A 57,671-nucleotide genomic window follows, 5' to 3' on the forward strand; every position below is an offset into this window, starting at 1 on the left:
TTCAAGGATCTCCGCGCGCGCCTCTGGTGCGGCCGCGCGCAGAGCGTCGGCCGAGGCATCGTCGGGTTGGGTCTGCGACAGCACCTCGGCCTCGACCCGCGCCGTGTACGTCACCACCTCGCGCTCGACGTCCTCGGCACTCCAGCCCAGCACCGGCGCAACGATTTCCGCCACCTCACGGGCACAGTCGACCCCGCGGTGCGGATATTCGATGGAGATCCGCATCCGGCGAGCCAGGATGTCCTCCAGGTGTAGTGCCCCCTCTGCTGCCGCCGCGTAGAGTGCCTCCACCTTCAGGTACACCGGGGCATCGGTGATCGGTGCCAGGAGTTCGGGGGCGTCGGCCGCCATCGCCAGCACCTCGTCGATCGCCGAGCCGTAGCGGTCCAGCAGATGGCGGACGCGATACGGGTGCAGGCCGTAGGTCGCACCCACCCGCTCGGTCTGGTTGACCAAGGCGAAGTAGCCGTCGGCACCCACCAGCGGCACCTTCTCGGTGATCGACGGCGCGACCCTGGTCGGGATGAACTCCGCCGCCGCATCGATCGCATCGGCCGCCATCACGCGATAGGTGGTGTACTTGCCGCCCGCGATCGCCACCAGGCCGGGCGATGGTGAGGCCACCGCATGCTCACGGGACAGTTTGGACGTCTCCTCGCTCTCACCGGCCAACAGCGGACGCAGACCGGCATACACGCCGTCGATATCGTCGTGCGTCAGCGGATTGGCCAGGACGGTGTTGACATGCTCGAGGATGTAGTCGATATCGGCCTTGGTCGCCGCTGGGTGCGCCAGGTCGAGATTCCAGTCGGTATCGGTGGTCCCGATGATCCAGTGTGTACCCCACGGGATGAGGAAGAGCACCGACTTCTCGGTGCGCAGGATGATGGCGACCTCGCTGACGATCCGGTCGCGGGGCACCACCACGTGCACACCCTTGGATGCCCGGACCCGGAACCGGCCGCGCTGATGCGACAGCGCCTGGATCTCATCGGTCCACACGCCGGTGGCATTGACCACCACGTGGCCGCGCACCTCGGTGATCGCGCCGTCCTCTGAGTCCCGAATCCGGACCCCGACCACCCGATCACCCTCGCGCAGGAGGGCGACGACCTGCGTCGAGGACCGCACCACCGCGCCGTAGTGGGCCGCGGTGCGCGCGACGGTCATGGTGTGCCTGGCGTCGTCGACGACGGTGTCGTAGTAGCGGATGCCGCCGATCAGAGCGTTCCGCTTCAGGCTCGGCGCCAATCGCAGCGCGCCGTGCTTGGTCAGATGTTTCTGCGCCGGAACGGATTTCGCGCCACCGAGCTGGTCGTAGAGGAAGATGCCCGCCGCGATGTACGGCCGTTCCCACACCCGGTTGGTCAGCGGGAACAGAAACGGCAGCGGCTTGACCAGATGGGGCGCCAGTGTGGTCAGCGACAACTCGCGCTCGTGCAGGGCTTCACGCACCAGACCGAACTCCAGCTGCTCGAGATAGCGCAGTCCGCCGTGGAACATCTTCGACGATCGACTCGAGGTGCCCGAGGCGAAATCGCGCGCCTCGACCAGGGCCACCTTCAACCCGCGGGTGGCCGCATCGAGGGCGCTGCCAGCACCGACCACACCACCGCCGATGACGACGACGTCGAATTGCTCGTTGCCGAGGCGTTCCCAGGCCTGGGCACGCTGTTGGGGGCTCAGGAAGGAAGCCGACTCGCTCACGCGTACTCCTCGTTACTTGTCAGTTGCAGTCCACGCTACGTGTGTGCATCGTCCGGCGCGGGCCCCAGCGCGTTCCCTAGCCGTCAGTCGAGGTCGTCATGTGCCACCAACCGGCGAGCGGCCTCGATCACCGAACCGGACAGCGACGGGTACACCGACAGCGTCTGCGCCAGGTCGCGCACCGTGAGGTGGTTCTGCACGGCCAGCGCGATCGGCAGGATCAGCTCCGAGGCGATCGGGGCGACCACCACTCCGCCGATCACCACACCCGTCGCGGGCCGGCAGAAGATCTTGATGAAGCCGCGCCGCAACAACGACATCTTCGCCCTGGCGTTGGTGGTCAGCGGCAGCATGAGGGTGCGCGCCGCCACCTCACCGCTGTCGATCGCGTTCTGCGAGATGCCGACCGCGGCGATCTCCGGCCTGGTGAAGACCGCCGCGGCGACAGTACGCAGCCGGATCGGCGCCACCTCGTCACCGAGCGCGTGATACATCGCAATCCGGCCCTGCATGGCCGCGACCGACGCCAGCGGCAGCAGCCCGGTGCAGTCCCCCGCCGCATAGATTCCCGGCGCCGAGGTGCGCGACACCCGGTCGACGGACAGGTAGTTGCCCCTGCTCAGTTCGATGCCCACCCGCTCAAGGCCGAGCCCGCCGGTGTTGGGTACCGAGCCGACCGTCATCAGTGCGTGGCTGCCCTCGACGGTCCGGCCGTCGGCCAGTTTCACCAGCACGCCGTTCTCGGTACGGGTCACCGAATCCGCCCTGGCGTTCTTCACCAGCTTCACGCCGCGCTCGGCCAATGCCTCTTCCAACACCGCGGCTGCGTCGCTGTCCTCATGGGGCAGGATCTGGTCGCGGCTGGCGACCACGGTCACGTCGACGCCGAGTTCGGTGTAGGCGTTGCAGAACTCGGCGCCGGTCACCCCGGAGCCGACGATCACCAGGTGCTCGGGCAGCTCGGTGAGGTCGTAGAGCTGACGCCAGGTCAGGATGCGCTCGCCGTCGGGCACCGCGCCAGGCAGCACCCGCGGGCTGGCGCCGGTGGCGATCAACACGACGTCGGCTTTGAGTACGCCGATCTTGCCGTCGGGGGTGGTGACTTTCACCCGGTGGTGCGCCATACCGGGAATGTCGTCGACCAGCTCGCCACGGCCGCGGACCACCGTGACGCCCTCGCGCACCAGCTGCGAGCCGATATCGGCGGACTGGGACACCGCGAGTGTCTTCACCCGGTTGTGGATCTGGGAGAGCGTGATCTTGGCGTCCTCGATCGCGATATCGAAGCCGAGCCCCGATGCGCGGCGCAGTTCGGTGCGGACACCGGTCGAGGCGATGAACGTCTTGGAGGGCACGCAGTCGTGCAGAACGCAGGCTCCTCCGACGCCCTCGGCCTCGATGAGGGTGATTTGGGCGGCCTCACGGCCGTGGGATGCGGCGACGAGCGCGGCCTCATAGCCGGCAGGTCCACCACCGATGATCACGATGCGGGCTGGCACGCTCATAACCTAGTCAACAACCGGCGATCGGGCTTACGTCTAAGCTTTTCCCCGTGCCGATCTACGCCGCCTACGGGTCGAATATGCATCCCGAGCAGATGCTCCAACGGGCGCCGCATTCACCGATGGCCGGGACCGGCTGGCTGCACGGCTGGCGGCTGACCTTCGGCGGCGAGGACATCGGCTGGGAAGGCGCGCTGGCGACCGTCGTCGAAGACCCGGATGCGAAGGTGTTCGTGGTGCTGTACGACATGACCCCCTCCGACGAGAGCAATTTGGACCGGTGGGAAGGCTCGGAGTTCGGCGTCCACAAGAAGATTCGGTGTCGAGTGCACCGCGAATCCTCGGACACCACAACCGATCCCGTGCTCGCCTGGTTGTATGTGCTCGACGCCTGGGAGGGGGGTATCCCCTCGGCCCGCTATCTCGGCGTGATGGCGGATGCTGCGGAGATCGCCGGCGCCCCGGGGGACTATGTGCACGACCTGCGAACCCGCCCAGCTCGCAATATCGGGCCCGGCACCTAGGGGTTTCGGCGTGGAGCCAACCGCTGAGCGGTCGCGAGCACGCCGAAATCCCTAAAACGCGGCGGACTGCTCCACGATGTTGACCATCACCTGGATACCGACGCCGAGTGCCCGCTCATCGAGATCGAAGGTCGGCTGGTGCAGGTCCAGCTGCGGGCCCTGCCCACTCCATACCCCAAGCCGCGCCATGGCCCCGGGGATCTCCTCCAGGTACCAGGAGAAGTCCTCGCCACCGCCGGACTGCCGGGTTTCGGCCAACGCATCGGGGCCGACTGCTTCGATTGCGTGGGTCATGATTCGGGTCGAGATCTCCTCGTTGACCACCGGGGGCACTCCCCTGCGGTAGTTCAGCGAGTGCTCGATGTGCAACGGCGCCAACAGGTCCGACACGATTTCGGTGACCAAGCCTTCGAGCTCCACCCAGGTGTCGCGGCTCGCCGTGCGGATGGTGCCGGCCAGCGTGCCGCTCTGCGGAATGGCATTGGCGGCAACGCCGGCATTGACCGCACCCCAGACCATCACCGTGCTGTGGCGGGGATCCACGCGGCGCGACAACACACCGGGTAGGCCGGTGATCAGTGTGCCCAGCCCGTACACCAGATCACCCGTGAGATGCGGGCGCGACGTGTGCCCGCCCGGTGAGTGCAGGGTGATTTCCATGGCGTCGGCGGCCGACGTGATCGGACCGGGGGTGATCGCGACGCGACCGACGGCCAGCCGAGGGTCACAGTGCAACGCGAAGATCCGTGACACCCCCGATAGCACGCCGGCGTCGATGGCGTCGATCGCACCTCCGGGCATCAGCTCCTCGGCGGCCTGGAAGATCAGCCGGACCGAGACCGGCAGATCCGGCATCGAGGCCAGGGCCAGGGCGGTGCCCAGCAGGATCGAGGTGTGTCCATCGTGGCCGCAGGCATGTGTGACGTTCGGGACCGTCGAGGCATAGGGCGCTCCCGTGCGTTCGGCCATCGGCAGCGCGTCCATATCGGCACGCAACGCCACCCTGGGCAGATGCTCGGGCCCGATGTCACAGGTCAGACCGGTGCCACCGGGAAGAACCTTGGGGTTGAGACCGGCATCGGCGAGACGTTCGGCGACGTATTGCGTGGTGGCGAACTCCTGCCGCCCGAGTTCGGGGTGGCGGTGAATATGCCTGCGCCACAGCACGACATCGTCGTAGTGCTCGGCGAGCCAGGCCTGCGTGCCTTCGCGCAGGCTCATGCGCGCACCCGCTGCTCGTGGGCCGCCAGCACCCGGTCCCGCTGCGCCGGCGTCTCGGCAAGCGCCACCACAGTGCGCGCCAGCATGATGGCGCCGTCGATGACGGCCTGATCGCCGCTGGGGCCTGCCGCGGCGGCCGCGAACGCGGGCTGGTGCACCGACGCCCCGCCTGCCTCAACGCCGACGAGAGGGTGGATCCCCGGCATCAGTTTGGTGACATTGCCCATATCCGTGCTGCCCAGTGGCAACGCCGCCTCCAATTCCTTGGGCACCGGGGTGCGGCCGAGCCGTTCCATTTCGGCGCGGAACGTGTTGGCCAGCCAACCGTCCGGGGTCAGTTCCTGATAGAGCGGCGACGCCTCGGTGACGTCGTACTCGCAGCCGGTCCCCAACGCACCCGCCAGGAAACACCCCGACATCCGCTCTTCGAGCGTATGCAGGGACGACGATTCGGTGGCCCGCATGGTGTAGCGCATCTCGGCATGGGCGGGAATGACGTTGGAGGCCTGCCCACCGTCGGTGACGATGCCGTGCATCATCTGACCGGGTTCCAGGTGCTGGCGCAGCAGCCCGATCGCGACCTGCGCGATCGTGACGGCGTCGGCAGCATTGATACCGAGAAAGGGCGCCACCGCGGCGTGCGATTCACGGCCGCGGTAGCTGACGTTGACCTCCGACAAGGCCAGAGACCGTGCGGCGGCGATATCCACCGGACCGGGATGAACCATCACCGCCGTCGCGATGTCGTCAAAGACGCCGGCGCGCAGCATCAACACCTTTCCGCCGCCGGCCTCTTCAGCCGGTGTGCCCAGCAACACGACCGTGAGCCCGAGGTCATCGGCGACCTCCGCCAGCGCGAGCGCCGCACCGACCGCCGACGCGGCGATGATGTTGTGCCCGCAGGCATGCCCGATCCCAGGCAACGCGTCGTACTCGGCGCAGACCCCGACCACTAGCGGGCCGCTGCCGAATGATGCGAGGAACGCCGTGTCCAAACCGCCCGGCGCCGTCGTGATCTCGAAGCCCCGCTCAGCGGCCAGGGCCTGGGTTTTGGCACAGCTGCGATGTTCGGCGAACGCCAACTCGGGCTCGGCATGAATCGAATGAGAGAGCTCCACCAGGTCGCCGCGGCGGCGAAGGACGACGTCCTCGACATTGTTCAACGCCGTGGCTGTGGGCATCACAGCAGTATCGCACCACCGTTAGGCTCCCTCTCTGTGAGCACTGACCCCGCTGCGGCGGCCCAGCAGGCCGCGGCCGCCATCGCCGAGCGCACCGGCGTCGCACGCCACGACGTGGCCGTCGTCCTCGGCTCGGGTTGGGCACCCGCTGCGGGCGCCCTGGGCACACCGTCCGCTGTGGTCCCGATGTCCGAGCTGCCCGGTTTCACCCCGCCGAGTGCGGCCGGCCACGGCGGTCAGGTGATCTCGCTGACGGTGGCCGACAACCGGGTGCTGGTGCTGTTGGGCCGGATTCACGCCTACGAGGGCCACGAGCTGCGCCAGGTGGTCCATCCGGTCCGCACGGCCTGCGCGACCGGTGTTCACACCGTGGTCCTGACCAACGCAGCGGGCGGCTTGCGCAGTGATTTCGGCGTGGGCCAGCCGGTGTTGATCAGCGATCACCTCAACCTAACCGCGCGGTCCCCGTTGGTGGGCGCGCAGTTCGTGGATCTCGTCGACGCCTATTCACCGCGGTTGCGGGCGCTGGCACGCGAGATCGACCCGTCGTTGACCGAAGGCGTGTACGCGGGCCTGCCGGGACCGCATTACGAGACACCCGCCGAGATCCGGATGCTGCGCACTCTCGGTGCGGACCTGGTGGGGATGTCGACGGTGCACGAGACGATCGCCGCCCGTGCGGCCGGCGCGCAGGTGTTGGCGCTGTCCCTGGTGACGAACCTGGCTGCGGGGATGACGGGTGAGCCACTCAGCCACGAGGAAGTGCTGGAAGCGGGCCGTCAGTCGGCGACGGCAATGGGCTCTCTGCTCGGCTCGGTGATCGCTCGGCTCTGACGGCTGAATCGCGAGGTCAGCGCGACCATCCCGCGGGCCAGCAGCGGTGCGCAGAACAGCATGACCAGCACGCGCAGCACCTGGGCAGCGATGATGAACGTGACATTCGAACCGGTTTCCACCGCGGTCGCGAGCACGGCGTAGATACCGCCCGGACTGGTCGCGAGATAGCCCTCCAGCGGCGTCAGACCGGCGACACGGGCCAGCAGCACACCGAGCCCGGCGGTTCCCACCGACAGCAGCACGATGAGCCCCAGCGCCAGAGGCAGCGCGCGACCGATGGCGCGCAGTGACTCCCTGGTGAAGGCGACACCGGCCTGCCAGCCGATCAGCACATAGCCGATCTGCACCAGCAGCACCGGCACGCTCAGACCGAAGGACAGCCCGGTCAGCTCGAGAAGGATCGTCACGGCCATCGGGCCGAGCAGACCCGCACCGGGCAGCCGGACCAGTTTGGCCAGCGCGGCACCGCCGATCGCGATCACGGCGACCAGCGCGAGGCTGAGATACCAAGGCGCCGAGAGATTTTCGGCGGCAGTCGGCGTTGGGTGCGAGCGATCCGGCCGAAAAGCCAGCGTCACCACGATCGGCATCGTCGCGGTGACCAGTCCCACCCGCAGGTACTGCACCACGGCGACCACCCGTTCGTCACCACCGAGTTCACGGGCGATGGCCACCAGACCGGAGGCACCGCCCGCGACCAGGGCGAGCGCTCCGGTGAGCGGACTGACGTCGCGGTGCAGACCCATCAACGCGCCGGCCGCCACGCTGATCAACAAGGTGGCGAGGACGACACCGAGCACGATCGGCCAGTGTGAGCCGAGCGCACCGATGGCATCACCGTGCACCATGGTGCCGATGTAGACGCCGAGCACGCCTTGCGCAAGCAGGCCGGCGCGCCTGGGCACTCCGGACGGCGCGAGCGATACCAGGGCCAAGACGATGCCCACGCCGAGTGCGGCGAACAGCGCAGCGGACGGCACACCGATGTGAGTCAGCGAGACGGCGACAGCCGCGGTGACCACTGCCAGCAGGAACCAGCGCCCCAGCTGCCACTGGACTTTCCTGGCCATATGGTCTGCACCTCTTTCCCTACTCATCCATTGATGACAAGTATGCCCTTGCTTTTATTTCGACTCAACTCGGCATTTCTGCGTGATTCCCACTGATATACCAAGGTATAACTTGGTTATGATGCGTGAGATGTCCGGACGTACACCCGCAGCGACGGAGTTGCGCGAGTCGCTGATGGCCCTGGCCCGCCAGATGCGCAGACACCGCCCGGACACCGGGTTGACCCTCAGCCAGCTGGAGATGCTGGGTGAGGTCAGCCGCCTCGGGGTGACTACCCCCGCCGAGCTGGCGGTACGCCTGCATGTACGCGTGCAGTCGCTGACCGACAGCATCAACGAGCTCCAGGCCGAGGAGCTGATTTCGCGGCGACCGGACCCCGTCGATCGCCGTCGACAACTTCTGGAGGTCACGCCGCGCGGCGCGGCCCTGCTCGACGACGACCGCGCCGAGCGCGACGCCTGGCTGCACGCCACGATGCGCGACAACCTGTCCGAACTGGAGTCCAATCTCCTGATGCTCGTTGCGCCGGTCCTGCGCAAGCTGGCCGACGCCGAAGCGGCACAATCAGCGTCATGATGTCCACTGCACCCCTGACCTTCGGCACCGCCGGTCTACGCGGCCCGATGAGGGAAGGCACCGGCGGGATGAACATCGAGGTGGTCACCCGGGCCAGCTGGGCCGTCGCGCGCGTGCTTCAGAACCGAGACTTGGGCGGGTCCACCGTCGTCGTCGGCCGCGACGCCCGCCACCACTCGGACGAATTCGCCATGGCGACCGCTGAAGTAATTGCTGCGCAGGGCTTTTCGGTGATGCTCCTGCCGGACCCGCTACCCACTCCGGTGGTCGCTTTCGTGGCGAGAAAGAGCGGCGCGGCGGCCGGAATCCAGATCACCGCGTCGCACAATCCGGCGACCGACAACGGCTACAAGGTGTACTTCGACGGCGGCGTGCAGATCATCTCCCCCACCGATCGCGAGATCGAGGCCGCCATGTCCGTCGCCCCGCCCGCCGAACAGATCGCCCGCGCCCCGGTGTCCCCGACGGACACCGCAGTGGTGCTGCAATACATCGAGCGCGCCGCCTCGGTCCGCTACGGCCACGCCCCGGCACGGATAGCCCTGACCGCGCTCCACGGTGTCGGCGGTAACACCGCGCTCGAGGTTTTGCAGCGCGCCGGTTTCACCGATGTCCACCCGGTCGCCGAACAGTTGGCCCCCAACCCCGACTTTCCCACCGTGGCTTTCCCCAACCCGGAAGAACCGGGAGCCACCGACCTGGTGCTCGCGTTGGCCGCCGACGTGGGTGCCGACGTCGCCATCGCCTTGGATCCCGATGCCGACCGGTGCGCGATGGGCATTCCGACCGAACATGGCTGGCGGATGCTATCCGGCAACGAAACCGGTTGGCTGCTGGGCGATTACATCCTCTCCCAGGTGGACCCCGGCACCGTCGTGGAGCACACCGTGGTGGCCAGTTCGGTGGTGTCCTCACAGATGCTGGCAGCCATCGCGGCCGATTTCGGCGCGCAGCACGTCGAAACCCTGACCGGTTTCAAATGGTTGGCGCGCGCCGACGAAGGCATGCCCGGCCACACCCTGATCTACGCCTACGAGGAAGCGATCGGGCACTGCGTCGACCCGTCGGCAGTGCGGGACAAGGACGGGATCAGCGCGGCGGTGCTGGTCTGCGATCTGGTGGCGACGCTGAAGGCCCAGGGCCGCAGCGTGACCGAGGCACTGGACACGCTCGCCCGACGACACGGCGTGCATCTGACCTCATCGGCGACCGCGCACATCGACGACGCAGCCACGGCAATGGAACTGCTGCGCAACGATTACCCCGCCCAGATCGGCGGCTTCCCGGTAGCGGTCACCGATCTTCTGCAGCGCCAGGGCCGGGAGCGCACCGATTGCCTCGTCTACACCGGCGGCGACGCACAGACGTCGCTGCGAGTGGCGGTCCGTCCGTCGGGAACCGAACCGAAGATCAAGTGCTACATCGAGATCCGCGCGGCAGTACAGGATGACCTGGACAGCGCGCGGACCCGCGCGACCGGGACGCTACGCGCCGTCGAAACCGACGCTGCCGCGCTCGTTCAGCGCGGGCCGAACTGACGATCGCCCGCGTCGCCGAGCCCGGGCACGATATAGGCGATGTCGTTGAGGCCGTCATCGATGGTGGCGGTGTAGAGCCGCGCGCCTGGCGCCGCCTTCTCGAGCACACCGATACCCTCGGGCACCACGACGACGCAGACCACGGTGATATCGACGGCCCCGCGCGAGTGCAGCAGCCCGATGGTGTGCGCCATCGAGCCGCCGGTGGCCAGCATCGGATCGAGCACCATCACCGGTTGCGTGCTCAGATCCTCAGGCAGCGATTCCAGGTACGGGGTGGGCTGATGGGTTTCCTCGTTGCGTGCGACGCCGACAAAGCCCACCTGGGCCTCCGGAATGAGCACCTGCGCCGCCTCGGCCATCCCCAGCCCGGCGCGCAGCACCGGTACCAGCAGCGGCGGCCTGGCCAGCCGGGAACCGGCCGTCTCAGCGATCGGCGTGCGGACGGTGAGGTCCTCGCTGGGCAGATCGCGGGTGGCCTCGTAGACGAGCATCAGCGTGAGGTCGCGCAGCGCGGCGCGGAATCCGGCGTTGTCGGTGCGCTCATCCCGCAGGGTGGTCAGCCGGGCGGCGGCCAGTGGGTGATCGACGACGCGGACATCCATAACCGATGACCATAAGCGGTCACCGCCGGGCACGCGCTGCCCGTGACGCTAAGCACCCGCGCACCCCAGCACCACGGCCTTGACCAGACCGCCGAACTGGTAGGCGTAGATGTACGTCCACTGCACCAGGTCGTAGGGGTAGACGTGCGGAGCCGGGCGCATCGTGACGGTCCCGTCGAAGCACTGGTGAAAGATGTAGCGCGCCCGAATCAGGTGGAAGTTCCACGACACCACGATCACGTGTTTCCACTGCTGCTGGGCCGCGGCGCGCTCGACGAACATCGCCTCACCGCGAGTGGTGAACGGCGACGGGCGAAAGCAGATCACCGTGATCGTCGCAGTGCCCGACGCACACGCCCGGGCGATCGTCGGATCACCGGCGTCATAGGAGTTCGAGATGACGACGGTGTCGGCGTAGCCCTGCCGGGCCAGATCCAGGCCGTAGTCGATGCGGCCGTCCTTGTCACCACCGAGCACCACGATGGCATCGGCTTTGCCCAGCAGATCGCCGTGCGGCCGGGTGAACAGGAAATACCCCGCTGTGTAGAACACCAACAGAGCCGGCAAGATGACCGCCGCCGCCGCCAAAGCAGCCCGGCGCAGCCTCCCTTCCACCGCGCCAGGATACAGGCGTGACAGTCCCCGCCCGAGGTGTCGCAGGTGTCGATAAGGCGGGGAACCGGCAGACCGTTCAACGGGCGTCGTTATCCTGTGCCGCATGGCTGCTGACCTTGTCCCAATCCGTCTCGGCATCACCGCGGGCGACCTCTACACACTGTGGGCTCCGCGCTGGCGCGACGCCGGCGACGAATGGGAGGCGTTCCTCGGTAAGGACGAAGACCTCTACGCATTCACCAGCGCCGCGGATCTGGTCGCCTTCGTGCGCACCGACACCGACAACGATCTGGTCGACCATCCCGCCTGGAAGAAGGTCACGGAAGGTTCCGCGCACAAGCTGGACCCCGACGAGGCCCGACAGTTCGACCTGATCGCCGTGACCGAACTGGTCGCAGAGAAACCGACCGAAGAATCGGTGCAGACCCTGGCCAGCGCGCTGGCAATCGCTTCGTCCATCGGTTCGGTGTGCGAGCTCCCCGCGGTGACCAAGTTCTTCAACGGCAACCCGACGCTGAGCAGCGTCAACGGGGGCATCGACGAGTTCACCGGCAAGGCGGGACTGAAGCGGTGGAACAACATCGCCGTCATCGTCGGGCGCAGCTGGGACAACGTCATCGCCGCGATCGACGAGATTGTCAGTACCCCCGAGGTCGACGAGGCGCAGTCGGCCAAGGCCGCCGAAGAGCTGGCCGAGCCCGCCCCTGAAGAGGAGGAGGTGCTGGCCGGTCCCGACCTGGACGACACTGACGACGACTCCGATACCGATGAGCCCGCTGTCCTGACCGTCGACACCGCTGAGGTGGCTGCCGAGAGCAGCGGCCTGGTGCTCGGCGACGACGAGGACTTCTGGGTCAAGGTCGGAATCGACCCCGTCCGGATGCTGACCAGCTCGGGCACCTTTTACACGCTGCGCTGCTACCTCGAAGATCGTCCGATCTTCCTCGGCCGCAATGGCCGCATCAGCGTGTTCACCTCGGAGCGCAGCCTCGCCCGGTACCTGGCCGACGAACACGATCACGACCTGTCCGGTCTGAGTACCTACGCCGACATCCACACCGCCGCCACCGATGGATCTCTCGACGTCGAGGTCGACGAGGACAACGTCTACGTACTGACCGGGCTGTCCGACGATCTCGCCGACGGACCCGACGCCGTCGACAACGATCAGCTCGAACTGGCCGTCGAATTGCTGCGCGATATCGGCGACTACTCCGAAGAGGACACCGTCGACAGGGCACTGGGTACGAACCGCCCCCTCGGAGCCTTCGTCGCCTATGTCCTTGACGGCACCGGCATCAAGCCGGCCGGCCCGTACGCCAAGGTCGTCGACGAGTTCGAGAAGCTCGAACGCTTCGTGGATTCGCGCCTGCGCAGGGAGTGACGGCCCCCTGAACTGGGATTTCGGCGTGCTCGTCTGCGCTCAGCGGTCGGCAGCACGCCGAAATCACAACTCAGCCGATCAGGACGGCGTACCGCGGTTTGATCACCTCGTCGATGATCGCCAGCCGTTCCGTGAACGGCAGGAACGCCGATTTCATCGCGTTGATGGTGAACCGCTCCAGATCGCTCCAGCCGTAGCCGAACGCCTCGACCAGCCGCAGCATCTCCTGGCTCATGGTGGTGTCGCTCATCAACCGGTTGTCGGTGTTGACGGTGACCCGGAACCGCAACCGGGCCAGCAGGTCGAAGGGGTGCTCGGCGATGCTGGCGACGGCGCCCGTCTGGACATTCGAGCTCGGGCAGAGCTCGAACGGAATCCGCTTGTCGCGCAGGATCGACGCGAGCCGGCCCAGTCGGGCCGCACCGTCCGCGTCGACTGTGATGTCATCGACGATGCGGACGCCGTGCCCGAGCCGGTCGGCACCACAGAACGCGATCGCCTCGTGGATGGACGGCAACCCGAACGCCTCGCCGGCGTGAATCGTGAAGCGGGCGTTGTTGTTCCGCATGTATTCGAACGCGTCGAGGTGACGGGTCGGGGGGTACCCGGCCTCTGCGCCCGCGATATCGAAGCCGACGACGCCCTTGTCCCGGAACCGGATGGCCAGCTCGGCGATCTCCCGTGAGCGGGCCGCATGCCGCATGGCAGTGACCAGGCAGCGCACGGTGATCGTCCGGCCCTCTGCGGCGGCGGCCTTTTCACCGTCGGCGAAGCCGGCCAGAACCGCATCGACGACCGCGTCCAGCGACAGGCCCTGGTCGATGTGCAGCTCGGGCGCGAACCGCACCTCTCCGTAGACGACGGAGTCGGCGGCCAGGTCCTCGACACATTCGAAGGCCACCCGGTGCAACGCCTCCGGTGTCTGCATGACCGCGACGGTATGCGCGAACGGCTCCAAATAGCGGACCAGCGATCCGCTGTGCGCGGCCGTGCGGAACCATGTCGCCAGCTCGTCGACGTCGGTGGCGGGCAGATCGTCGTAGCCGATCTGCGCGGCGATGTCGAGGACGGTCGACGGCCGCAGACCGCCGTCGAGATGGTCGTGCAGCAGGGCCTTCGGAGCCTGCCGGATCAGTTCTATCCCCAACGGTTCGGCGTACTTGCTCATCGCTGCTCCAATCCCGTGCCTATCCGGTCGATGATCAACGGGCGCGCCGCCGGGGAGGTGTCACCCACGCTCCAGGCGCCGTCCAGTTCGGCCATCGCTGGTCCGATTCTTGCCGGGTTATCGGTATAGAGGGTGAACAATGCCTCACCGGAGGCCACCGGCTCACCGGGACGACGGTGTATTCGCAGCCCGGCGCCGTGCTGGACCCGCTCGCCGGAGCTCGCGCGACCGGCCCCGAGCCGCCACACCGCGTGCCCCACCGCCAATGCGTCGATATCGCCCATTGTGCCGCCCGTCGGTGCAATCACCGTCTCGGAATGGGCACCGATCGGCAACGGCTGATCGAGATCACCACCCTGGGCCGCGACGAGTGCGCGGAAGCTGTCCATGGCGGTGCCGTCGCGCAGAGTCTGCGCCGGGTCTTTCCCATCGAGACCGGCCAGGTCCACCATCTCGCGAGCCAACGCGACCGTCAGCTCCACCACGTCGGCCGGACCCCCGCCGGCCAGCACCTCGAGTGACTCGGCGACTTCTACGGCGTTACCCACGGTGCGCCCCAACGGGCAGGCCATATCGGTCAACAGCGCCCGCGTCGGGACTCCGTGTGCCGCGCCGAGCCCAACCATCGTGCGCGCCAGGTCCCATGCCTCGGCCTCACTCTTGAGGAACGCCCCGGAGCCGACCTTGACGTCGAGCACCAGCGCATCGGCGCCTTCGGCTAGCTTCTTGCTCATGATCGAGCTCGCGATCAGCGGCAGCGACTCCGTCGTCGCGGTGATATCACGCAGTGCGTAGATCTTGCGGTCGGCGGGTGCCAGCTGCCCGGCGGCGAAAATGGCGGCGCCGACCTCGCAGAGTTGTTGGCGTATCTGGTCTTTCGAGATCTCCGCGGTGAAGCCGGAAACGGATTCCAGTTTGTCCAGCGTGCCCCCGGTATGCCCGAGGCCACGCCCGGCCGCCTGCGGAATCGCCCCTCCGCACGCTGCGACCACCGGAATCAGCGGGATGGTGATCTTGTCCCCCACCCCACCGGTGGAGTGTTTGTCGACCAGCGCCAGCGGTCGGCCGGATCGCCGGAGATCGCTGAAGTCCATCTTCTCCCCCGAGGCGATCATCGCCGCTGTCCATCTGGCGATCTCGCCACGATCCATGCCACGCAGGAAGATCGCCATCAGCAGCGCCGCCATCTGCTCGTCGCCGACGCCGCCGCGGGTGTACTCGTCGATCACCCAGTCGATCGCCTCGTCCGACAACCGGCCGCCGTCGCGTTTGGTCCGGATGACCGTCGGAGCATCGAATGTGAACTGCGTCACGACAATTCCCCCTAGCTCGGTAGACCGCCATAGCGGGCGATGTCGTCAGGACCGAAGGCATCGGGCAACAGTTCGGCGAGCCGCTTCGGTCCGGACGGGTGGTCGATCAGCATGCCAGAACCGCCGTGCTCCAGCAGTACCTGACGACACCGCCCGCAGGGCATCAGCAGGGTGCCGTCGCCGTCCACGCACACCAGTGCGAGCAGCCTTCCGCCGCCGCCGGAATGTAGGTCGCAGACCACAGAACACTCCGCACAGAGACCCAGGCCATATGAGACATTCTCCACATTGCAGCCGACTACCACCCGGCCGTCGTCCACCAGGGCCGCCGCGCCAACGGGAAAGCGCGAATACGGCGCGTACGCCCGCCCGGCGACCTCAATCGCTTTGTCCCGCAGTACTTTCCACTCGATTTGCGTGTGCATTTACCGGTCACCAAGCCATTTCTGAATGCATTCCGAAAGCCTTACCTACTCGCCGGTACATCATTAAGGTCACCCTAACTTCCGCGCTGCGACAGCGCATTTAGCCGATATGGCAGTTCGTTCGGTGCTGCAAATGGGATTAGAGTCCACCCGACGGTTCACGGATGCACTTTTTCCCGACAAGATGGTGATATCGAGACACCGCCACGCCGGCGTTTGATCAGTGTGAACACCGGCGTCCACCGATGGCGTTGGAGGCGCTGATGAGTACAGCGGCAGCAGAGCCGACTCAACAGGAGAGGCCGCGCAGGCGCACCCTGTATCGGGGCGATCCAGGGATGTGGTCATGGGTATTGCACCGCATCACCGGCGCCACGATCTTCTTCTTTCTTTTTGTCCACGTATTGGATACGGCATTGGTACGGGTCAGCCCCGAGGCCTACAACCAAGTCATCGACACCTATAAGACGCCGATCGTCGGCCTGATGGAGATCGGCCTGGTGGCCGCGGTCCTGTTCCACGCCCTCAACGGCATCCGCGTCATCCTGATCGATTTCTGGTCCGAAGGCCCGCGGCATCAAAAGAAGATGCTGCTCGGCATCGCCATCGTCTGGTTGCTGGTGATGGTGCCCGCCCTGGTCGTCCTCGGTATCCACATGGCGGAGAGGTTCCTATGACCGCCCCCGATAGTCAGCTGGGTCGCGGCGACATCGCCCCGATCTTGGAACGCAGCCACGACCGGCCCGCCGGCTTGGACAATCCGCGGGCCCCGCGACGGGCCAAGGGTATGCCCAACTTCGAGAAGTACGCGTGGTTGTTCATGCGCTTCTCCGGGATCGTGCTCGTCTTCCTTGCGCTGGGCCATCTCTTCGTCATGCTGATGTGGCAGAACGGCGTCTACCGGATCGACTTCAACTATGTCGCGCAGCGCTGGGCGTCACCGTTCTGGCAGACCTGGGACCTGCTGCTGTTATGGCTGGCGCAGCTGCACGGCGGCAACGGTATGCGCACGATCATCGCCGACTACACCCGCAAGGACTCGACGCGGTTCTGGCTGAACACACTGCTCGCGTTGTCGATGGTGTTCACCCTCGTGCTGGGCACCTACGTGCTGCTGACCTTCGACGCAAACATCTCGTGATCTGAGATCTGAAGGACGAAATGAGCTCAATAATTCAGGAACACCGCTACGACGTCGTCATCATCGGCGCGGGCGGCGCTGGTATGCGCGCAGCCGTGGAAGCCGGCCCCCGGGCCCGCACCGCGGTGCTGACCAAGTTGTATCCCACTCGTAGCCACACCGGCGCCGCTCAGGGCGGCATGTGCGCCGCGCTGGCCAACGTCGAGGACGACAACTGGGAGTGGCACACCTTCGACACCGTCAAGGGTGGCGACTACCTGGCCGACCAGGATGCCGTCGAGATCATGGCCAAAGAGGCCATCGACGCGGTGCTGGACCTGGAGAAGATGGGGATGCCGTTCAACCGCACCCCCGAGGGCCGCATCGACCAGCGCCGGTTCGGCGGCCACACCCGTGATCACGGCAAGGCCCCGGTCCGACGTGCGTGTTACGCCGCTGACCGCACCGGCCACATGATCCTGCAGACCCTGTACCAAAACTGCGTCAAGCACGACGTCGAGTTCTTCAATGAGTTCTACGCCCTGGACATCGCTCTCACCGAGACCCCCGGCGGCCCGGTCGCGACCGGAGTCATCGCCTACGAGTTGGCCACCGGCGACATCCATATCTTCCACGCCAAGTCCATTGTGTTCGCCACCGGCGGCTCGGGCCGGATGTACAAGACCACCTCCAACGCCCACACCCTGACCGGCGACGGGCTGGGCATCGTGTTCCGCAAGGGACTTCCCTTGGAGGACATGGAGTTTCACCAGTTCCACCCGACCGGCCTGGCCGGCCTGGGCATCCTGATCTCCGAAGCCGTCCGCGGCGAGGGCGGCCGGTTGCTCAACGGTGAGGGTGAACGCTTCATGGAGCGTTACGCGCCGACCATCGTCGACCTCGCCCCGCGCGACATCGTCGCCCGGTCGATGGTGCTGGAGGTGCTCGAAGGCCGCGGCGCCGGGCCGAACAAGGATTACGTCTACATCGACGTGCGGCATCTCGGGGCCGATGTCCTCGAAGCCAAGTTGCCCGACATCACCGAATTCGCCCGCACCTACCTCGGTGTGGACCCGGTCACCGAACTCGTGCCGGTCTACCCCACCTGCCACTACGTGATGGGCGGCATCCCCACCACCATCAACGGGCAGGTACTGCGCGACAACACCAACATCGTGCCCGGGCTGTACGCCGCCGGCGAATGCGCGTGCGTCTCGGTGCACGGCGCCAACCGGCTCGGCACCAACTCGCTGCTGGACATCAACGTGTTCGGCCGTCGCGCCGGTATCGCCGCTGCGGCGTATGCGAATTCGCACGATCATGTCGAGCTGCCGCCGGAACCGGCATCCATGGTGGTCGGCTGGGTGGGTGACATCCTCTCCGAGCACGGTAACGAGCGCGTCGCCGATATCCGCAGCACTCTGCAGCAGTCGATGGACAACAACGCCGCGGTGTTCCGCACCGAGGAGACCCTCAAGCAGGCGCTCACCGATATCCATGCCCTCAAAGAGCGGTACGCGCGAATCACCGTCCACGACAAGGGAAAGCGCTTCAACAGCGATCTACTGGAAGCCATCGAACTTGGGTTCCTGCTCGAGCTGGCCGAAGTGACCGTGGTCGGTGCGCTCAATCGCAAGGAGTCCCGCGGCGGCCATGCTCGCGAGGACTACCCCAACCGCGACGACACCAACTACATGCGCCACACCATGGCCTTCAAGCAGGGCAGCGACCTGCTTTCTGACATCAGGCTGGACTACAAGCCCGTCGTCCAGACCCGGTACGCGCCGATGGAACGGAAGTACTAGCGATGAGTGCACCTGTCCTCGATAAGGCTGGACCAGGCGATCTGCCCCTGCCCCCCGTGCCCGAAGGCGCGACGATGGTGACGCTGAAGGTCGCCCGCTTCAATCCCGACGATCCCGACGCCGCAGGGTGGCAGAGCTTCCGGGTGCCGTGCCTGCCGACGGACCGGCTGCTGAACCTGCTGCTGTACGTAAAGGGCTACCTCGACGGCACTCTCACGTTCCGTCGGTCCTGTGCGCACGGTGTCTGCGGCTCGGATGCGATGCGGATCAACGGCGTCAACCGGCTGGCCTGCAAGGTGCTGATGCGCGACATGCTGCCGAAGAACAACAAGCCGTTGACGATCACCATCGAGCCGATCCGCGGCCTGCCCGTGGAGAAGGACCTCGTGGTGAACATGGAGCCGTTCTTCGACGCCTACCGCGCGGTGAAGCCGTACCTGATCACCAGCGGCAATCCGCCGACGAAAGAGCGGATCCAGAGCCAGACCGACCGGGCCCGCTACGACGACACCACCAAGTGCATTCTGTGCGCGTGCTGCACGACGAGCTGCCCGGTGTTCTGGAGCGAGGGTTCGTATTTCGGGCCCGCGGCGATCGTCAATGCGCACCGGTTCATCTTCGACAGCCGCGACGAGGCTGCCGCCGAACGCCTCGACATCCTCAACGAGGTCGACGGTGTGTGGCGCTGCCGGACGACGTTCAACTGCACCGAGGCCTGCCCCCGCGGTATCGAGGTCACCAAAGCGATCCAAGAGGTCAAGCGCGCGTTGATGTTTGCGCGGTAGCTCTTCCCGCGAGCGCTCACTCTTGTACGGTTTTGCGCTGATTTTGTGTACAAGGATGAGCTTTGGTGGCCGTCCACAGGGCTGACTGGTGCGCATCTGACGTTTCTCCGACGCTCACGACGTGCCTCCTGCGCTGTGTGCCGTGTTCGCCGCTCAGGGCGGGGTGGCGACGTCACCCCAGATCCTGGGATACCTGAGCCGTCGCGCGATGCAGCGACACCTACGCACCGGGCAGCTGGCTAAGGTCTGGCCGGGCATCTACAGTCTCGGCGCTGCGGACCGTGCCACCCGGCTTCGCGGGCTGGACCTGCGCTGCGGACAACCCGTCGCCGTGTGCCTCGGCACCGCGGCCGCCACCTACGGCTTCGACTCCGAGAATGTCGCTGCCCTGCACGTGCTCAACCCCCCGAGGCTCGTGAAAACACCGGAACCGCCCCCGGGTGTTTCCATCGCATACTGAGCCGCGGTCGAGGCTGTGAGAATGGTAACGCCGTCGGAGATCTCGGCGACACGCTCGTTGAGTGCATTGGTTCCTGCCGCGCCGCCGTGGCAGCTGTCCAGAATGATCACCTTGTTCTTGGCTCTCGACGAATTCGCCAGGGACATCACCTCGGCCAGGGGAAAGCCATCGTCTCCTGACTGGCAGTCGCTCGCACATAGGTAGCCGCCCGTGTCTTCGATGTAGCCGTGCCCGGCAAAGTAGAAAAGGGCGATATCAGCGTCATCCGCGAAGAGTTCGCGGACCGACTCCTTGAGTTTCTGCCGTGTGACCGGCGCTCCAGGGCCGCTCCCGGTGAGCAGGTGCGGAGTGGGGAAGTTCAAGGTGCCATCGGCGTTGCGCTCCAGCGTGTTCTTCACCGCGTGAGCATCGTTGACGGCCCCGCTGAGGTGGCCTATGTGGTCGTAGTAGTCGATCCCAACGATCAGTGCCTTCCGCATGACGGTCTACAGGGAGTCGATGAAGTTGGTGATGTTGTCGTCGCTCCACGTATACGTAGTTACTCCCGACAGGGTGGTGCGGTCGTCTTTGTAGGCCCAGATGCCACGAATTGGCTTGCCCTCATCTTTGGCGCAGTCGATCTCCCATTATCGATGAACTCGAACGGCGCACGGGGGTGCAGCGACTCTCCTTTCAGGAAATCTCGTTGCCGCTCGTCCTCGATCGCGAAAGCGATGAAAATGACCTTGGTGTCTGCCACGGTGCTCCTCGTTGAGTGTGACCGTCCCCGGCCGCGATGGCCCCGAACCCTTCGATAAGAACCTACCGGGGACCACCGACAACCAGACTCTGTCGATCTCGCAATTGGCGGCCCGCGTTGGCGACGCCATCACCGGGTCGGGCCAAACCAAAACCTACTGGCCGGGCCATCGGATCGTTCCCCCTCGCATCGACGACATAGGCATTCGACACCTTTTGATATCTCGCATTGCCAGCACTGCCGGAGCCGCTACTGCAGCATGAAGTCATCGACCACGACGGCCGGCTGTGGCGACTCGACTTCGCCTGGCTGGACAAGATGGTGGCCGTCGAATATGACGGATTCGATTGGCATAGTTCACCTGATCATCTTCGTCGGGATCGGCAGAAGCGGGCAGCGCTGCAGGAGCTCGGCTGGCAGACCGTCTACGTGGTGTCTGACGATGCCCGCCGACAGCACGTGGAAATGGTCCGCCGGATAGCTCGACTGCTCTCCGCCTGAGCGATCACCCTTGTACGGTTTCGGGCCGGCTTTTTGTACGACAGTGAGCGCTCGCGGGGAACACTCTCCGCCGAGCCCACCACTGCCAAATGGCAGCTATACAACGAAATCCATTGCTGTGGGGTGGCTGTGAAGACTGATTTAGTTGATAACGCGCAAAAACTCCACTCAAACCGTATTCTGCCAACGCTAGGACCAGGCGTGAAGGAGAGTCGATGACCACAGGCGAGACCACCCTCAACCCGGGCACCCCCGGCGGCGGGGGAAGTGTTGACAGCAAGGGCCTTAAAGGTGGGTCGCTGGGACTGCTTTCCAGCGTGGTTGTCGGCATGGCGTCGACCGCACCGGCCTACAGCCTGGCCGCCGTACTCGGGCTCATCGTGGCCAGCGGTGCGGGCGTCAAGGCAGCCTCGATCGTGCTGCTGGCCTTCGTGCCCATCTACCTGATCGCCGTCGCCTACCAGGAACTCAACAAGGCCGAACCCGACTGCGGCACGACGTTCACCTGGGCCTCGCGCGCGTTCGGTCCGTTGGTGGGCTGGATGGGCGGCTGGGGCATCATCGCCGCCGACGTGATCGTGATGGCAAACCTCGCGCAGATCGCCGGCGCGTACTCCTTCACCTTCGTCGGCGACCTCGGCTGGCATTCGGCAGCCGACCTGGCCAGCAGCACCCTGTGGTCGACGGTCGCCGGTGTCATCTGGATCATCGTGATGACTTACATCTGCTACCGCGGCATCGAGGTATCCGCCCGACTCCAGTACTTCCTGCTCGGCTTCGAGGTCATCATCCTGGTGGTCATCTCGATCTACGCGCTGGTCAAGGTCTATACGAGCAACGCGTTGCCGGAATCGATACATCCGTCGATCACGTGGTTCTGGCCGGCCGGTCTGGACTTCACCACCGTGATCTGCCCGGCAATCCTCATCGCCATCTTCATCTACTGGGGCTGGGACACCGCCGTGGCGTGTAACGAAGAATCCGATGACCCCGGCACCACCCCGGGTAAGGCCGCCGTGCTGTCGACCTTCCTGCTGCTGGCCACCTACGCCATCGTGACGGTCGCGGCTGTGGCATTCGCCGGAGTTGGCGAAACCGATGCGGGACTGGGCAATCCAGCCAACGCCGCCGATGTCTTCGCGGCTATCGGGCCTGCGCTGTTCGGCAACAGCTTCATCGGCCACATCGGCCTGCTCGCCCTCTCGGCCACCATTTTGACCTCGGCATCGGCGTCGACGCAGACCACGATCCTGCCGACGGCGCGGACCACCCTGTCCATGGGGGTCTACCAGGCGCTGCCCTCGTCGTTCGCGAACATCCACCGCAAGTACCTAACGCCCACCACCTCGACGATCGTGATGGGAGCGGTGTCGATCTTCTTCTACGTGTTGTTCACGTTGATCAGCAGCAGCCTGCTGCTGGCACTGATCGGCTCGGTCGGTCTGATGATCGCGTTCTACTACGGCCTCACCGGCTTTGCCTGCGTCTGGTACTACCGCAAAACGTTCACCTCGTCGGCCCGCAACTTCCTGATGCGCTGCGTGGTGCCGCTGCTCGGCGGGATCATGTTGACAGTGGTCTTCGTCTACGGACTGATCCAGTACGCAAAGGTCGACAACCTGGTCGACGACAACGGCAACAACGTGACCATCTTCGGATTCGGTGCGGTGGCCGTAGTCGGCATCGGCGCGCTCGTCCTCGGAGTCGTCCTGATGTTCGTCTACTGGGCGATGGAACCGGACTTCTTCCGCGGCAAGACACTGCCGCGGCGCTCGGACCTCCTGCTGGAGCCGGCGACGGCTTCGGTCGCGCATTTCGGCCTGCCCGACTCGGGCCAGATGCCTACCGTCATCTCCCCCACGTTGTCGAACCTTCCTGCCGGGGAGACCGCGGTTGATCCCCGCACCGGCAAGGAGTTCAGCAAAGACCGCTGACGGCGTGGCCCGTCTTGCGGCTGTAACCGGCCGGAAACTGAAATCTCGCAGGATCTACCCAGATTCGACCTTGTGAATCCGTATATTCCTGCCCATGACAATCACGGAACCGTCGGCACCCACCGTCGGCGGTAAGGGGCTACAGGCTGGGGCGCTCGGTCTCGTCGGCAACATCGTCATCGGCCTTGCCGCCGTCGCGCCCGCCTACAGCCTGGCCGCCACGCTCGGCTACGTGGTGCTCAATGTCGGCGAGAAAGCCCCAGCGATGTTCGTGCTGGCATTCATCCCGATGCTGCTCGTCGCGTTCGCCTACAAGGAGCTGTCCCAGGACACCCCGGACTGCGGCACCACCTTCACCTGGGGCACAAAGGCATTCGGCCCATGGATCGGCTGGATCGGCGGGTGGGGTCTGGCCGTGTCGGCCATCATCGTGCTGGCCAACGTCGCCGAAGTCGCCGCGATCTACCTGTTCAAGTTCCTCGGACAAGACCAACTCGCCGACTCGCTGTGGGCCAAGGTCGCCTTGGGTTCGTTCTTCATCATCGCGATGACGGTGGTCAGCGCCCGCGGCGTGGTGGTCTCCGAACGTATCCAGAACGTCCTGATCGCCATCCAATTCGGCATGTTGATCATCGTCAGCATCATCGCGCTGGTCCGCGTGTTCGCCGGCAACGCCGGCGCCCAGGCCGTCATGCCGAAACTGTCGTGGCTATGGCCCTCCGGTCTGGACATGTCGTCGATCGCCGCGGCGATCATCCTGTGCATCTTCATCTACTGGGGCTGGGACGCCTGCCTGGCTGTCGGCGAGGAAACCAAGAACCCCGGCAAGACGCCCGGTATCGCCGCCGTCATCACCACCTTGATCCTAGTGTGCACTTACGTTCTGGTGGCGTATGCCGTGCAGTCGTTTGCCGGATTCGGTTATGTCGGTATCGGTTTGAACAACGCCAACAACACCGACGATGTACTCACCGTGCTCGGGAAGCCAGTCGCGGGCAGCCTGGTGGCCTCACTGCTGTTGCTCACGGTGTCGGTCTCGGCCCTGTCCTCGACGCAGACCACCATCCTGCCGACCGCCCGCGGCACGCTGTCGATGGCCGTCTACGAGGCCCTGCCCAAGCGGTTCGCCAGCGTGCACCCGAAGTACATGACACCGGCCTTCGGCACCATGGTGATGGGCTTCTCGGCGTTGGGCTTCTACCTGCTGCTGACCTTCCTGTCCGAGAATGCACTGGCCGACTCGGTGGCCTCGCTGGGCCTGGCGGTCGCCTTCTACTACGGCATCACCGCGTTCGCGTGTGTCTGGTACTTCCGCCGCACGCTGTTCAGTTCCATTCGAAACCTGTTCTTCCGCGGCATCTTTCCCCTCCTCGGCGGATTGGCGATGACGTGGGCGTTCATCCAGAGCGCCGTGGACATGATCAAACCGGACTACGGCTACACCGCCTTCGGGCCGATCGGCGGGGTGTTCGTGCTCGGCGTCGGGATGCTGGTGCTGGGGATCCCACTGATGCTGGCCTGTTTCGCCTTCGGCACCAAGCGCTTTTTCCGTGGCGAAACCCTCACTGCCTCAACTGAAGTCAAGGTCCCCGACACGTTCTAAGGCCATCCGACTCTAAGAAAGCGCAGGCTCAGCAATGCATCTGACTGTCGGCTACCTGGCAACCCCCACCGGCGACGACGGCATCGCCCTGGCCATCGTTCTGGCCCGCACTTTCGATGCCGAGGTCGACATCGTACTGACCGTGCGCGAGGAACTGCCCGACGGGCATCCCGGCCGGGCGCAGTACCAGGACTTCCTCCTCGAGCGCGGCGTCGAGTGGATCGCCAAAGCGGCGAAGGCATTCGACAACGCCGGCATCCGCGCGCGGTCGACGGTGACGATGGGTGAGTCGTTCGCCGAGACGCTGTTGTCGTTCGCCGCCGATCATCACTCCGATTTGCTCGTGGTCGGCGGTGCCCGCGACGGCTTCTTCGGCGGTCATGTCATCGGGCCCGTCGCCGGTGCACTGCTGCACACATCGCCGATTCCGGTGGCACTGGCACCACGCGGCTACGCAGAGGATCCGCCCACAAAAATCACCACGGTGACCGCGGCCATCCCCACCAGAGCCGCCGACGACAACCCGCTACCGTTCGCTGTCAACCTGGCCCACACCGCAGCGCTGGCGATCCGGCTGGTCTCCCTGGTATCGGCGGAGAGCCTCGTCGATGCCGAGAACGTCACCGAGTTGCGCGCGCAGCAGATCGCCGCGGCCCGGGAAAATCTCGCTGTCGCCGCTGGCGCCGCGCCCGACGCACCTGATATCGAGTCGCTGGTCGCCGAAGGGCTGACTTTGGAGTCGGCGCTGAAAAAGCTGACCTGGGGTGACGCTGACCTGCTGATCGTCGGGTCCAGCCGGTTTGCCGCCCCGAGGCGAATCTTCCTAGGCTCCACGGCATCCCGGATCCTGGCAGGCACTGATGCGCCGGTGATCGTCATCCCGCGCGCCGACTGATCGTCACGGCTCACGTTCGACGACGAGCGACACGGGCAGAAATGACAAGTCGGTGCACTCCGTCATCAGAGAGGTCAATGCCGACTTCACCACCGACCCATCCACCCCCGCCCCGACGGGCAGCTCACGAAGCGCCGCCGCCGCGGTGACCGCGAGTGCGGTGATCCGGCCGATGATGGCCCGCACTGCGCCACTGTCGACGAAAATGGCACGCACAGCCTCGATCTCGTCGTCGTCCGCATCATCTCGGCCGACGACATCGGTCAGTGCGCTCCGGCCGGCAGCCGAGGCCAGTCGCAGCGCGGTGCCGAGCAGTTCGGTCGGTTTACCCGCTCGGATATCGTCTCCGCCGCGCTTACCGCTGGTCACCGGGTTGCCGAACAGATCCGCCAGGTCGTCTCGCAACTGGAAGGCGTGGCCGATCGCACGCGCGAACCCCGCGAGCGCAGCCGCGGTATCCGGTCCCGCCCCGCTCAGCTCCAGGCCGATCTGCATCGGGCGCTCCACCGTGTAGCCGCTGGTCTTGTACTGCAGTATCTTCTCAGCCGCCGACATCGCCAGATCGCCGGCGGCCTGCGCGCGCAGCTCCAGTAGCTGACCGGAGACCACCTCGATACGCATGACGCGGAAGGTATCGACAGCCTGTCGCCGGCGACCCGGATCGAGATCCGCGACGGCCGCATCGAACAGGTCGTGCGCCGACCCCCACATCAGATCACCGATCAGCAAGGCGGCATGATCGCCGTACCCCCGAGCCGAGCCCGCCCACCCGTTGGTCCGGTGTTGCCCGGCGAGCACAGTCCGCACCGACGGTTGTCCCCTCCGAAGTTCGGAATCGTCGATGATGTCGTCGTGCACGAGGATCGCGGCGTGGAGCAACTCCAGGGCCGCCCCGACGTCGACGACACGGGCGGTCTGTTCGTCGTGGCGCACCACCGTTCGCCACGCCCAGTACGCGAACCTCGGCCGTAGCCGCTTTCCGCCCACCGTTGCCGCGGAAAGACATAGCTCCGCGAACGGCGCCAGCCCGGGGTCGATTGCGCGCAGTCGCTCGGTTGCTGCGGTGACCGATGTTCGCAGCGTCGTGTTCACCGCCGCCAGGAAGGCGTCCTCATGGTCGTCCATCGGAGCTGAGATCCTTTGTTTGTTGCTGTGTACGCGCCAACGCGGGAGTGTAAAGGGACCGTTCACCCCGTTGCCTTTGGGCCGCGACATCGTTGTAGTGATCTACAGTCCGCCGTCCGCTTCGCTGTGTCCCACCCCTGTATTCATCCGGTGACGCTGCCGGTCTGCATCCCCGTCCGCATACTCGGTTCCGCGGGGGTTGCGAGAGAAAGGCGAATTAGTGTCCAGTGGTAGAACACATTCGGCGCCAACAGAGTTGAAACGAGAGTTCTCTCTGTGGTCGGCGTTCGCGTTCGCATTCGCATTCATATCCCCCATCGTGGCGATGTACGGCATCTACGGCCTTGCGCTGTCGACCGCCGGCCCCGGATTCTGGTGGACGTTCGTGGTCGTGGGTATCGGCCAAGTGCTGGTAGCGCTGGCATTCGCCGAATTCGTGTCGCGCTGGCCGCTGGAGGGCTCGATCTACCAGTGGACAAAGAAGCTCGCAGGCGAGGTGGCTGGTTGGTTCGCCGGGTGGGTCTACATGTGGGCACTGGTCATCATCATGGCCACCGTCGCCTACGCCGGAGCCGGATTCCTGGCCCAGTTCGTCGGTATTTCTGCTCCTACTGCGCTGCAGCAGAGCGGGATCGCGCTGGGGATCCTGCTGGCCGGCTCAGTGGTCAACCTCCTCGGTCGCAAATTCCTCAAGGCCGTGATGGCGTGCAGCATCATCGCCGAGGTCATCGGTTCGCTCGGCCTCGGTACCTATCTGCTGATCTTCCATCGCAACAACGGGTTCGGCGCAATCATGCATGGCTCCGACCTCGCCAGCGGTTGGTCGTGGGCCTACGCGTCGGGTCCGTTCCTGATGGCGTTGGCGTTCACCGCATGGTCGATCCTCGGTTTCGAGAGCGCAGGTGCCATCGCCGAAGAGGTCAAGGACCCGCAACGCAACGTTCCCAAAGCGATGCTCTATTCCGTCGGCTTCATCGCTGCCGTGGTCGCCTACGCATCACTGGCGGTCACGCTGGCCGTACCGGACTTCGACGTCATCACCTCCGGTGAAGTCGCCGATCCCGTCTACTACGTTCTGGAAAGCGCGCTCGGCAGCGCGGCCGTCAAGCCGATCCTGTTCCTTTTCGTCGTCGGCTTTCTCGCGAGTTTCCTGGCACTGCAGGCATCGGGCTCACGCGTCATCTGGTCCTATGCGCGTGACCGCGCGCTGCCCGGTTCGAAAATACTGGTCCGCCTGTCCAAAACCGAGGCTCAGCCGGTCCCGGCGATCCTGGTGACCGCCGTTATCGGGGCGTTTGTCTATCTGATCTCCACCACGGATGTGTATTCGGTGCTGGTCACCTTCACCGCGGGCGGCTACTATCTGGCCTTTCTGTTCCCTCTGGTCACCGGGCTGATCGCGCGACTGAGGGGCCAGTGGGTGCCCGGACCGTGGAATCTCGGCAAGTTGAGCACGCCGGTGGCCGTCCTTGCGGTGCTGTGGGCGAGCTTCGCGTTCATCAACATCATCTGGCCGAGGCACATTTCGGATTCCTGGTACATCAACTGGGCCTTCTTCGTGGCGATGGGTGTGATCATGGCGCTCGGCACGGCGATCCGGCTGTCCGGCAAGGGAACTCCGCTTACCGACCGGCCGGTCGGCGAGGCAGATTCCATCAAGGAGTCGGTGTGAGTATGCCCGTCGCCGTCGTCACCGGGGCGGGTAGCGGAATAGGCGCCGCGATCGCCGCCCTGCTCAAGCAGCGAGGTTGGGCCGTCGCATCGATATCCCGGGAACCGGCTCCGCAGACCGACCTGTGGCTGACGATCGATGTCGCCGACGAGTCGGCGGTCACCGAGGCGGTAACACGAATCTTGGACACCTACGGTCGAATCGACGCCGCGGTGATCTGCGCAGGCCATTACGAGGAAACGCCGGCACTCGATATCGACCAGCAGTCGTGGGAACGCATGCTGCGGGTACACGTCGGTGGTTTCGCCCACGTGTGCCGGGCTGTCCTGCCCGGTATGCGCGACCGCCGGGCCGGACGGATCGTCGGGATCGCCTCCGAACGCGCCATCGGCGGCGGCAGCAACGACGCGCACTATGCGTCGGCCAAGGCGGCGGCGCTGAGCTTGATGCGCAGTGTGGCAGTCGAAGTCGCCCCCGACGGCGTCCTGGTCAACGCTGTCGCGCCGGGCCCCTGCGATACCCCCCTGCTACCACCTGACTCCTGGGAACGGGCCGAGGAGTTCGTCCACGCCCTGCCGGCCGGGCGCATCGCGTCGACCGGCGAGGTCGCCGAACTGGTCCGGGCACTACTCGAGGAGGACCTGTTCGTCTGCGGCGAAGTGCTGTCCGTCAACAGTGGAACGGTGATCTGAAAGAGCATGGCGAAAAACACTTCCCGGGTCCTGATCACCGGCACCGACACCCAACTCGGGGCTGCGGTGCGGGCGTACTTCACCACCGCGGGCGCCGCGACGGTCGGAGCACGAGCGCTCGGCGCGGACACCGCAGCACTCGATGACACACAGCCGAGCGTATGCGCCGACCCCACCCTCGGGGCCGATGTCCGTGCCGCCGTGCGCACGGCGGCGGCCACCATGGGCGGCCTCGACACGCTGGTGGTGGCGCACCCGCTGCCTGCGATCGGCCGGTTCGGCGAACAGACGATGACCGAGTTCTGGAACCATGTCGACGCAGTTCTGACCGGCAGCTTCCTCTACGCCCAGGCGGCAGCAGAGGTGATGCGCGACAACGGATCTGGTGGCCGCATCGTGCTCACGACATCCACCTGGCATGTCGGCGGTGAGAACCTGTCGGCGGTGGCAACCGCAGCGGGCGGGATCGTCGCGCTGACGAAGACGCTCACGCGAGATTTCGGGCGGTTCGGCATCGGCGTCAACGCGGTTGCCGTCGGCGCCGTCGACTCCGAATGGTCGGTGTGCGACGCAGCGGCACGCGGCGCGCCTCCCCCCGTCGGCACAAGCGGCACCGTCGAGCAGGTCGCTCGCGTCATCGGTCTCCTCTGCCAACGCCAACTCGGGGCAGCAGTGGGGCAAATCGTGAACGTGGATGGCGGGTTATCCCGCAACCGCGTCTGAGAAAGGACAATGCAATGAACAACAGTCAGGACCGCGGTCCCATTGTCGGAGCCGTCGATCCCACTGTCCAACCCCGCTATGCCGGCTGGACGACATTCGCGCGGCTACCCCGACTGCAGGACGTACCGCATGCGGACGTCATCGTGGTGGGAGTGCCGTTCGACAGCGCAGTCACCTATCGGCCAGGCGCGCGTTTCGGCCCCAACGCGGTCCGGCAAGGATCACGCCTGATTCGCGGGTACAACCCGGAACTGGACATCAAGCCCTTCGAGGTCTGCCAGTTCGCGGATGCCGGTGACATCGCCTGCAACCCCTTCGATATCGGCGAAGCTGTCGGCCAGATCGCCGGGGAGCTCACCGCACTGCTGTCCACCGGAGCCCGGGCCGTGATCCTCGGCGGCGACCACTCGGTGGCTCTGCCCTCACTGCGGGCCGCCCATTCCGTGCACGGACCGATGGCATTGGTGCACTTCGACGCTCACCTCGACACCTGGGAAGGCATGTACGGTGCCGATATAACCCACGGGACACCCTTCCGCCGCGCCTTCGAGGAGGGTCTGTTGCGGGACAACAATATTCACGTCGGCGTCCGCGGATCGATCTACGACAAAGAGAACCTGACCGAGGACGCCGGACTCGGCTTCTCGATCATCACCTGTTCGGAGATCAGCAAGATCGGCTCGGACGGGATCATCGAACGGATCAAGGACCGGGTCGGCGATGCGCCCGTGTACGTCTCGGTAGACATCGATGTGCTGGATCCGGCGCATGCCCCGGGCACCGGCACTCCCGAGGCCGGCGGGATGTCCAGCCGCGAGCTGCTCGAAGTCGTTCGCGGTCTCGACGGGGTGAACGTGGTCGGAGCCGATGTCGTCGAGGTGTCCCCCGCCTACGACCACGCCGAGATCACTGCGGTGGCGGCCGCCAATGTCACCTGGGAATTGCTCTCCGTATTCGGCAGAAAGGCCTAACTTTGACCGAGCTCACCCCCGCAGGCCCAGTGACCTGGCCGGACGGAAAGACGTGCGCGATAGCCTTCACTTTCGACGTGGACGCCGAATCACCGCTGCTGACCACCGATCCCGCGTTCGCAGAGCGGATGGGCGCGATGTCTCACCAGGCCTATGGCCCCTTGGTCGGTTTGCCGCGATTGATCGGCATCCTCGATGAGTTCGACGTCCCTGGAACGTTCTTCGTGCCGGGATACACGGCACACCGACATCCGCGGCCGATCCGATCGATCGCCGAAGCCGGGCATGAGATCGCCCACCACGGTTATCTGCACGAGTCGCTGGTCGGTGCCACCGAGGCAACGGAACGCGAGATCCTGCAGCGCGGTATCGACGCGTTGCAGGAGGTTGCCGGTATCCGCCCCACGGGGTACCGCGCACCGATGTGGGAAATGAATTGGCATACACCGAAATTGCTCGCCGAATTCGGCTTCACCTACGATTCGACCCTGATGGATTCCGATCACCCCTACGAGCTCGCCGTCACCGGGGCGACCTCACTGGTGGAATTACCGGTCAGCTGGGCACTCGACGACTGGCAGCAGTACTGCTTCGTGCCCGACTTCTCCGGTACCGGACTGATAGAGACGCCTGCCAAGGCCATCGAGTTGTGGCGGTCGGAGTTGCAGGCGATGCGAGCCATCGGTGGCGCCTGGATCCTGACCAACCATCCGTTCCTCAGCGGCCGCCCCGGCCGGGCGGCGGCGTTGCGCGAATTCATCGGCGAGATCGCTGCGATGGAAGACGTCTGGATCGCCAGCATGTCGCAGATCGCTGCCCATGTCCGCGAGCAGGGGCTTACGCCACGTACCCTCACCCGTCCCGAGTTCAGCCCGGTCCCCGTCAAGGAGAGTTGATTCATGGCAAACGACGCATACACACCCGAGCGACTGCGTGAGGCCTACCAGCATGTCTGGTTCGTGGTCGCGCGTTCTCAAGACATCGACACGCCGATCAGAGCTCAGTTGCTCGACCACCACCTGGTGGTCTTCAGGGATGCCTCCGGAGCTGCGCGGGTGACCGACCAGCGCTGCATCCACCGGGGCGGTAATCTCGGCGACGGCAAAGTCGTCGGCGGCAACATCCAATGTCCTTATCACGGTTGGCAATTCGACGGTGTCAGCGGGGAGTGTCAGGTCATCCCATCGCTGCCCGAGGGCGGCCGGATCCCGCCGAAGGCAGCGGTCAAGGCCTACCCCGTGATCGAACGCTTCGAACATGTCTGGACCTGCCTGGGCGATCCCGTCTACGACGTGCCGGAGCCGCCCGAGATCGAGGGCCTGGAGCTGGAATGGCGGGCGGCCGAACCGATCCACGCCGACTGTGGCTTCATGGCCGCCACCGAAAACTTCCGGGATATGGCGCACTTCCCCTTTGTGCACGAACCGTCAATGGGTGCCGTCGAGCCGGTGATCGGCGATCTCAAGGTAGAACGAGACGGCCGCGAAGTGCGCGCATCGTATTACTACAGCCAGGTGCAGGATTCCGATTTCTCCGACGTCGGCGACGCGTGGATGCATTACCACTCCTACGCGCCGGGGATGGCCACCATCCTGTACGACTTCGGCGACGAGATCGGCAAGCGCTTCCTGGTCGACTTCCCGTCACCGGTCAGCTATGACAAGTGCATCATCTTCTGGGGCGTGGCCACCGACCGCGACTTCCGCGGCGGTACCGTCGACGAGATCCTCGAGATCGAGACGAAGGTCTTCAACGAGGACACCCCGGTGTTGGAAGGCCTTGAGCCCAAAGAGGTTCCGCTGGCCGGCCAGGCATTCGAGGTCTCCGCTCCGGCCGACATCTACACGCTCAACTACCGGCGGGCCACCCAGCACGCGGTGCAGACCATTGCCAAGGCGCGCGGATTGGCCCCGACCGGGGCCGCCAACGGCAGCGCTGCCGAGTGGCCGGGCTCCGATCTGCCGGTTCAGGCCGAGAGCAGGTGAAGCTACAAGTCCTTGCGCTCCGATGGGAAGCCGAGGACATCATCTCTGTCGTTCTGCGGGATCCGAGCGGGGACCGGCTGCCCCCGTGGACACCGGGTGCTCATCTCGCGCTGACCCTGCCCAGCGGGCTGGTCCGGCAGTACTCGCTGTGCGGGCAGCGCGACGAGCCGTACACCTACACCGTCGCGGTCCTCAAAGTCCGCGACGGTGCCGGCGGCTCCCGGGAGATACACGAGCGACTGCGCGTGGGCGAGTTGATCGAGGCCGGCGAGCCCCGCAACAATTTCGCCTTGGAGCCGGCGCCGGGTTATCTGTTCCTGGCCGGCGGGATCGGGGTGACGCCGATTCTGGCCATGGTCGACTCCGTGCGTGCCGACGGCGGTAGCTATCGGCTGTTGTACGGAGCTCGGAGCCGGGCTGCGATGGCGTTCACGGACCGACTGGAGTCCACCTCGAGGGGGACGGTCGAACTGATCGCGGCTGACGAGGCCGGGCCCATCGATATCGTCACCGCGATGGCCGCCAGCCCAGCAGGCACCCGTGTCTACTGTTGCGGACCGCCGGCGATGCTGTCAGCCGTTCAGCAGGCCAGCGCCGAGTACCCAGAGCTGGTGGTGCATTTCGAGCGGTTCGCCGCCGCGGCCGGGAACGCGCCCGCAGACCGTCACGACGGACCGTTCGAGGTGGAGTTGGCTCAGACGGGCGTGACCGTGGAGGTGGGCAGCGACCAGACCATCCTCGACGCCGTGCTCGCCGTCGCCCCGGACACCTCCTACTCCTGCGCGAGCGGATTCTGCGGAACGTGCGAAACGAAGGTGCTCGGAGGCCGAGTCGATCACCGCGACGATCTGCTCACCGAAGACGAGCAGGCGACCAACAGCACGATGATGATCTGCGTATCACGGAGCCTGGGCGGGGATAGGCTGACCCTCGACCTATGAGAGCCGACTCGAGGCGCAAAAATAAACCGATGCTGCGATGACTTCAGGTGACTCGAACCAACCCTCAGATCGGATGGCGGACGCACAACCCCATGACGGGACGGTCAGCCTCGACGAGTTGCTGACCGAAACCTCACTGCACGTCGACGCACTGACCGAATCCGCCGACACCGGCGTGGCGATCCGTTACGTCTACCCCACCGAACTGACCGACCCGTCGCCCTACCTGCGGGGGCAGGAACTGATCCTGAGCGTGGGGGTACCGGTGGCCGACCAGCCGGCGGCGGTCATCGAGCGCTACGTCAGCACCCTCAAGAGACACGGAACGGCCGCCTTGCTGGTCGGCCTGGGAGATCTGTTCGACGAACCACCCGCTGCCCTGGTCACCGCATGCCGCGAGCTAGACCTGCCGCTGCTCGCTCAGCGGGCCGCGGTTCCATTCCGGCGCATCATCGACTGGGCGGACGCCCGGCGCACCGCCGATCGCATCATCGATGCGCGCGAGCGCGACCTGGGGTCGATGCTGCGTTGGTTCGTCGCCGGAACCCTCGGCGCCGAACCCATCGAGAACGAGCTGGCGGCGCGGGGCCTGGCCGGCGTACCGGCGGCGGTCTGCGCTTTTCCGGTCGAGGCCCACGCCGAGGTGCACCGCCTCGTCGACGCACACGCGGGAGCCGTCGCGGTGCTCGAGAACCGGATCATCGCGCTGTGTGCCCACACCCCCGAGTTCAACGCGGCGTTGGCCGGGTCGGCATTGATCTGTGGCACCGCTGTCGCGCCGCACCCCCAGGCAATGGCGCACGCGATACCGGAAGCGCTGGAGGCGCTGCAGGAGGGGTTGCGGTGTCGGCGATCCGTCCGCATCGACGAGATCACCACTCTGGAGGGTCTACTCGCCACGGTGCCAAAGGTCCGGCTGGTGCCGTTCGTCCATCGCTTGGTGGTCCCGCTGGTCGATCACGACAAGATCCACAATGCGCACCTGACGACGTCACTGCAGGCCTTCCTGGCGCCGGAGAACGACATCTCCTCCGCCGCCGCACAGCTCTACGTGCACGTGAACACGCTCCGGAACAGACTGGCCAAGATCAGCGAACTGACCGGGGCCAAGCCGTTCGACGAAACCGACCGGATCAACTTTCGCATCGCACTGTGGGCGGCGCGCAACATGGGCATGCGCGACGTCGCCGAGCACCCGCACCCGTGACCGGTTCAGGTGTCACGAAAACGACGAACGGGGTGCACCGATCCCCGGATCGATCTGGACGGGACCGGCCTTCGACGGCGTGATCGGGAAGTCGAAGATGGCGGTCGGAATGTAGACAGTGGCACAGGCATTCGGAATATCCACCACACCGGACAGCCGCCCCTCGATCGGCGCGGCCCCCAGCAGCAGATAGGCCTGCTCCGGGCTGTAGCCGAACTTCGTCAGGTAGTCGATGGCGTGCAGGCAGGCCCGTTGGTAGGACAGGTGGGAGTCGAGGTAACGCTGTTCGCCGTCGAGGGTCACCGATGTGCCGGAGAACGCCAACCATTCCGAATACTGCGGATCGGTGTTGCCGGGCTGGAAGATCGCGTTCTCCGAAACCCCGTAGGTCTCCATTCCGCCCGGGATGACGTCGACGCGAAGGTCGATGAAACCACCCATCTCGATGGCGCCGCAGAAGGTGATCTCGCCGTCTCCCTGCGAGAAGTGCAGATCGCCGACCGACAGGTTGGCACCATCGACGAAGACCGGATAGAACACCCGGCTTCCCTTGGTCAGGTTCTTGATGTCCTGGTTACCGCCGTTCTCGCGTGGCGGCGCGGTCCTTGCCGCCTCCGCGGCCGCCTTCGTGAAGGCGTCGCCGGTCAGGCCGCCGAGGACAGCGTCCCGCGGCTCGGGCGGAAGTGCCAGTGGCGGCACTCGCTCCGGGTCGGTGGCGATCAGCGCGGCTTCCCGGGTATTCCACGTCGAGAGCAACTTCGCCGACGGCGCGGTACCCATCAGTCCGGGGTGGACGATCCCGGTGAACTCCACTCGGGGCACGTGCCGGGACGTGGCCTTCTGCCCGGAGAAGTCCCAGATGGCTTTGTAGGCGTCGGGGAACTGCTCGGTGAGGAACCCGCCACCGTTCTGCGTCGGGAAGATACCGGTGTATCCCCAGCCTTGGCCGGCCAGCGGTCCCGAGTCCTCTTGCGGAATGGGACCGACGTCGAGGATGTCGACAATCAGCAGATCACCGGGACGGGCGCCTTCGACGGCGATCGGCCCGGACAGGACGTGCACGGTGGTCAAGGGAGCATTGAGAATGTCGTCTGCCGAATCGTCGTTGACGATGGCGCCGTCGAACCACTCGCGACAGTGCACCCGAAACGAATCCCCCTGCTTGACCGTGACGGCCGGGGGGATATCGGGATGCCAGCGGTTGTGTCCAAGCTTCTCCTGGTCGACGAAACGCTTCGTGGAATCGAGCGGGAACACCAGATCAGGCATGGGTATCTCTTTTCAGGGCCGGGGAAGGTTTCGATGCAGCGGGTTGTGGGTCAGTCTCTGGCGACGCGTCGGGGCCGGCGGGTGCCGGACCACAGCTGGACGATCGGCAGTGGCACGCGTCGCATCGTGCAGCGCCATCGCGGCGGGGTCCGCCCGGCCCAGGCGCGGGGACCCCACTGTCCGCCGGGCGACACCCTGGCACTCGGGACAGTCGACCGCATCCGGGCGAGTGTCCATCGGGTGGTTCTGCTGGATGACACCGCACCCTCGTTCACAGCGAAATGCGTAGAAAACCAACAGTTTTCCTCTCCTGAGCCGATGACGCAGTGCCGAACACGTTACCGACCGACGCTGGTGTCCGCTGTGGGTCTGGAGAGATCTACAGATTCTTCGAAGCCGGTTGTAGGGCGGCACAGTTGCGCCGCACCGCAGGTCACGCGAGCAGACGCATAGTGGCACTTTTCGTGCCGAACTCCTGGCAGTCGACGTCTGCTCGCGAGAGGAGGTACCTAACGCTTGGTGAAAATCGTTCGGTGCCAACCCTTGTCGGCCACACCGGTGATGTCGCTCATCACGTGTTTGATGGTGAGGTACTCCTCGAAGGAGTAGTCCGACATGTCCTTGCCGAACCCGGACGCCCCGACGCCGCCGTGTGGCATTTCGCTGATGATCGGGATGTGGTCGTTGATCCACACGCAGCCGGCCTGGATCTCTCGCGACGCCCGCTGCGCGCGGTAGACATCGCGGGTCCACGCCGAGGCGGCCAGACCGTAGTCGGTGTCGTTGGCCTGACGCAGCGCGTCGTCGTCATCGGCGAAGGAGCGCACGGTCAGCACGGGACCGAAGATCTCGTCGCGGTAGATCTCGGATTGTTCGTCGACGTCGGCGATCAGTGTCGGGCGGTAGAACGAACCGGGCAGATCGGGGATCACACCGCCGGTGACCACACGGCCGCCCTGGCCGGGAGCGCGGGAGACCATGCCGGCGATCTTGTCGCGGTGTGCCAGCGAGATGACCGGACCCAGGTCGGTGTCCGGGTCGGTGGGGTCGCCGACGACGATCTTGCCCATCACCTCGGCCACCCCTGCGACGAAATCGTCGTAGAGCTCGCGGGCGACGATCGCCCTGGTGGCGGCCGTGCAGTCCTGACCGGTGTTGATCAGCGACCCGGCCACCGCGCCCTGGATGGCGGCGTCGAGATCGGCATCGCCGAACACCACGAACGGTGCCTTGCCGCCCAGCTCCAGCTGGGTGCGATGGCCGTGCACGGCGGCTGCGGCCATCACCTTCCGGCCGACCGCGGTGGAACCGGTGAACGTCACGACATCGACATCCGGATGCCCGGCCAGCGCGGTACCCGCATCGGCGCCGGCACCGGTCACCACGTTCAGCACCCCGTCGGGCAGACCGGCCTCGGACGCGATCCGCGCCAGCGTCAACGTGGTCAGCGGGGTCAGCTCGGCAGGTTTGATGACCACGGTGCATCCGGCGGCCAGCGCAGGCAGCACTTTCCAGACCGCCATCTGCAGCGGGTAGTTCCACGGCGTGATGGTCCCGACGACACCGACCGCCTCGCGCCGGATGCTCGACGTGTGATCGGCGGAGTATTCCGCGGTGGCTTTGCCCTCGAGATGTCTTGCCGCACCGGCGAAGAAGGAGATGTTGTCGATACTGCCCGGCACGTCGAACTCGGTGGCCAACCGGACCGGCTTACCGGTCTGGGCGACCTCCTCGGCGATGAACACCTCGGCGTTGGCGCTGACGAGTTCGGCGAGCTTGGCCAGGACGGTCGAACGCTCCACCGGCGCGGCGGTGGACCAGCCGCGCAGCGCGGCACGGGCTGAGGCCACCGCTACATCGACATCGGCGGGCGTGGCCAGGGCCAACTGGGCTACCGTCGTTCCGTCGGCCGGATTCACCACTCGGTGCGTGGGCCCACCAGTCACGACAGGGGATCCGTCGATCCAGCTGCCGGCTACTTTCAGGGTCGTCTCGGACACTGTGGAAGTCATGGCTCAAAGGTAACTGATCCGCCTCCCCCCGGCCTCCACCAGACTACGTAATCCCGCGATAGAGAGGCGCCTGACCGAGGATATCTGTCGTAATGGTTGCTCTTCACAACTGAATCCGTGCACAATCGTCAGCATGCGAGAATCGGGTGGACCAGTCGGCCCGGTGACGCTTCGCGCCGCCAGAGAAGGTGGACCGGGTATGCAGCTCGACGAACTGTCCAAGGCCATCATCGAGAAACTGCAGCAAGACGGCCGTCGGTCCTATGCGGGGATCGGTAAGGCTGTCGGCCTGTCCGAGGCCGCGGTGCGCCAGCGGGTCCAACGACTCGTCGACGCCGGGGTGATGCAGATAGTCGCGGTCACCGATCCCATGCAACTGGGATTCGCCCGCCAGGCGATCGCGGTGCGCCAGCGGGTCCAACGACTCGTCGACGCCGGGGTGATGCAGATAGTCGCGGTCACCGATCCCATGCAACTGGGATTCGCCCGCCAGGCGATGATCGGCATCCGCTGCACCGGCGACACCCTCAAAGTCGCCGAGAAACTGTCCGCCATCGATTCCGTGGACTACGTCGTGCTCACCGCCGGATCCTTCGACGCCATCGTCGAAGTGGTCTGCGAGGACGACGGCGACCTGCTCGACCTACTCAACACAAAAATCCGAGCCGTACCGGGAGTGATATCCACCGAAACCTTGGTTTACCTGAAACTTGTTAAGCAACAATATCGGCGACCTGCTCGACCTACTCAACACAAAAATCCGAGCCGTACCGGGAGTGATATCCACCGAAACCTTGGTTTACCTGAAACTTGTTAAGCAACAATATAATTGGGGTACGAGATGACAATCACCGAATCACGGGTAGCCACCACCAGCGAGCTCTCCGCCAAAGCCGACCGCCATCTGTGGGGCCACTTCGCCCGACATGGCGCCGGGATCACACCACCGATCATCACCCGCGGTGAGGGCGTCCACATCTGGGACAGCGAAGGCAACAAATTCATCGACGGGCTGTCTGGACTCTTCGTCGTCCAGGTCGGCCACGGCCGCGCCGAACTGGCCGAGGCGGCCGCCAAACAGGCCGAGACCCTGGCGTTCTTCCCGCTGTGGTCGTTCGCCACCCCGCCCGCGGTCGAACTCGCGGAGCGGATCGCCGGCTACGCACCAGGTGACCTGAACCGGGTCTTCTTCACCACCGGCGGCGGCGAAGCCGTCGAAAGTGCCTGGAAGCTGGCCAAGCAGTACTACAAGCTGACCGGTAAGCCGGGCAAATACAAGGTGATATCGCGGTCGATCGCCTATCACGGCACGCCGCAGGGAGCGTTGGCCATCACCGGCATCCCGGCATTCAAGGCGCCGTTCGATCCGCCGACCCCCGGCGGCTTCCGGGTGCCCAACACCAACTTCTACCGGGCGCCTGAGCAGTTCAGCACCGATCCGAAGGCGTGGGGACGCTACTGCGCCGACCGCATCGCCGAGGCCATCGAGTTCGAGGGCCCCGACACCGTCGCCGCGGTCTTCCTCGAGCCCGTACAGAACGCGGGCGGCTGCTTCCCGCCGCCGCCCGGGTACTTCGAGCGGGTCCGCGAGATCTGCGACGAGTACGACGTACTGCTGGTTTCCGACGAAGTGATCTGCGCCTACGGCCGGATCGGATCGATGTTCGCCTGCAACGACTTCGGCTACGTGCCGGACATCATCACCTGCGCCAAGGGCCTGACGTCGGGCTACTCGCCGATCGGCGCGATGGTCGCCAGCGACCGGCTGTTCGAGCCCTTCAACGACGGCCAGACGGTGTTCGGGCACGGCTACACCTTCGGCGGGCACCCGGTGTCCTCGGCGGTGGCGCTGGCCAACCTCGACATCTTCGAACGCGAAGGCATCAACGACCACGTCAAGGAGCTGGCGCCGGCGTTCAAGAGCACGCTGGAGAAGCTGTACGACATCCCGATCGTCGGTGACGTGCGCGGCGAAGGCTTCTTCTACGGCATCGAACTGGTCAAGGACAAGACGACCAAGGAGACCTTCAACGACGAGGAATGCGAGCGGCTGCTGCGTGGGTACCTCACCCCCGCCCTGTTCGAGGCCGGCCTGTACTGCCGCGCCGACGACCGTGGCGACCCAGTGGTCCAGCTGGCTCCGCCGCTGATCAGTGGGCAGAAGGAATTCGACGCCATCTACGAGATCCTGCGGGGCGTGCTGACCGAGGCGTCGGCGCGGCTGTAGCCCGTGCCGAAACCGTCGATCGACCCGGTCCGCTGGCGGCCACCGCCGATCGACCCGTTGCCGGACTACGGGCCGACCGACTTGACGGTGGTCGGCGTTCCCGGCGACGCCCCGGAGGACGTGGTGGTCGACGCCGTCGGCCAGATCTACACAGGTCTGGCCGACGGCCGGATCATCCGCATCGGCACCGACGGCGCGCCCGCAGTGGTGGGTAATACTGCGGGCCGGCCGCTGGGGCTGGCAGTCAGCCGCGACGGACGGCTGCTGATCTGTACCAGTCCCGGTGGCCTGCTCGCGATGGACACTGCCACCGGTGCAGTGCAGAAATTGGTCGAATCGGTGGACGGCCGCGCGCTGCAGTTCTGCTCGAACGTAGTCGAAACATCCGACGGCACGATCTATTTCACGGAGTCGACGAGCGAGTTCACCTACGCGGACTTCTCGGCCGCCATCCTGGAAGCCCGCGGCCGCGGCAGCCTCTTCCGTCGCGATCCCGACGGCACGGTGACCACTGTGCTCGCCGGGCTCTACTTCGCCAACGGCGTCACCCTGACCCTCGACGAGTCAGCTCTGGTGTTCGCCGAGACGCAAGCGCGGCGACTGTCGAGCTACGCACTGACCGGTCCGCAGGCCGGGCACGTGTCACCACTGGTCGAGAACCTCCCCGGCTACCCGGACAACCTGTCCACCGGCGCCGACGGCCGTATCTGGTGCGCGATCGTCAGCCCGGCCAACCCGGCCGTCGAGTGGCTGACACCGCGCCCTCCCCTGCTGCGCCAACTGGTGTGGCGACTACCCGAACGGCTGCAGCCGAAGATCACGCCCGAAGTCTGGGCCGTCGCTTTCGACCCCGCGACCGGCGCGCCCGTGGCCGGTGTGCACACCACCCATCCGGATTTCGGCCAGACGACCGGACTCGTCGAGCACGACGGCCGGCTGTGGCTGGCGTGTATCGGCAATCCGGCGCTTGCCCACTGCGCGCTGCCCGCGGGCGAGTCTGACTTCGGTTAGAAACCTCTGCGAGGACGTGCGAGCACCCCGTCGTGGTGACCTCCATGTCATCACTCGCGGGCTCACATTAGTAACTTCAACCCCACCAGTCACAGTGTGGCTCCGCCGGAATTGGCGCCCTTTCGCTTAATCTGCACACACCATGGCGACCTTACGATCCGTCTCTCGGCGGGCTGCTGCCCTGGCAGTGACCCTTTTTGTGATGAGCGCTCCCGCGCTGGCATATGCGGATCCCGAGGCCGCCACCGACCCCTGCCCGTACAAGGTGAGCACTCCGCCGGCCGTCGACTCCTCGGAAGTCCCCACCGCGGGGGACCCTCCGCTACCGATGCCGGTTCCCGCCACCCCGGTCGGTGGTGACGCACTGGGCAACTGCGGGCTGATCACCGCACCGGGCACGCCGCCGGTGCCCGATGGGATTTCCGCCGAGGCATGGGTGCTCGCCGATCTCGATACCGGTGAGATCATCGCCGCCAAGGATCCGCACGGGCGCCACCGTCCCGCCTCGATCATCAAAGTGCTGACGGCGATGGCCGCACTCAACGAGCTGAACGTCAACAAACTCGTCCCGGGCACGCAGGACGACGCCAACGCCGAGGGCACCCGGGTCGGTGTCGCCCCGGGCGGCATGTACACCATCAACGACTTGCTGCACGGCCTGTTGATGCATTCGGGCAACGACGCCGCGCACGCTCTGGCGATGCAACTGGGGGGTTGGGACACCGCCCTGACCAAGGTCAACACCCTCGCGGCCAAGCTCGGCGGTAAGGACACCCGCGCCGCCACCCCATCGGGTCTCGACGGGCCGGGCATGAGCACCTCGGCCTACGACATCGCGTTGTTCTACCGCTACGCCTGGGAGAACCCGAAGTTCGCCGACATCGTGCACACCCAGACCTACAACTTCCCCGGCCGTGACGGAAATCCGCCGTACGAGATCGAGAACGACAACAAGCTGCTGGGGAACTACCCCGGTGCGCTCGGCGGCAAGACCGGCTACACCGACGACGCCGGACAGACCTTCGTCGGTGCGGCCGAGCGCGACGGCAGACGGCTGGTAGCGATCACGATGCGCGGCACCAGGTTGCCCGACGCCCCGTGGGAGCAGGCGGCCCGGCTGCTGGACTACGGCTTCTCCACGCCGCCCGGAACCAAGGTGGGCACGCTCGTCGACCCCGATCCATCTCTGGTGAAGTCCGACCCTGCCGACGCAGCATCCGCGGCGGCCGAAAAGACCTCCGCCAAGGCCGCACCGTTCGTGGACGCCGCCGACGCGACGCCGGTGCGGGTGGGCGTCGCCGTGGTCGGCACGATCATCGTCTTCAGCCTGATCATGATCGCCCGCTCGACGAACCGCCGGTCGCGCGTCTAGCTACCGAGCCCTACGCCGCTGCCGGTCTGCACCCGGCGCACTCTCCTCCGGCCGACGGTTTGGATACAAAGTCACAGACTTTCCTCTTCGTGTACACCCGCCGCTTGCTTGGTTCCTGCTACCTTTTTTGACGAATGCGTCACGGTGTTTGCCGCGCATGCGAAGAGTTGTCGTAAAGGTCGATTGAGGAACAGGGTTGGGCACAATGGGGGATTCACGTAGTTCGCGGGTGAGCGGACTGGTGGTAGCGACGGGCCTGGGGCTGGCGGCGGCGACGGGCCACGGGGTGGCCGCAGCCGATACCGGCACATCGGATACTGCGGGGACTTCCGCGAACGCGTCGCGACACTCAGGTCCGAAAACCGGAGCCGATCACACGGCGTCAAGCAAAGCCAAGACCGCCGCCGGCAACAACACCCCCACCGCGGCGAAGGACAACGGGGCAGCGCGTTCGTCCGTCGCCGAATCACCGGTGGCCCCGAACATCAAGCCCGCCGCCACCATCAGCACCGCTGATGTCGCACCCGTTGCCACGGCCGGCGGCGCTACCGGTGCGTCTTCACCCAAGCCCAAGACCACGTCGTCGCCCGCGGCACGGACCACGATCCAGACCGCCGTGGCCAGCCCGGCGTCCACCCCGAGCACAGCAGTCGTCGACACTGCACCTGCGGCGCAACCATCTGCCGGCCCGGAAGCCCTCGTCTCCGGACTTCTCGCCGCCCTCGGTCTCGGCGGCTCGCCCACCGCACCGGCCCAATCCCCCACCCTGTGGACGGTTCTGGCCTGGGCCCGCCGACAGTTCATCGGCGCCTTCTACAACCAGGCACCGATCGCCCACCCCGTCCAGACCTCGGTCACCGCCGACGGACTGGTGCGCGGCACACTCGGTGCTGTCGATCCCGACGGCGATCCGATGACGTACACCGTGGATCAGCAACCCACCGCCGGCACCGTCACCGTCGGGTCCGACGGCAGCTACACCTATAAGCCCGGCGATCCGTCCTTCACCGGCACCGACACCTTCACTGTCACCGTGCGCGACCAGGGTTTTCGGCTCTTCAGCCAGCCGGGCGTCACCGTGGTCGAGGTCTCGGTACGGATCGGCGAGCCGGTGGTCGTGATCAGCGCACCCGACAGCGGCACCCCCGACCCGGCCACGGGCCAGGTCAGCGGATCGCTGGGGGTCAAGGACCCGAACTCACCCGCCGCCGGCTTCACCTACACCGTGCTCAACAAGCCCAAATACGGCACGGTGACGTTCGACTCGGTCACCGGGCACTTTACGTACACGCCGAGCATCATCGGACGGATCAGCGCCGCGCTGACACCCGGCCTGACCGATTCCTTCACAGTGGCGGTCGGCACCACCGTCAGCGCAGCGGTGGACGTCGACGTCACCGGGATCACCGTGTCGCCGCGCGCCGTCTCCTCGACGGTGAATCAGGTTGGCACCGACAGCTTCCCGTTCGGTATGGCGGTGAGCAAAGACGGAACCCGCGCCTACGTCACCAATATCCACGACGGCACGGTATCCGTGATCGACCTGCGTACCGGCCAGGTCGGTGCACCGATCACCGTCGGCGGCCAGCCCACGGCGATCGCCGTCAGTCCCTCCGGCAACCGGATCTACGTGCTCGACGACGCCGGCGACACCGTGTCGGTGATCAACACCGCCACCGGTCAGTTGGTGGGCAAGCCGGTTCAGGTCGGAACCGACGCAAGCGCAATCGTGTTGAGCGCCGACGGAAATCGCGCCTATGTCAGTAATTCCGGCGATGGCACGGTATCGGTGATCGACACGGCCGCAGGCAAGGTCGTCAGCACCATCTCGGTCGGGGCGAATCCGCTGGGCCTGGCCGTGAGCCCCGACGGACGTTATCTGTACGTGGCCAACTCGGATACCGGCACGGTCTCGGTGATCAACACGCTGCGCTACGCGGTGGTGGGCACCGCCACCGTCGGAGAGGCGCCGACCGCGATCACGCTGAGCGCCGACGGCTCACGGTTATACGTTGCGAATTCCGGTGATTCGACGATCAGCGATGACGGCACCGTATCGGTGATCGACACGAAGACGCTCACCGCCATCGGTTCACCGATCCGGGTCGGGGACTACCCGAGCGGACTGGCGCTGAGCGCCGACGGAACCCAGCTCTACGTGACCGACGCACTGTCGAACGAAGTATCGGTGATCGACACCCGAACGTTCGAGGTGGCCGACCTTCCCGTCGCGAGTGGCCCGACCAGCGTCGTCGCCGTCAACGGGGCCAACGGTCCGGTTATCATCGTCGCCCACGCCGATCTGCTCGGCACCGGCACTGCACCGATCACCGTCATCTCGCTCAACGGTCAGGCGGGCACCCTTGGCTCAACCCCCGCCGCGGGGGCAGACGTCCCCGACAACGAGCTTTCGACCTCGCCTGCGGCGGCGGGCCCGCCGGTCTACACACCCCCGCGGGGCAACGATTGGACCCTGGGATACGACATCACCAACCTCACCGGGTACCCGATCGTGCTTCAGTCCCAGACGTATGACACCCGGGGCGGCGGTCCGGCCAACGGAACAGTGCTGCTGCCCGGCGCCACGCAGCATTTCGAAGTCACCCGGTACTTCTGGACCGGCAACGGCGGAACCCTGACCTACTACCAGCCTGAGACGAAACAAACCTACGTCGTGTCGATAACGGTGAATCCGCTGTTCTCCGACGGACTTTCGACCGTCACCTCATGCCAGCAGGGAAACTGCCTCAACACCGGCAACGACAAGACGAAGATCGGCCTGCTCGCCAAATCGGGCAGCAACGTCGTCATCCCCGCTCAACAGTCTGACGACCAGGCCGCAGCCGTCAATGCGCTCTGCGACAAAAATGGCGTGACCTGCAGTTTCAAGATCACCTCGAAGCTGGATACCTATAGCGCAGTACGTCAGGTGAATAGTCTGGACACCAATAACACCGGCACCAACATGTCCAGAACAGTCTCAGAAAGCACCACCGAAACCGTCACCTCCAATTGGAAGCTCTCGACCAAAGTCGGCTTCAAGGTGATCGCACTCGCGTCAGCGGAAATCGCCGCAGAATACGGAAAGTCGTCGGCGGAAGCCAAGAGCTTCGGAACATCGCTGACCTACACCATCAGGCCCGGATACCAGACCAGGATCATGGTGGAGACGCCGATCACCCGCTACTACGGCGACATGGAGATCACGGTTGGCGACACGACGATCACGCTGACCGGCACGTACTTTGATGCGGCGCGTGCCGGAAACGCCCGGTGGAACGTTATCGAAGAGCCGCAGCCGACGAAGCCCACCACCGCTGTCTGACGGCACACCGTTTCCGATTGTCCGCCCAACATTTCGTCGCGTTGGTAATATTCGCCCGCCGCGGTCGGCACAACCGTGTCGTTCGCGTAATGAACTTGGGGGGATCTTGATCGCTTTCGCACGGGTGCGGCGCACCGTCGTTGCGGCAGCCGGTTCGCCCCACGTCGGGTGCGACACCCGACCGGATTCACGCGTTCTTTCCCACCACGAGTCTGGAGGCCCGGATGGCACTTCGTTCCGCAGATAGTTCTCGCCGGGCGGTGATCATGCTGTCCTCGCTTTTGGTCTCGACGTCGATCGCCTTTGCCGGCGTTCCCGTCGCGACTGCAGACCCGATCGACGACGACACGTCCACCGAGGCCGTCGACGTCGAACCCGAGGCCGTCGAACCAGCCCCGGAACCAGAAGCGCCCGAACCCGAGGCCCCCGAACCCCAGGCGCCCGAGCCGGACGCGCCCGCAGCAGACGAGCCCGACCCTGGAGCCCCCGAACCGGCTGGGCCCCAACAGGAATCACCGGGCGCGGAAGAACCGGGCAATGAGCCCAACGCCGGCGAACCGGCGCCCAACGAGCCCTCGGCCCCCGAGAATCCGGCGCCCGACAACTCCCCTGGCACCAGCGACGCTCCCCCGGCCTCGGAGCAGCGGGACATCCCCGACGAGGACCCGATCAATCCCGACCTCAACGTCGCCGACGCGCCGGACGCCGACGCGCGCGCCGCCGAGACCGGCAATGCCGTCGAAGTGAATCCCGCCGTCGCCAGTACCGCCGAGATCGACGACCTGCGCGATATCGTCGATTCCCAGATCATCTCCAGCACCACCTCCAGCAGCAGCAGCACGACGACCTCGTCGAGTTGGAGCCAGTCGGTGACGTCGTGGAGTTCGTCCTGGGTCGGCTACGACACCTACTACCGCCCGATCATCATCAACCCTTACGACAGCCCGCTTCAGGTCATCTACACCTACGACAACGCTCCGCGCATCGTCACGGTGAATCCGCTACAGCGCGTCGTGGTCGACGCCAAAACGCCTGGCGTCTACAGCTTCACCGCGTTGACGATGAAAGACCCGAAGACGGTCTCGACCGCCTCTGTCGGCAGCTTCTCCGGCGGCGGTTACAAGCCGGCACCGGGCCAGCCGCCACCAGCCAAGCCGGCCGCACCGAAGAGTTTCGAGAACGTTCTCGTCCAGCTCCGGTACACCACGGGGAACTCGAAGCCGTTCCGGGTCAAGAAGCTCTACGACCTCGGCGACGATCCGAGCGTGGGCGGCGCACGCCGCGTCCTGCTCGATGGCGAAGTGCCGGCCTGGGGGCAGTGGGCGAAGACCACCAAGGGTGAGGACCTGTTCGCCATCACCAAGACCGAACAGCTGCCGGGCCTCAGCGCCCCGGCCGAAGGCCCGCTGCCGGGCTACAAGGTCCAGCTGCTGGCCAACGAGGAGTCGTCGAAACCCTCTGTCTGGGACGGTGTCTGGATCTGGGTCGGGATCGCGACCGCAGGTGTCGTCGTGGCAGGCGGGATCGTCTTCGCCGTCCTGACCGCCCGTCGCCGCCGCGTGCAGTAGCTGCGCTCAGCGGCGGCGGAACCGCGAAAGGCTCAGCGCACCAATCGCTCCCGCGGCCGCCGCGGCGACGGCCTGCGGAATGCCCAGGCCTGGCCGGGTGATCAGCCTGGTGTTGATCACCGCAGGCGGCGGGGGCGCCACGGTGTCCTCACGCAGGTTGTCCTTGGACGTGGCCGCCCAGGCCGTCGCGAACAGCACCAGCCGCGCGGTGATGTAGGCGAACACCATCAGGCCCAGCACCGGGCCGAACGTCGCTCCGGCGGGCCCGGTCAGGACGCTGCGCAGATAGATCGACGCCACCTGCTTGAAGATCTCGAAGCCGACGGCGGCTATCAGCCCGGCCGCCACACTGCTGCGGAAGGTGATCGATTCCCGTGGCAGCCGGGCGATCATCCAGGTGAACAGCAGCCAGGATACGAACAGCGACATCAGCAACGACGCCAGACGCAGCACCACGCTGAGCATCGTCGAATCCGGGATGCCCAGCCAGGACAGCACCGTCGCGAGCAACCTGGAACTGCCCAGTGCGGTCAACGCGACGGTCAGCACGATGGCGACGAAGGCCGACAACAGCGCGAGCAGATCCGAGATCTTGGTCTTGACGAATCCGGGCGACTCGCCGCGCTGTTTACCCCACATCTGGCTCAGCGCCTCGCGCAGATTGGCCATCCAGCCCAGCCCCGCCCAGGCCGCGGTGGCCAGGCCGATCACGCCCACCGAGGTACGCGAGTCGATGGCCGAATCCATCAACCCCACCAGCTGCTCGCCGAAGTCTCCGGTGATGGTCGACTTGATCTTCCCCTCGAGTTGGGCGAGGAGCTCAGGTCGGCTGGCCAGCACGAACCCGCCGGCCGCGAAACCGACCATCAGTAATGGGAAGAGCGCAAAGATGGTGAAGTACGTGATCCCGGCGGCGTAGAAGTCGCCCTTGCTGTCGTTGTAGCGCTCTTGGCCGCGCATGACGTGGTCGAACCACGACCACTTGGCGCGAAAGCGATCCAGCAAACCAGGCTTCTTCTCGGGCTCGGCCGGTTCTGTCATTGCCTGCCTTCCGGCGCTCACTGCTGTTGCGGTAGAAACCCTAAACGGTCATATACCCGGTTGACCGTGTTTGCAGTCGCTTCCCGGGCCCGCTGCGCACCGGTGGCGAGGATCGCCTCCAGTTCGGTCGGATCGGCCAGGAGTTCGTCGACGCGCTTCTTGATCGGGGTGACGAATTCGACGACCGCGTCGGCGGTGTCCTTTTTCAGGTCGCCGTAGCCGCGGCCCGCGTAACCCTCGACCAGCTTGTCCACAGCGGCACCGGTAACGGCGGACTGGATGGTCAGCAGGTTCGACACACCTGGTTTGGCTACGGTGTCGAAGCGGATCTCCCGGTCGCTGTCGGTCATCGCCGAACGGATCTTCTTCGCAGTCTTGGCGGGGTCGTCGAGCAGGCTGATCAACCCAGCATCGGTGGCGGCCGACTTGCTCATCTTCGCTGTCGGGTCCTGCAGGTCGTAGATCTTGGCCGCCGCCTTCGGGATCATCGCCTCGGGCACCACGAACGTGTCGGGGAAACGGGCGTTGAAGCGTTGCGCGACATCACGCGTCAACTCCAGATGCTGGCGCTGGTCCTCCCCGACTGGCACCAGATTGGTGTCGTAGGCCAGGATGTCGGCGGCCATCAACACCGGATAGGTGAACAGCCCGACGGTGGTGGCGTCCGCGCCTTCCTTCTGCGATTTGTCCTTGAACTGCGTCATCCGCGACGCCTGGCCGAAACCGATGAAACAGCCGAGCGCCCAAGCCAATTGAGTGTGGGCAGGCACATGGCTCTGAACGAAGACGGTGGCCCTCGCCGGGTCGATGCCGAGCGCCAAATACTGCGCCGCCGTCACCAGGGTGCGTTTGCGCAGCACCGCAGGATCCTGCGCGATGGTGATCGCGTGTAAGTCGACCACACAGAAGTATGCGTCGTAGTCGTCCTGCATGCCGACCCACTGGTTGACTGCGCCCAGCGCATTGCCGAGGTGCAGGGAATCGGAGGTGGGTTGGGCGCCGGAGAAGACCACCTGACGGGACTGATTGGTGTCGCTCATGATGTTTCGATCATTTCATGCGCGCCCGCGCCTACCGTGCAGTGCCCGCACCCGGCCATACCATGACTCGACCGTCACCCTGGGAGAGCACTGTGCGCCTGATAATTACCCTGACCACTGTTATCTGCGCATTCCTCGCATCGGTTACCGCGACCGCCCACGCCGAACCGCCGGCGCACCGCGCCGTGGTGATCGTCTCCGGCGGCGACGCCGTCAGCCCGTTCACCACCCCCGACCTGGCCTGTGAAACCGGGCTGGCGGCGGGCAACAGCGATACCGCGATCCGCGATTATCTGCTGGGCCAGGGATACATCGTCTACACGTCCCCCGCGATGAACGGACGTGGGCCGGTGGCCGACCAGACCGGCTTCGGCCCGTTCGGCGATTGCCCGGTCACGCTGCCCGACGTGATGACGGTGGATTCCACCGGCAGCATCGACCTCGCCGGCGAGCATCTGGCGCGGTTCCTGAACTATCTGCACACCGAGCGCGGCGTCGACGAGGTGGACGTGGTCGGACATTCGATGGGCGGGTTGTACTCCCGGGCGGCCTTCCGGGTGCTCCAGCAGACCGGCTCACCGGTGCACATCCGGTCGTTGACCACGATCGGGACGCCGTGGCAGGGCAGCTTCCTGTCCGATTACGCCAACGGGCTCACACCGCTGTCCGACTGCCTTGGCGACACCTTCTGCGAGAAGGCCATGCAGGGGATGAAAGCCAGGGCTGAGTTGCTGATGACGGGATCGGCCCGCGAGGTCAACCAGGGTTACCTGATGGGCGCGCAGGGTTGGAACGACTTCCAGGCGGGCGTTCTCGACGCGATTCCCGTGGTGCTGATCGGCGGCAACCGCTTCACCCAGCCCGGTGCGGCCAATCCGACGGTGTGGCCGAACGACGGCATCGTCGCGACCTCCAGCGCGCTGGCCACCGATATCAGCGACCGGGTGCTCCCGCACCGGCGCTGTGTGAGCTTCGACGACACGCACAGCATCTTCGCCTCGGATGCAACCGGCCTGCCCTGGGACACGGCCCTGACCTGGGATCCGCGCACCTTCGAGGTGCTGCGCGGCGCGATCGAGGAAGCGCCGGACGCAGTGACGGCGCCGACGCGGGAAGGCTGTCCGCCGGCGAGCTAGTGGACTCAGGCGAACTCGACGGTCACCGGGGCGTGATCGGACCAGCGCAGCGCATAGGCGGCGGGCCGCTCGGTTCCCGCGGACACCGTCCGCGCCGCCAGCCCGGCAGTGGCGAGGTGGTAGTCGATGCGCCAGCCGGCGTCGTTGTCGAACGCCTTGCCTCGCCACGACCACCAGCTGTACGGCCCCGCCACATCAGGATGCTGCTGCCGGACGACGTCCACCCAGCCCGCTTCCAGCAGCGTGCCCACCCAGGCGCGTTCGCTGGGCAGGAAGCCCGATTTCTTGACGTTGGCCTTCCACGCCTTGATATCCGCCTCGGTGTGCGCAATGTTCCAGTCGCCGCAGATCACGGCATCACGGCCGGTGGCGGCCAGCTGGGCCATCCGCTCGGCGAGCGCGGCCATGAACCGCTCCTTCTCGAGCTGACGAGGAGTATCGGCCTCGCCGGTCTGGACATAGACGCTGCCAACAGTCAGCCCGTCGACGTCAGCCTCCAGATAGCGGCCGTGAGACAGGAACTCCTCGGCGCCGAACCCGACCCGGACTTCGGCGAACGGGTGACGGCTCAGCAGCGCGACGCCATTGCGGCCCTTGAGGTGTGGCTCGGCCGAGGCCAGCTGCCACCCCGCGGCGAGTGCCGGGGCCAGCGCCGCCGCGAGTTGGTCGTCGTCGGCGCGGGTCTCCTGCAGGCACACCACGTCGGCGCGGGTGTTCGCCAGCCAGGGCAGCAGGCCGCGGTTGTCTTCTGAGCGTTCTTTGACGGCGGCCCGGATGCCATTGACGTTGATGGTGCTGACGATCACGGAGCAAGACCCTAACGGCTGGCCGACGACCCTCCACCCGATACCGGCGGTACCGGGTTCTTGCTAGAGTCGGCACATGACGTTCCGACGCGAACCGATCCATGTCGGGACCGGTGAACCGGTCCTGTTGCTCCACCCCTTCCTGTGTTCGCAGGAAGTGTGGTCGACGGTTGCCGACCAGCTGGCCGAGACCGGCCGCTTCGAGGTGTTCGCACCGACGATGGTGGGTCATCATGGCGGGCCACGGACCCGCAGTTGGCTGCTCGACACCCATGTCTTCGCCGATGAGATCGAACGCCAACTCGACGAGCTCGGCTGGGAGACCGCCCATATCGTCGGCAACTCGCTCGGCGGCTGGGTGTCGTTCGAACTCGAGCGGCGCGGCCGGGCGCGGACGTTGACCGCGATCGCCCCGGCCGGCGGCTGGAGCGACCTGTCGCCGGTCAAGTTCGAGATCGTCGCCAAGTTCCTGGCCGGTGGCCCCGCGTTGCTGGCGGCGCGCCTGCTGGGTGCCGAACGGATTCTGCAGTTGCCGTTCGCCCGCCGCATCGCCACACTGGCGATCAGTGGTCCGGCCGACGGCCCGCGCCAGCCCGAGCTCGTCACGCTCATCGAGGATGCGACCCACTGCCCGGCCTACGTTCAGCTGCTGATCAAATCGCTCACCGCACCCGGGCTCAAGGAGCTCGCCGACGCGCAGGCACCGGTACACCTGGTCACTTGCGAGTTCGACCGCGTGCTGCCGCACCCTCGGTACAGCAGACATTTCACCGACCACCTGCCGTCCACGTCACGCGTGAGCCGCCTCGACGGCGTCGGGCACATCCCGATGCTCGAGGCGCCAGGACGTGTCACCGAGCTGATCGCCGATTTCGTCGACGAGCACACCGCGCCCGCCAGCGACGTGTCGGCGGGCTGAGCACCAGGTAGCGCGGGGCACCAACTAGCGCGAGCAGACGCAGACACCCCTCGCTGACCGCGAATGTGGTGCCAATTTGCGTCTGCTCGCGAAGGTGAGTCCCTAGGCCTTGACGGTTTCCAACGCGGCATTGAGGGTCTTGCTCGGCCGCATCACCGCCGTGGTCTTCTCCGCGTCCGGGTAGTAGTAACCACCGATATCGACCGACTTGCCCTGTACCTCAGCCAGTTCGGCGACGATGGTGTCTTCGTTCTTAGCCAGCGTCTCGGCGAGCGGGACGAAGCTCTCGGCCAGTTCCTTGTCCTCGGTCTGCGCGGCGAGCTCCTGCGCCCAGTACATCGCGAGATAGAACTGGCTGCCCCGGTTGTCGAGCTCACCGGTCTTACGCGACGGGTTCTTGTTGTTGTCGAGCAGCGTGCCCGTTGCGGCGTCGAGGGTCTTGGCCAAAATCTTGGCCCGCTCGTTGTCGGTCTTGATGCCGAGATCCTCCAGGCTGGCGCCCAGCGCGAGGTACTCACCCAGCGAATCCCAGCGCAGGTGGTTCTCCTCGACCAGCTGGCTGACGTGCTTGGGAGCCGAACCACCGGCACCGGTCTCATACAGTCCACCACCGGCCATCAGCGGCACGATCGACAACATCTTTGCGCTGGTGCCCAGCTCCAGGATCGGGAACAGGTCGGTGAGGTAGTCGCGCAGGATATTGCCCGTCGCGGCGATGGTGTCCTGACCGCGGCTGGCGCGCTCGATCGTGTGCCGCATGGCGCGGACCTGCGACATGATCGAGATGTCGAGTCCCTCGGTGTCGTGATCCTTGAGGTAGACCTCGACCTTCTTGCGCAGCTCGTTCTCGTGCGGGCGTTCCTGATCGAGCCAGAACACCACCGGCATACCGGAATTGCGGGCCCGAGTGACGGCGAGCTTGACCCAGTCGCGGATCGGGTCGTCGTGCACGATGCACAACCGCCAGATGTCGCCTTCTTCGACGTTCTGCGACACCAGCACATCGCCGGTGGCCAGATCGACGATGTTGGCGACGCCGCCCTCGGCGATCTCGAAAGTCTTGTCGTGCGAGCCGTACTCCTCGGCCTGCTGTGCCATCAGACCGACGTTGGGGACGGTGCCCATCGTCCGCGGGTCGAACTGCCCCTCTGTCTTACAGAAGTTGATGATCTCCTGGTAGATGCGGGAGAAGGTGGACTCGGGGTTGACGGCCTTGGTGTCCTTGGTCTTACCGTCCGCGCCGTACATCTTGCCGCCGAGACGGATCATCGCGGGCATCGACGCATCGACGATCACGTCGCTGGGCGAGTGGAAGTTCGAGATGCCCTTGGCCGAATCCACCATGGCCAGCTCGGGCCGATGCTCGTGGCAGGCGTGCAGATCGCGGATGATCTCCTCGCGCTGCGTTTCCGGTAGCGACTCGATCTTGCTGTAGAGATCACTCAAGCCGTTGTTGACGTTGACACCCAGCTCGTCGAACAGCTCCTGGTGCTTGGCGAACGCGTCCTTGTAGAACACCTTCACCGCGTGGCCGAAGACGATCGGGTGTGACACCTTCATCATCGTCGCCTTGACGTGCAGCGAAAACATCACGCCCGTCTTGTAGGCGTCTTCCATCTGCGCCTCGTAGAAATCGCACAGCGCCTTCTTGCTCATGAACATGCTGTCGATGACGTCGCCCGCGCGCAGCGACACCTTGGGCTTGAGTATGACGGTTTCGCCGCTGGTGGTCTCCAGCTCCATCTTGACGTCGTAGGCCTTGTCCAGCGTCAACGACTTCTCGCCGTGGTAGAAATCGCCCTCCCGCATATGCGCCACATGCGTGCGTGAGGCCATCGACCACTCGCCCATGCTGTGCGGATGCTTCTTCGCGTACTCCTTGACCGCCTTGGGGGCCCGCCGATCCGAGTTGCCTTCACGCAGAACCGGATTCACGGCGCTACCCAGGCACGTGCCGTACCGCTGCCGGATTTCCTTCTCCTCGTCGGTCTTCGGATCGCCGGGGAAATCGGGAAGGTCGTAGCCCTTGGACTTCAGTTCTTTGATCGCGGCCAGCAGCTGCGGGACCGAGGCGCTGATATTCGGCAGCTTGATGATGTTCGTCTCAGGCAGCTGCGTCAGCTCACCGAGGGCGGCCAGGTTGTTCGGCACGCGCTGCTCGTCGGTCAGGTAGTCGCCGAACTCGGCCAGGATGCGCGCCGCCACCGAGATGTCGCTGGTTTTGATGTTGATGCCGGCCGGCGCCGAGAAGGCCTGCACGATCGGCAGGAAGGCGTACGTCGCAAGCAGCGGCGCCTCGTCAGTCAGCGTGTAGATGATGGTCGGCTGCTCCGCGCTCATGTGCTGTTCTCTCCCGGCGTCAGTGTCTGTGGTGCCACTCGTTGTTCAAGCGACTACCAGTATCGCGTCGCAGCCCACGCTACGTGCGACACGGGTCCAGAAAACTTCCACCTCTGGGGAGACGTTGAGCACGCGGCGAACCCACTGGCAGACGAACAGTTGATTGCGATATCGTGGGCAACGGTCATGAGTGCCAGCGTCAAGCCCCGGCTCGCTGGCCGGCAACCCTCCAACCGCGGTGGGGTGCCCCGGGTGATTGACCAGGTTGGGTAGTCGCTCGTATTTTCACGCGAGAGGCCACACGGCAAGCGCGGGCCCGGGTATCGGGCCCCCAGACGAGACAGGGAAACCTGATGGAGGCCCACATTGTGCACATGTTGCTGACCTGCTGACGCGGAAAAAACCCACCCCTCGCCCGGTCTGACACCGGCCGGGCGCGTTTCCTCAGGAGAACATCACATGACCAATCCCGACGACCCGACCGCCAACTGGTCCTTCGAGACCAAACAGGTCCACGCCGGCCAGACCCCCGATTCGGCAACCGGCGCCAGGGCGCTGCCGATCTACCAGACCACGTCGTACGTCTTCCGGGACACCGATCACGCTGCGGCCCTGTTCGGGCTCGCCGAGCCCGGCAACATCTACACCCGCATCATGAATCCCACCCAGGACGTCGTCGAGCAGCGCATCGCCGCGCTCGAAGGCGGGGTGGCCGCACTGCTCCTGGCATCGGGGCAGGCCGCGGAGACCTTCGCCATCCTGAACCTGGCACAGGCGGGCGACCACATCGTGTCGAGCCCGCGACTCTACGGCGGCACGTACAACCTGTTCCACTATTCGCTGCCCAAGCTGGGCATCGAGGTCAGCTTCGTCGACGACCCCGACAACCTGGACTCCTGGCGGGCCGCAGTCCGGCCGAACACCAAGGCTTTCTTCGCCGAGACGATCTCCAACCCGCAGATCGACATCCTCGACATTCCCGGCGTCTCGGGCGTGGCCCACGACAACGGCGTGCCACTGATCGTCGACAACACCATCGCCACGCCGTATCTGATCCAACCGATCGCCCACGGCGCCGACATCGTGGTGCACTCGGCGACGAAGTATCTGGGCGGGCACGGCTCGGCGATCGCAGGCGTGATCGTCGACAGCGGCAATTTCGACTGGACACAGGGGCGCCATCCCGGCTTCACCACTGCCGACCCGAGCTACCACGGGGTGGTGTTCGCCGAACTGGGCCCACCCGCCTACGCGCTCAAGGCTCGAGTCCAGCTGCTGCGCGATTACGGCTCGGCCGCGGCGCCGTTCAACGCCTTCCTGGTGGCGCAGGGCCTGGAAACGTTGAGCCTGCGCGTCGAGCGCCATGTGCAGAATGCGCAACGCGTCGCCGAGTTCCTGGTGGGCCGCGACGACGTGGTGTCCGTCAACTACGCCGGGCTGCCGAGCTCACCGTGGTACGAGCGGGGAAAGCAGCTGGCACCCAAGGGAACTGGCGCCGTACTTGCGTTCGAGTTGGCCGGCGGCGTCGAAGCCGGGAAGGCGTTCGTCAACGCGCTGACACTGCACAGCCATGTGGCCAATATCGGTGACGTCCGCTCACTGGTGATCCACCCGGCGTCCACCACCCACGCTCAGCTCTCCCCCGCCGAGCAGCTCGCCACCGGCGTCACACCCGGGCTGGTGCGGTTGGCCGTCGGGATCGAAGGGATCGACGACATTCTCGCCGATCTGGAGCAAGGATTCGCCGCGGCCGGTTCAGTCGGATCGGGCGCTGCCGCCGATCCGCATGCCGTGGCGGCCGTTTGAGCAGGCTGTGGCGAGAAAGCGTAGTCCCGTGACCATCTCCGACGAACGCATAGTGACGCTGCCCGCCGAAGGAGAGATCGGCGTGGTCGGCATCGGAGCGCTGACGCTGGAAAGCGGCGCGGTGATCGACGACGTCAGTATCGCCGTCCAACGATGGGGGGAGCTCTCCCCTACCCGCGACAACGTCGTCGTCGTCCTGCACGCTCTGACCGGCGACTCACACATCACCGGGCCCGCGGGTGTGGGTCATCCGACACCCGGGTGGTGGGACGGTGTGGCCGGTCCCGGCGCACCGATCGACACCAACCGCTGGTGTGCGATCTCCACCAACGTGCTCGGTGGCTGTCGCGGCTCCACCGGACCGAGTTCACTGGCCCGCGACGGGAAACCGTGGGGATCGCGGTTCCCACTGGTCTCGGTGCGGGATCAGGTCGCGGCTGATGTGGCGGCGCTGGCAGCCCTCGGCATCACCGAGGTCGCCGCTGTCGTCGGCGGCTCGATGGGTGGGGCGCGAGCCCTGGAGTGGGCCGTCGGCTACCCCGATGCGGTCCGCGCGGCACTGGTGCTGGCGGTCGGCGCCCGCGCCACTGCTGACCAGATCGGCACCCAGAGCACACAGATCGCGGCCATCAAGGCGGATCCGGACTGGCAGGGCGGCGACTACCACGGCACGGGCCGCATACCCGAGGCCGGCCTTGAGGTCGCCCGCCGGTTCGCGCATCTGACGTACCGCGGTGAGACCGAATTGGACACCCGCTTCGGCAATACGGCTCAAGGCGACGAGGATCCGCTGTCCGGTGGGCGCTATGCCGTGCAGAGCTACCTGGAATACCAGGGCAAAAAGCTTGTTGGACGTTTCGATGCGGGAAGCTACGTGATTCTCTCCGAGGCGTTGTCCAGCCACGACGTCGGCCGCGGCCGCGGCGGGGTGGCTGCGGCCCTACAGTCCTGTCCGGTACCGGTGGTGGTCGGCG

At 65.8% G+C, this 57,671-nt stretch carries 49 protein-coding genes, 2 pseudogenes and 1 riboswitch (3 of these 52 only partly in view); of the genes and pseudogenes, 32 read left to right on the forward strand and 19 right to left on the reverse strand.

All coding sequences use genetic code 11. The annotated features are described in order from the left end of the window. On the reverse strand, positions 1–5 hold the 5' portion of the coding sequence (locus H7J73_RS14545; protein ID WP_264068155.1) for a pseudouridine synthase. The gene continues 880 nt to the left of window position 1, outside the view; the window shows 5 of its 885 coding nt (coding positions 1–5); the start codon lies at positions 3–5; the stop codon falls past the left edge of the window. Beyond that, a protein-coding gene (locus H7J73_RS14550) for a glycerol-3-phosphate dehydrogenase/oxidase (protein WP_264068157.1) crosses the window boundary here: on the reverse strand, positions 1–1,707 show its 5' portion. 18 nt of this gene lie to the left of the window's left edge; 1,707 of the gene's 1,725 nt are visible here — the first part of the coding sequence; its start codon is at positions 1,705–1,707; the stop codon falls past the left edge of the window. The genes H7J73_RS14545 and H7J73_RS14550 overlap by 23 nt, the downstream gene beginning before the upstream one ends. Positions 1,708–1,790: 83 nt before the next feature. Next, on the reverse strand, positions 1,791–3,206 hold the full coding sequence (locus H7J73_RS14555; RefSeq protein ID WP_264068160.1) for an NAD(P)H-quinone dehydrogenase: 1,416 nt from the start codon (positions 3,204–3,206) through the stop codon (positions 1,791–1,793). Between the two features lie 53 nt (positions 3,207–3,259). Between H7J73_RS14555 and H7J73_RS14560 the strand changes: the two genes are divergently transcribed. Next, positions 3,260–3,733: a gamma-glutamylcyclotransferase family protein gene (locus tag H7J73_RS14560; protein ID WP_264068161.1), complete on the forward strand. Its 474-nt coding sequence runs from the start codon at positions 3,260–3,262 to the stop codon at positions 3,731–3,733. 51 nt (positions 3,734–3,784) lie between these two features. Here H7J73_RS14560 and H7J73_RS14565 read toward each other — a convergent pair whose 3' ends face one another. Both H7J73_RS14565 and H7J73_RS14570 read right to left on the reverse strand, forming a co-directional pair. Continuing rightward, positions 3,785–4,954 (reverse strand): M20 family metallopeptidase, encoded by a 1,170-nt coding sequence (locus H7J73_RS14565; RefSeq protein ID WP_264068162.1) that lies wholly within the window; start codon positions 4,952–4,954, stop codon positions 3,785–3,787. Beyond that, on the reverse strand, positions 4,951–6,135 hold the full coding sequence (locus tag H7J73_RS14570) for an amidohydrolase (RefSeq protein WP_264068163.1): 1,185 nt from the start codon (positions 6,133–6,135) through the stop codon (positions 4,951–4,953). Before H7J73_RS14570 ends, H7J73_RS14565 begins: the two co-directional genes overlap by 4 nt. Before the next feature lie 36 nt (positions 6,136–6,171). On the opposite strand from H7J73_RS14570, the gene H7J73_RS14575 reads away from it, so the two are divergent. After that, the gene (locus tag H7J73_RS14575) at positions 6,172–6,969 is read left to right on the forward strand and encodes a purine-nucleoside phosphorylase (protein WP_264068164.1); all 798 of its coding nucleotides are present in this window, start codon (positions 6,172–6,174) and stop codon (positions 6,967–6,969) included. On the opposite strand, the gene H7J73_RS14580 is transcribed toward H7J73_RS14575, so the two are convergent. Then, complete coding sequence (locus tag H7J73_RS14580) at positions 6,915–8,042, reverse strand: AbrB family protein (protein ID WP_264068165.1); 1,128 nt, start codon at positions 8,040–8,042, stop codon at positions 6,915–6,917. The two genes, H7J73_RS14575 and H7J73_RS14580, sit on opposite strands and share 55 nt — an antisense overlap. A gap of 130 nt (positions 8,043–8,172) precedes the next feature. Between H7J73_RS14580 and H7J73_RS14585 the strand changes: the two genes are divergently transcribed. Together H7J73_RS14585 and H7J73_RS14590 are read left to right on the forward strand one after the other, a co-directional pair. Beyond that, positions 8,173–8,619 carry a MarR family transcriptional regulator gene (locus H7J73_RS14585; RefSeq protein ID WP_264068166.1) on the forward strand — a complete coding sequence of 149 codons (447 nt, stop codon included), beginning with the start codon at positions 8,173–8,175 and terminating at the stop codon, positions 8,617–8,619. Beyond that, positions 8,502–10,157, forward strand: coding sequence for a phospho-sugar mutase (locus H7J73_RS14590; RefSeq protein ID WP_435405508.1), 1,656 nt, complete (start codon positions 8,502–8,504; stop codon positions 10,155–10,157). The genes H7J73_RS14585 and H7J73_RS14590 overlap by 118 nt, the downstream gene beginning before the upstream one ends. Here the strand turns inward: H7J73_RS14590 and upp are convergent. Then, positions 10,139–10,762 carry a uracil phosphoribosyltransferase gene (gene upp / locus H7J73_RS14595; RefSeq protein WP_264068168.1) on the reverse strand — a complete coding sequence of 208 codons (624 nt, stop codon included), beginning with the start codon at positions 10,760–10,762 and terminating at the stop codon, positions 10,139–10,141. The two genes, H7J73_RS14590 and upp, sit on opposite strands and share 19 nt — an antisense overlap. Before the next feature lie 48 nt (positions 10,763–10,810). Next, complete coding sequence (locus H7J73_RS14600) at positions 10,811–11,377, reverse strand: YdcF family protein (RefSeq protein WP_264068169.1); 567 nt, start codon at positions 11,375–11,377, stop codon at positions 10,811–10,813. Between the two features lie 103 nt (positions 11,378–11,480). On the opposite strand from H7J73_RS14600, the gene satS reads away from it, so the two are divergent. Further along, positions 11,481–12,761: a protein export chaperone SatS gene (gene satS, locus H7J73_RS14605; protein ID WP_264068170.1), complete on the forward strand. Its 1,281-nt coding sequence runs from the start codon at positions 11,481–11,483 to the stop codon at positions 12,759–12,761. 70 nt (positions 12,762–12,831) lie between these two features. Here the strand turns inward: satS and H7J73_RS14610 are convergent, their stop codons facing one another. The 3 genes from H7J73_RS14610 to H7J73_RS14620 are packed head-to-tail and all read right to left on the reverse strand — an operon-like array spanning position 12,832 to position 15,667. Further along, positions 12,832–13,929: an adenosine deaminase gene (locus H7J73_RS14610; protein ID WP_264068171.1), complete on the reverse strand. Its 1,098-nt coding sequence runs from the start codon at positions 13,927–13,929 to the stop codon at positions 12,832–12,834. Further along, a complete protein-coding gene (locus H7J73_RS14615; protein WP_264068172.1) occupies positions 13,926–15,242 on the reverse strand; it encodes a thymidine phosphorylase in 1,317 nt (438 codons plus the stop codon). Before H7J73_RS14615 ends, H7J73_RS14610 begins: the two co-directional genes overlap by 4 nt. An 11-nt stretch (positions 15,243–15,253) precedes the next feature. Continuing rightward, entirely contained in the window at positions 15,254–15,667 is a 414-nt protein-coding gene (locus tag H7J73_RS14620; RefSeq protein WP_264068173.1) for a cytidine deaminase, read from the reverse strand. Between the two features lie 263 nt (positions 15,668–15,930). On the opposite strand from H7J73_RS14620, the gene sdhC reads away from it, so the two are divergent. From sdhC to H7J73_RS14640, 4 genes are read left to right on the forward strand one after another with little or no spacing between them, the layout of a single operon-like run. Beyond that, positions 15,931–16,344: a succinate dehydrogenase, cytochrome b556 subunit gene (sdhC, locus tag H7J73_RS14625; protein WP_264068174.1), complete on the forward strand. Its 414-nt coding sequence runs from the start codon at positions 15,931–15,933 to the stop codon at positions 16,342–16,344. Beyond that, positions 16,341–16,808: a succinate dehydrogenase hydrophobic membrane anchor subunit gene (locus tag H7J73_RS14630; protein WP_264068175.1), complete on the forward strand. Its 468-nt coding sequence runs from the start codon at positions 16,341–16,343 to the stop codon at positions 16,806–16,808. Before sdhC ends, H7J73_RS14630 begins: the two co-directional genes overlap by 4 nt. Before the next feature lie 29 nt (positions 16,809–16,837). Further along, on the forward strand, positions 16,838–18,592 hold the full coding sequence (sdhA, locus tag H7J73_RS14635; protein ID WP_264068526.1) for a succinate dehydrogenase flavoprotein subunit: 1,755 nt from the start codon (positions 16,838–16,840) through the stop codon (positions 18,590–18,592). A gap of 2 nt (positions 18,593–18,594) precedes the next feature. Further along, positions 18,595–19,377 (forward strand): succinate dehydrogenase iron-sulfur subunit, encoded by a 783-nt coding sequence (locus H7J73_RS14640; RefSeq protein ID WP_264068176.1) that lies wholly within the window; start codon positions 18,595–18,597, stop codon positions 19,375–19,377. 357 nt (positions 19,378–19,734) lie between these two features. On the opposite strand, the gene H7J73_RS14645 is transcribed toward H7J73_RS14640, so the two are convergent. Then, positions 19,735–20,316 (reverse strand): caspase family protein, encoded by a 582-nt coding sequence (locus H7J73_RS14645; protein ID WP_264068177.1) that lies wholly within the window; start codon positions 20,314–20,316, stop codon positions 19,735–19,737. A 488-nt stretch (positions 20,317–20,804) separates the two neighbouring features. On the opposite strand from H7J73_RS14645, the gene H7J73_RS14650 reads away from it, so the two are divergent. The 4 genes from H7J73_RS14650 to H7J73_RS14665 all read left to right on the forward strand — a co-directional run bounded on the left by H7J73_RS14650 (position 20,805) and on the right by H7J73_RS14665 (position 25,509). Continuing rightward, entirely contained in the window at positions 20,805–21,077 is a 273-nt protein-coding gene (locus H7J73_RS14650; protein WP_264068178.1) for a putative endonuclease domain-containing protein, read from the forward strand. 215 nt (positions 21,078–21,292) lie between these two features. Then, on the forward strand, positions 21,293–23,011 hold the full coding sequence (locus H7J73_RS14655; RefSeq protein WP_264068179.1) for an APC family permease: 1,719 nt from the start codon (positions 21,293–21,295) through the stop codon (positions 23,009–23,011). Between the two features lie 94 nt (positions 23,012–23,105). After that, positions 23,106–24,614 (forward strand): APC family permease, encoded by a 1,509-nt coding sequence (locus H7J73_RS14660; protein WP_264068180.1) that lies wholly within the window; start codon positions 23,106–23,108, stop codon positions 24,612–24,614. A 34-nt stretch (positions 24,615–24,648) separates the two neighbouring features. Beyond that, the gene (locus H7J73_RS14665; RefSeq protein ID WP_264068181.1) at positions 24,649–25,509 is read left to right on the forward strand and encodes a universal stress protein; all 861 of its coding nucleotides are present in this window, start codon (positions 24,649–24,651) and stop codon (positions 25,507–25,509) included. A gap of 3 nt (positions 25,510–25,512) precedes the next feature. On the opposite strand, the gene H7J73_RS14670 is transcribed toward H7J73_RS14665, so the two are convergent. Further along, on the reverse strand, positions 25,513–26,634 hold the full coding sequence (locus tag H7J73_RS14670; protein ID WP_264068182.1) for a polyprenyl synthetase family protein: 1,122 nt from the start codon (positions 26,632–26,634) through the stop codon (positions 25,513–25,515). Positions 26,635–26,854: 220 nt separating this feature from the next. On the opposite strand from H7J73_RS14670, the gene H7J73_RS14675 reads away from it, so the two are divergent. The 8 genes from H7J73_RS14675 (at position 26,855) to H7J73_RS14710 (ending at position 34,825) form a co-directional block, all read left to right on the forward strand. Further along, positions 26,855–28,306 carry an APC family permease gene (locus tag H7J73_RS14675; RefSeq protein WP_264068183.1) on the forward strand — a complete coding sequence of 484 codons (1,452 nt, stop codon included), beginning with the start codon at positions 26,855–26,857 and terminating at the stop codon, positions 28,304–28,306. A 2-nt stretch (positions 28,307–28,308) separates the two neighbouring features. After that, complete coding sequence (locus tag H7J73_RS14680; RefSeq protein WP_264068528.1) at positions 28,309–28,998, forward strand: SDR family NAD(P)-dependent oxidoreductase; 690 nt, start codon at positions 28,309–28,311, stop codon at positions 28,996–28,998. A 6-nt stretch (positions 28,999–29,004) separates the two neighbouring features. Beyond that, entirely contained in the window at positions 29,005–29,721 is a 717-nt protein-coding gene (locus tag H7J73_RS14685; RefSeq protein WP_264068184.1) for an SDR family NAD(P)-dependent oxidoreductase, read from the forward strand. Between the two features lie 14 nt (positions 29,722–29,735). After that, a complete protein-coding gene (gene speB, locus H7J73_RS14690; RefSeq protein WP_264068185.1) occupies positions 29,736–30,692 on the forward strand; it encodes an agmatinase in 957 nt (318 codons plus the stop codon). Positions 30,693–30,694: 2 nt separating this feature from the next. Next, a complete protein-coding gene (locus H7J73_RS14695) occupies positions 30,695–31,588 on the forward strand; it encodes a polysaccharide deacetylase family protein (RefSeq protein ID WP_264068187.1) in 894 nt (297 codons plus the stop codon). A 3-nt stretch (positions 31,589–31,591) separates the two neighbouring features. After that, positions 31,592–32,677, forward strand: a complete 1,086-nt coding sequence (locus H7J73_RS14700) for a Rieske 2Fe-2S domain-containing protein (protein ID WP_264068188.1) — start codon at positions 31,592–31,594, stop codon at positions 32,675–32,677. Beyond that, positions 32,674–33,618: a PDR/VanB family oxidoreductase gene (locus H7J73_RS14705; RefSeq protein WP_264068189.1), complete on the forward strand. Its 945-nt coding sequence runs from the start codon at positions 32,674–32,676 to the stop codon at positions 33,616–33,618. Before H7J73_RS14700 ends, H7J73_RS14705 begins: the two co-directional genes overlap by 4 nt. 73 nt (positions 33,619–33,691) lie before the next feature. Next, positions 33,692–34,825 (forward strand): PucR family transcriptional regulator, encoded by a 1,134-nt coding sequence (locus tag H7J73_RS14710; protein ID WP_264068190.1) that lies wholly within the window; start codon positions 33,692–33,694, stop codon positions 34,823–34,825. 12 nt (positions 34,826–34,837) lie between these two features. Here H7J73_RS14710 and fmdA read toward each other — a convergent pair whose 3' ends face one another. Further along, on the reverse strand, positions 34,838–36,094 hold the full coding sequence (gene fmdA / locus H7J73_RS14715; protein WP_264068191.1) for a formamidase: 1,257 nt from the start codon (positions 36,092–36,094) through the stop codon (positions 34,838–34,840). Positions 36,095–36,603: 509 nt separating this feature from the next. After that, complete coding sequence (locus H7J73_RS14725) at positions 36,604–38,106, reverse strand: gamma-aminobutyraldehyde dehydrogenase (protein WP_264068193.1); 1,503 nt, start codon at positions 38,104–38,106, stop codon at positions 36,604–36,606. A gap of 133 nt (positions 38,107–38,239) precedes the next feature. Here H7J73_RS14725 and H7J73_RS14730 point away from each other — a divergent pair. The 7 genes and pseudogenes from H7J73_RS14730 to H7J73_RS14760 form a co-directional block, all read left to right on the forward strand. Then, positions 38,240–38,833 (forward strand): annotated as a pseudogene (locus tag H7J73_RS14730) (Lrp/AsnC family transcriptional regulator); the annotation flags it as partial. A gap of 4 nt (positions 38,834–38,837) precedes the next feature. Then, positions 38,838–38,951, forward strand: a pseudogene (locus H7J73_RS14735) (AsnC family transcriptional regulator); the annotation flags it as partial. Continuing rightward, a complete protein-coding gene (locus tag H7J73_RS14740) occupies positions 38,948–40,333 on the forward strand; it encodes an aspartate aminotransferase family protein (RefSeq protein WP_264068194.1) in 1,386 nt (461 codons plus the stop codon). The pseudogene H7J73_RS14735 and the gene H7J73_RS14740, both read left to right, overlap by 4 nt. Before the next feature lie 3 nt (positions 40,334–40,336). Continuing rightward, a complete protein-coding gene (locus H7J73_RS14745) occupies positions 40,337–41,344 on the forward strand; it encodes an SMP-30/gluconolactonase/LRE family protein (protein WP_264068195.1) in 1,008 nt (335 codons plus the stop codon). Positions 41,345–41,486: 142 nt separating this feature from the next. Continuing rightward, positions 41,487–42,716, forward strand: a complete 1,230-nt coding sequence (locus H7J73_RS14750) for a D-alanyl-D-alanine carboxypeptidase family protein (RefSeq protein ID WP_264068196.1) — start codon at positions 41,487–41,489, stop codon at positions 42,714–42,716. A gap of 205 nt (positions 42,717–42,921) precedes the next feature. Further along, positions 42,922–46,041: a cadherin-like domain-containing protein gene (locus H7J73_RS14755; protein ID WP_264068197.1), complete on the forward strand. Its 3,120-nt coding sequence runs from the start codon at positions 42,922–42,924 to the stop codon at positions 46,039–46,041. 224 nt (positions 46,042–46,265) lie between these two features. Further along, positions 46,266–47,609, forward strand: coding sequence for a hypothetical protein (locus H7J73_RS14760; RefSeq protein WP_264068199.1), 1,344 nt, complete (start codon positions 46,266–46,268; stop codon positions 47,607–47,609). Between the two features lie 6 nt (positions 47,610–47,615). Here H7J73_RS14760 and yhjD read toward each other — a convergent pair whose 3' ends face one another. Then, on the reverse strand, positions 47,616–48,650 hold the full coding sequence (gene yhjD, locus H7J73_RS14765) for an inner membrane protein YhjD (protein WP_264068200.1): 1,035 nt from the start codon (positions 48,648–48,650) through the stop codon (positions 47,616–47,618). 17 nt (positions 48,651–48,667) lie between these two features. After that, positions 48,668–49,690, reverse strand: coding sequence for a tryptophan--tRNA ligase (gene trpS / locus H7J73_RS14770; protein WP_264068201.1), 1,023 nt, complete (start codon positions 49,688–49,690; stop codon positions 48,668–48,670). A gap of 92 nt (positions 49,691–49,782) precedes the next feature. On the opposite strand from trpS, the gene H7J73_RS14775 reads away from it, so the two are divergent. After that, complete coding sequence (locus tag H7J73_RS14775) at positions 49,783–50,826, forward strand: lipase family alpha/beta hydrolase (RefSeq protein ID WP_308207418.1); 1,044 nt, start codon at positions 49,783–49,785, stop codon at positions 50,824–50,826. Between the two features lie 5 nt (positions 50,827–50,831). Here the strand turns inward: H7J73_RS14775 and H7J73_RS14780 are convergent, their stop codons facing one another. Then, entirely contained in the window at positions 50,832–51,632 is an 801-nt protein-coding gene (locus H7J73_RS14780; RefSeq protein ID WP_264068202.1) for an exodeoxyribonuclease III, read from the reverse strand. 76 nt (positions 51,633–51,708) lie between these two features. Here H7J73_RS14780 and H7J73_RS14785 point away from each other — a divergent pair, with 76 nt between their 5' ends. Next, positions 51,709–52,551, forward strand: a complete 843-nt coding sequence (locus H7J73_RS14785; RefSeq protein ID WP_264068203.1) for an epoxide hydrolase EphH — start codon at positions 51,709–51,711, stop codon at positions 52,549–52,551. A gap of 102 nt (positions 52,552–52,653) precedes the next feature. On the opposite strand, the gene H7J73_RS14790 is transcribed toward H7J73_RS14785, so the two are convergent. Further along, positions 52,654–54,891, reverse strand: coding sequence for an NADP-dependent isocitrate dehydrogenase (locus H7J73_RS14790; RefSeq protein ID WP_264068204.1), 2,238 nt, complete (start codon positions 54,889–54,891; stop codon positions 52,654–52,656). Positions 54,892–55,073: 182 nt separating this feature from the next. Then, a riboswitch (SAM riboswitch) is annotated at positions 55,074–55,208 on the forward strand. A gap of 142 nt (positions 55,209–55,350) precedes the next feature. On the opposite strand from H7J73_RS14790, the gene H7J73_RS14795 reads away from it, so the two are divergent. After that, the gene (locus tag H7J73_RS14795; RefSeq protein ID WP_264068206.1) at positions 55,351–56,697 is read left to right on the forward strand and encodes a bifunctional o-acetylhomoserine/o-acetylserine sulfhydrylase; all 1,347 of its coding nucleotides are present in this window, start codon (positions 55,351–55,353) and stop codon (positions 56,695–56,697) included. 28 nt (positions 56,698–56,725) lie between these two features. After that, positions 56,726–57,671, forward strand: partial view of a homoserine O-acetyltransferase MetX gene (gene metX / locus H7J73_RS14800; protein WP_264068207.1) — the 5' portion only. 176 nt of this gene lie beyond the right edge of the window; 946 of the gene's 1,122 nt are visible here — the first part of the coding sequence; the start codon lies at positions 56,726–56,728; its stop codon lies beyond the right edge, outside the window.

The sequence above is a fragment of the Mycolicibacterium komossense genome, assembly GCF_025822605.1.
Taxonomy (GTDB): Bacteria; Actinomycetota; Actinomycetes; order Mycobacteriales; family Mycobacteriaceae; genus Mycobacterium; species Mycobacterium komossense.

What these genes read in the sequence shown, in the direction of transcription:
- H7J73_RS14580 (WP_264068165.1), bottom strand. Translation starts at nt 8,042, where the DNA reads ATGGCCAGGAAAGTCCAGTGGCAGCTGGGGCGCTGGTTCCTGCTGGCA.
- trpS (WP_264068201.1), bottom strand. Translation starts at nt 49,690, where the DNA reads ATGAGCGACACCAATCAGTCCCGTCAGGTGGTCTTCTCCGGCGCCCAA.
- H7J73_RS14610 (WP_264068171.1), bottom strand. Translation starts at nt 13,929, where the DNA reads ATGAGCAAGTACGCCGAACCGTTGGGGATAGAACTGATCCGGCAGGCT.
- H7J73_RS14655 (WP_264068179.1), top strand. Translation starts at nt 21,293, where the DNA reads ATGACCACAGGCGAGACCACCCTCAACCCGGGCACCCCCGGCGGCGGG.
- fmdA (WP_264068191.1), bottom strand. Translation starts at nt 36,094, where the DNA reads ATGCCTGATCTGGTGTTCCCGCTCGATTCCACGAAGCGTTTCGTCGAC.
- H7J73_RS14760 (WP_264068199.1), top strand. Translation starts at nt 46,266, where the DNA reads ATGGCACTTCGTTCCGCAGATAGTTCTCGCCGGGCGGTGATCATGCTG.
- satS (WP_264068170.1), top strand. Translation starts at nt 11,481, where the DNA reads ATGGCTGCTGACCTTGTCCCAATCCGTCTCGGCATCACCGCGGGCGAC.
- H7J73_RS14685 (WP_264068184.1), top strand. Translation starts at nt 29,005, where the DNA reads ATGGCGAAAAACACTTCCCGGGTCCTGATCACCGGCACCGACACCCAA.
- H7J73_RS14670 (WP_264068182.1), bottom strand. Translation starts at nt 26,634, where the DNA reads ATGGACGACCATGAGGACGCCTTCCTGGCGGCGGTGAACACGACGCTG.
- H7J73_RS14750 (WP_264068196.1), top strand. Translation starts at nt 41,487, where the DNA reads ATGGCGACCTTACGATCCGTCTCTCGGCGGGCTGCTGCCCTGGCAGTG.
- H7J73_RS14785 (WP_264068203.1), top strand. Translation starts at nt 51,709, where the DNA reads ATGACGTTCCGACGCGAACCGATCCATGTCGGGACCGGTGAACCGGTC.
- sdhC (WP_264068174.1), top strand. Translation starts at nt 15,931, where the DNA reads ATGAGTACAGCGGCAGCAGAGCCGACTCAACAGGAGAGGCCGCGCAGG.
- H7J73_RS14700 (WP_264068188.1), top strand. Translation starts at nt 31,592, where the DNA reads ATGGCAAACGACGCATACACACCCGAGCGACTGCGTGAGGCCTACCAG.
- yhjD (WP_264068200.1), bottom strand. Translation starts at nt 48,650, where the DNA reads ATGACAGAACCGGCCGAGCCCGAGAAGAAGCCTGGTTTGCTGGATCGC.
- H7J73_RS14660 (WP_264068180.1), top strand. Translation starts at nt 23,106, where the DNA reads ATGACAATCACGGAACCGTCGGCACCCACCGTCGGCGGTAAGGGGCTA.
- H7J73_RS14640 (WP_264068176.1), top strand. Translation starts at nt 18,595, where the DNA reads ATGAGTGCACCTGTCCTCGATAAGGCTGGACCAGGCGATCTGCCCCTG.
- H7J73_RS14740 (WP_264068194.1), top strand. Translation starts at nt 38,948, where the DNA reads ATGACAATCACCGAATCACGGGTAGCCACCACCAGCGAGCTCTCCGCC.
- H7J73_RS14755 (WP_264068197.1), top strand. Translation starts at nt 42,922, where the DNA reads ATGGGGGATTCACGTAGTTCGCGGGTGAGCGGACTGGTGGTAGCGACG.
- H7J73_RS14630 (WP_264068175.1), top strand. Translation starts at nt 16,341, where the DNA reads ATGACCGCCCCCGATAGTCAGCTGGGTCGCGGCGACATCGCCCCGATC.
- H7J73_RS14680 (WP_264068528.1), top strand. Translation starts at nt 28,309, where the DNA reads ATGCCCGTCGCCGTCGTCACCGGGGCGGGTAGCGGAATAGGCGCCGCG.
- H7J73_RS14585 (WP_264068166.1), top strand. Translation starts at nt 8,173, where the DNA reads ATGTCCGGACGTACACCCGCAGCGACGGAGTTGCGCGAGTCGCTGATG.
- H7J73_RS14665 (WP_264068181.1), top strand. Translation starts at nt 24,649, where the DNA reads ATGCATCTGACTGTCGGCTACCTGGCAACCCCCACCGGCGACGACGGC.
- H7J73_RS14795 (WP_264068206.1), top strand. Translation starts at nt 55,351, where the DNA reads ATGACCAATCCCGACGACCCGACCGCCAACTGGTCCTTCGAGACCAAA.
- H7J73_RS14790 (WP_264068204.1), bottom strand. Translation starts at nt 54,891, where the DNA reads ATGAGCGCGGAGCAGCCGACCATCATCTACACGCTGACTGACGAGGCG.
- upp (WP_264068168.1), bottom strand. Translation starts at nt 10,762, where the DNA reads ATGGATGTCCGCGTCGTCGATCACCCACTGGCCGCCGCCCGGCTGACC.
- H7J73_RS14570 (WP_264068163.1), bottom strand. Translation starts at nt 6,135, where the DNA reads ATGCCCACAGCCACGGCGTTGAACAATGTCGAGGACGTCGTCCTTCGC.
- H7J73_RS14710 (WP_264068190.1), top strand. Translation starts at nt 33,692, where the DNA reads ATGGCGGACGCACAACCCCATGACGGGACGGTCAGCCTCGACGAGTTG.
- H7J73_RS14645 (WP_264068177.1), bottom strand. Translation starts at nt 20,316, where the DNA reads ATGCGGAAGGCACTGATCGTTGGGATCGACTACTACGACCACATAGGC.
- H7J73_RS14565 (WP_264068162.1), bottom strand. Translation starts at nt 4,954, where the DNA reads ATGAGCCTGCGCGAAGGCACGCAGGCCTGGCTCGCCGAGCACTACGAC.
- speB (WP_264068185.1), top strand. Translation starts at nt 29,736, where the DNA reads ATGAACAACAGTCAGGACCGCGGTCCCATTGTCGGAGCCGTCGATCCC.
- H7J73_RS14620 (WP_264068173.1), bottom strand. Translation starts at nt 15,667, where the DNA reads ATGCACACGCAAATCGAGTGGAAAGTACTGCGGGACAAAGCGATTGAG.
- H7J73_RS14725 (WP_264068193.1), bottom strand. Translation starts at nt 38,106, where the DNA reads ATGACTTCCACAGTGTCCGAGACGACCCTGAAAGTAGCCGGCAGCTGG.